This window comes from Arenibaculum pallidiluteum (assembly GCF_017355985.1).
GTDB lineage: Bacteria > Pseudomonadota > Alphaproteobacteria > Azospirillales > Azospirillaceae > Arenibaculum > Arenibaculum pallidiluteum.
In genome coordinates this window covers 1-56382 of record NZ_JAFIQU010000005.1, presented here as the reverse complement: position 1 = coordinate 56382, position 56382 = coordinate 1, and the positions used below count along the sequence as shown (strand labels likewise).

The 56382-nt window shown below is 70.7% G+C and carries 54 protein-coding genes (1 of these 54 only partly in view); 13 read left to right on the top strand and 41 right to left on the bottom strand.

Annotated features, from left to right (window positions below):
* The 3 genes from JUB13_RS12180 to JUB13_RS31325 form a co-directional block, all read right to left on the bottom strand.
* A protein-coding gene (locus JUB13_RS12180) for a transglutaminase family protein (protein ID WP_207479161.1) crosses the window boundary here: on the bottom strand, positions 1–409 show its beginning. It extends 2918 nt beyond the left edge of the window; only the first 409 of its 3327 coding nucleotides appear in the window; its start codon is at positions 407–409; the stop codon falls past the left edge of the window.
* 174 nt (positions 410–583) lie between these two features.
* Positions 584–1399 carry a helix-turn-helix domain-containing protein gene (locus tag JUB13_RS31330; protein WP_328702927.1) on the bottom strand — a complete coding sequence of 272 codons (816 nt, stop codon included), beginning with the start codon at positions 1397–1399 and terminating at the stop codon, positions 584–586.
* Positions 1400–1494: 95 nt separating this feature from the next.
* Positions 1495–1893, bottom strand: coding sequence for a hypothetical protein (locus JUB13_RS31325; protein WP_236024912.1), 399 nt, complete (start codon positions 1891–1893; stop codon positions 1495–1497).
* Between the two features lie 135 nt (positions 1894–2028).
* On the opposite strand from JUB13_RS31325, the gene JUB13_RS12170 reads away from it, so the two are divergent.
* From JUB13_RS12170 to JUB13_RS12155, 4 genes are all read left to right on the top strand, one after another.
* Positions 2029–3222, top strand: coding sequence for a cellulase family glycosylhydrolase (locus JUB13_RS12170; protein ID WP_207479157.1), 1194 nt, complete (start codon positions 2029–2031; stop codon positions 3220–3222).
* Positions 3223–3305: 83 nt separating this feature from the next.
* Positions 3306–4331 (top strand): transglutaminase family protein, encoded by a 1026-nt coding sequence (locus JUB13_RS12165; protein ID WP_207479155.1) that lies wholly within the window; start codon positions 3306–3308, stop codon positions 4329–4331.
* Between the two features lie 9 nt (positions 4332–4340).
* Positions 4341–5456: a sulfotransferase family protein gene (locus JUB13_RS12160; protein WP_207479153.1), complete on the top strand. Its 1116-nt coding sequence runs from the start codon at positions 4341–4343 to the stop codon at positions 5454–5456.
* A 52-nt stretch (positions 5457–5508) separates the two neighbouring features.
* Complete coding sequence (locus JUB13_RS12155; RefSeq protein WP_207479151.1) at positions 5509–6507, top strand: M23 family metallopeptidase; 999 nt, start codon at positions 5509–5511, stop codon at positions 6505–6507.
* On the opposite strand, the gene JUB13_RS31320 is transcribed toward JUB13_RS12155, so the two are convergent.
* The 18 genes from JUB13_RS31320 to JUB13_RS12070 all read right to left on the bottom strand — a co-directional run bounded on the left by JUB13_RS31320 (position 6473) and on the right by JUB13_RS12070 (position 24736).
* On the bottom strand, positions 6473–6769 hold the full coding sequence (locus JUB13_RS31320; protein ID WP_236024911.1) for a hypothetical protein: 297 nt from the start codon (positions 6767–6769) through the stop codon (positions 6473–6475). The genes JUB13_RS12155 and JUB13_RS31320 overlap by 35 nt on opposite strands.
* Before the next feature lie 165 nt (positions 6770–6934).
* The gene (locus tag JUB13_RS31315) at positions 6935–7384 is read right to left on the bottom strand and encodes an SDR family NAD(P)-dependent oxidoreductase (protein ID WP_328702926.1); all 450 of its coding nucleotides are present in this window, start codon (positions 7382–7384) and stop codon (positions 6935–6937) included.
* Positions 7381–8568 (bottom strand): acetyl-CoA C-acyltransferase, encoded by a 1188-nt coding sequence (locus JUB13_RS12145; RefSeq protein ID WP_207479149.1) that lies wholly within the window; start codon positions 8566–8568, stop codon positions 7381–7383. Before JUB13_RS12145 ends, JUB13_RS31315 begins: the two co-directional genes overlap by 4 nt.
* Positions 8558–9793: a multidrug effflux MFS transporter gene (locus JUB13_RS12140; RefSeq protein ID WP_207479147.1), complete on the bottom strand. Its 1236-nt coding sequence runs from the start codon at positions 9791–9793 to the stop codon at positions 8558–8560. Before JUB13_RS12140 ends, JUB13_RS12145 begins: the two co-directional genes overlap by 11 nt.
* Before the next feature lie 86 nt (positions 9794–9879).
* Positions 9880–10689 carry an alpha/beta fold hydrolase gene (locus tag JUB13_RS12135; RefSeq protein ID WP_207479145.1) on the bottom strand — a complete coding sequence of 270 codons (810 nt, stop codon included), beginning with the start codon at positions 10687–10689 and terminating at the stop codon, positions 9880–9882.
* 115 nt (positions 10690–10804) lie between these two features.
* Complete coding sequence (locus JUB13_RS12130; RefSeq protein ID WP_207479143.1) at positions 10805–11755, bottom strand: GlxA family transcriptional regulator; 951 nt, start codon at positions 11753–11755, stop codon at positions 10805–10807.
* 97 nt (positions 11756–11852) lie between these two features.
* On the bottom strand, positions 11853–12644 hold the full coding sequence (locus tag JUB13_RS12125) for a YkgJ family cysteine cluster protein (RefSeq protein WP_207479141.1): 792 nt from the start codon (positions 12642–12644) through the stop codon (positions 11853–11855).
* Between the two features lie 192 nt (positions 12645–12836).
* Positions 12837–13688: an S-formylglutathione hydrolase gene (gene fghA, locus JUB13_RS12120; RefSeq protein WP_207479139.1), complete on the bottom strand. Its 852-nt coding sequence runs from the start codon at positions 13686–13688 to the stop codon at positions 12837–12839.
* Entirely contained in the window at positions 13688–14797 is a 1110-nt protein-coding gene (locus JUB13_RS12115; protein ID WP_207479137.1) for an S-(hydroxymethyl)glutathione dehydrogenase/class III alcohol dehydrogenase, read from the bottom strand. Before JUB13_RS12115 ends, fghA begins: the two co-directional genes overlap by 1 nt.
* A gap of 89 nt (positions 14798–14886) precedes the next feature.
* Complete coding sequence (locus JUB13_RS12110) at positions 14887–16350, bottom strand: bifunctional serine/threonine-protein kinase/universal stress protein (protein ID WP_207479135.1); 1464 nt, start codon at positions 16348–16350, stop codon at positions 14887–14889.
* A 4-nt stretch (positions 16351–16354) separates the two neighbouring features.
* On the bottom strand, positions 16355–17101 hold the full coding sequence (locus JUB13_RS12105) for a metallophosphoesterase family protein (protein WP_207479133.1): 747 nt from the start codon (positions 17099–17101) through the stop codon (positions 16355–16357).
* Positions 17102–17233: 132 nt separating this feature from the next.
* Complete coding sequence (locus JUB13_RS12100; RefSeq protein WP_207479132.1) at positions 17234–18334, bottom strand: 5-methyltetrahydropteroyltriglutamate--homocysteine S-methyltransferase; 1101 nt, start codon at positions 18332–18334, stop codon at positions 17234–17236.
* Between the two features lie 26 nt (positions 18335–18360).
* Positions 18361–19101 carry an ABC transporter ATP-binding protein gene (locus JUB13_RS12095; RefSeq protein WP_207479130.1) on the bottom strand — a complete coding sequence of 247 codons (741 nt, stop codon included), beginning with the start codon at positions 19099–19101 and terminating at the stop codon, positions 18361–18363.
* Positions 19094–19867, bottom strand: a complete 774-nt coding sequence (locus JUB13_RS12090) for an ABC transporter ATP-binding protein (protein ID WP_207479129.1) — start codon at positions 19865–19867, stop codon at positions 19094–19096. The genes JUB13_RS12095 and JUB13_RS12090 overlap by 8 nt, the downstream gene beginning before the upstream one ends.
* The gene (locus JUB13_RS12085; protein WP_207479128.1) at positions 19864–20907 is read right to left on the bottom strand and encodes a branched-chain amino acid ABC transporter permease; all 1044 of its coding nucleotides are present in this window, start codon (positions 20905–20907) and stop codon (positions 19864–19866) included. The genes JUB13_RS12090 and JUB13_RS12085 overlap by 4 nt, the downstream gene beginning before the upstream one ends.
* 13 nt (positions 20908–20920) lie before the next feature.
* Positions 20921–21778, bottom strand: coding sequence for a branched-chain amino acid ABC transporter permease (locus JUB13_RS12080; protein WP_207479127.1), 858 nt, complete (start codon positions 21776–21778; stop codon positions 20921–20923).
* A gap of 67 nt (positions 21779–21845) precedes the next feature.
* Positions 21846–23024, bottom strand: a complete 1179-nt coding sequence (locus JUB13_RS12075) for an ABC transporter substrate-binding protein (RefSeq protein WP_236024910.1) — start codon at positions 23022–23024, stop codon at positions 21846–21848.
* 482 nt (positions 23025–23506) lie between these two features.
* Positions 23507–24736 (bottom strand): MFS transporter, encoded by a 1230-nt coding sequence (locus tag JUB13_RS12070; RefSeq protein WP_207479126.1) that lies wholly within the window; start codon positions 24734–24736, stop codon positions 23507–23509.
* Positions 24737–24881: 145 nt separating this feature from the next.
* On the opposite strand from JUB13_RS12070, the gene JUB13_RS12065 reads away from it, so the two are divergent.
* Genes JUB13_RS12065 through JUB13_RS12045 form a run of 5 tightly spaced genes read left to right on the top strand, consistent with a single transcriptional unit; the run spans position 24882 to position 29940 of the window.
* Positions 24882–25757: a CoA transferase subunit A gene (locus tag JUB13_RS12065; protein WP_236024909.1), complete on the top strand. Its 876-nt coding sequence runs from the start codon at positions 24882–24884 to the stop codon at positions 25755–25757.
* A complete protein-coding gene (locus JUB13_RS12060; RefSeq protein ID WP_207479125.1) occupies positions 25757–26548 on the top strand; it encodes a CoA-transferase subunit beta in 792 nt (263 codons plus the stop codon). The genes JUB13_RS12065 and JUB13_RS12060 overlap by 1 nt, the downstream gene beginning before the upstream one ends.
* 2 nt (positions 26549–26550) lie before the next feature.
* Positions 26551–27750, top strand: coding sequence for a 3-oxoadipyl-CoA thiolase (pcaF, locus tag JUB13_RS12055; RefSeq protein ID WP_207479123.1), 1200 nt, complete (start codon positions 26551–26553; stop codon positions 27748–27750).
* 19 nt (positions 27751–27769) lie between these two features.
* A complete protein-coding gene (gene pcaD / locus JUB13_RS12050) occupies positions 27770–28567 on the top strand; it encodes a 3-oxoadipate enol-lactonase (protein WP_207479121.1) in 798 nt (265 codons plus the stop codon).
* A 17-nt stretch (positions 28568–28584) separates the two neighbouring features.
* Positions 28585–29940 carry a 3-carboxy-cis,cis-muconate cycloisomerase gene (locus JUB13_RS12045; protein WP_207479119.1) on the top strand — a complete coding sequence of 452 codons (1356 nt, stop codon included), beginning with the start codon at positions 28585–28587 and terminating at the stop codon, positions 29938–29940.
* A gap of 82 nt (positions 29941–30022) precedes the next feature.
* On the opposite strand, the gene JUB13_RS12040 is transcribed toward JUB13_RS12045, so the two are convergent.
* From JUB13_RS12040 to JUB13_RS12005, 8 genes are all read right to left on the bottom strand, one after another.
* Positions 30023–30643: a DNA-3-methyladenine glycosylase I gene (locus JUB13_RS12040; RefSeq protein ID WP_207479117.1), complete on the bottom strand. Its 621-nt coding sequence runs from the start codon at positions 30641–30643 to the stop codon at positions 30023–30025.
* Between the two features lie 3 nt (positions 30644–30646).
* The gene (locus JUB13_RS12035; RefSeq protein ID WP_207479115.1) at positions 30647–30931 is read right to left on the bottom strand and encodes a YciI family protein; all 285 of its coding nucleotides are present in this window, start codon (positions 30929–30931) and stop codon (positions 30647–30649) included.
* A 37-nt stretch (positions 30932–30968) separates the two neighbouring features.
* Positions 30969–31550, bottom strand: coding sequence for a TetR/AcrR family transcriptional regulator (locus JUB13_RS12030; RefSeq protein ID WP_207479113.1), 582 nt, complete (start codon positions 31548–31550; stop codon positions 30969–30971).
* A gap of 195 nt (positions 31551–31745) precedes the next feature.
* The gene (locus JUB13_RS12025) at positions 31746–32228 is read right to left on the bottom strand and encodes a hypothetical protein (protein ID WP_207479111.1); all 483 of its coding nucleotides are present in this window, start codon (positions 32226–32228) and stop codon (positions 31746–31748) included.
* 639 nt (positions 32229–32867) lie between these two features.
* Positions 32868–33644, bottom strand: a complete 777-nt coding sequence (locus JUB13_RS12020) for an ABC transporter permease (RefSeq protein ID WP_207479109.1) — start codon at positions 33642–33644, stop codon at positions 32868–32870.
* The gene (locus JUB13_RS12015) at positions 33641–34441 is read right to left on the bottom strand and encodes an ABC transporter ATP-binding protein (RefSeq protein WP_207479106.1); all 801 of its coding nucleotides are present in this window, start codon (positions 34439–34441) and stop codon (positions 33641–33643) included. Before JUB13_RS12015 ends, JUB13_RS12020 begins: the two co-directional genes overlap by 4 nt.
* Before the next feature lie 31 nt (positions 34442–34472).
* Positions 34473–35504, bottom strand: a complete 1032-nt coding sequence (locus tag JUB13_RS12010; RefSeq protein WP_207479104.1) for an ABC transporter substrate-binding protein — start codon at positions 35502–35504, stop codon at positions 34473–34475.
* 203 nt (positions 35505–35707) lie between these two features.
* Positions 35708–36688, bottom strand: coding sequence for an alpha/beta hydrolase family protein (locus JUB13_RS12005; RefSeq protein ID WP_207479102.1), 981 nt, complete (start codon positions 36686–36688; stop codon positions 35708–35710).
* Between the two features lie 451 nt (positions 36689–37139).
* On the opposite strand from JUB13_RS12005, the gene JUB13_RS12000 reads away from it, so the two are divergent.
* Entirely contained in the window at positions 37140–37313 is a 174-nt protein-coding gene (locus tag JUB13_RS12000) for a hypothetical protein (RefSeq protein WP_207479100.1), read from the top strand.
* 150 nt (positions 37314–37463) lie between these two features.
* On the opposite strand, the gene JUB13_RS11995 is transcribed toward JUB13_RS12000, so the two are convergent.
* From JUB13_RS11995 to JUB13_RS11965, 7 genes are all read right to left on the bottom strand, one after another.
* Entirely contained in the window at positions 37464–37739 is a 276-nt protein-coding gene (locus JUB13_RS11995) for an HU family DNA-binding protein (protein WP_207479098.1), read from the bottom strand.
* A gap of 103 nt (positions 37740–37842) precedes the next feature.
* A complete protein-coding gene (locus tag JUB13_RS11990) occupies positions 37843–38193 on the bottom strand; it encodes a putative quinol monooxygenase (protein ID WP_207479096.1) in 351 nt (116 codons plus the stop codon).
* A 108-nt stretch (positions 38194–38301) separates the two neighbouring features.
* Entirely contained in the window at positions 38302–39723 is a 1422-nt protein-coding gene (locus JUB13_RS11985; RefSeq protein WP_207479094.1) for a GH1 family beta-glucosidase, read from the bottom strand.
* A 67-nt stretch (positions 39724–39790) separates the two neighbouring features.
* Positions 39791–41134, bottom strand: a complete 1344-nt coding sequence (xylA, locus tag JUB13_RS11980; RefSeq protein WP_207479092.1) for a xylose isomerase — start codon at positions 41132–41134, stop codon at positions 39791–39793.
* Positions 41131–42588, bottom strand: coding sequence for a xylulokinase (xylB, locus tag JUB13_RS11975; RefSeq protein WP_207479090.1), 1458 nt, complete (start codon positions 42586–42588; stop codon positions 41131–41133). The genes xylA and xylB overlap by 4 nt, the downstream gene beginning before the upstream one ends.
* Positions 42589–42634: 46 nt before the next feature.
* Complete coding sequence (locus JUB13_RS11970; RefSeq protein WP_207479088.1) at positions 42635–43669, bottom strand: LacI family DNA-binding transcriptional regulator; 1035 nt, start codon at positions 43667–43669, stop codon at positions 42635–42637.
* Positions 43670–43780: 111 nt separating this feature from the next.
* Positions 43781–45037 carry a methyl-accepting chemotaxis protein gene (locus JUB13_RS11965; protein WP_207479087.1) on the bottom strand — a complete coding sequence of 419 codons (1257 nt, stop codon included), beginning with the start codon at positions 45035–45037 and terminating at the stop codon, positions 43781–43783.
* 420 nt (positions 45038–45457) lie between these two features.
* Here JUB13_RS11965 and JUB13_RS11960 point away from each other — a divergent pair, with 420 nt between their 5' ends.
* The 3 genes from JUB13_RS11960 (at position 45458) to JUB13_RS11950 (ending at position 51503) form a co-directional block, all read left to right on the top strand.
* Positions 45458–46573: a DUF4384 domain-containing protein gene (locus JUB13_RS11960; RefSeq protein WP_207479085.1), complete on the top strand. Its 1116-nt coding sequence runs from the start codon at positions 45458–45460 to the stop codon at positions 46571–46573.
* Positions 46574–46593: 20 nt separating this feature from the next.
* Positions 46594–48480 (top strand): adenylate/guanylate cyclase domain-containing protein, encoded by a 1887-nt coding sequence (locus JUB13_RS11955; protein WP_207479083.1) that lies wholly within the window; start codon positions 46594–46596, stop codon positions 48478–48480.
* A gap of 245 nt (positions 48481–48725) precedes the next feature.
* Entirely contained in the window at positions 48726–51503 is a 2778-nt protein-coding gene (locus JUB13_RS11950; RefSeq protein WP_207479081.1) for an SUMF1/EgtB/PvdO family nonheme iron enzyme, read from the top strand.
* A 48-nt stretch (positions 51504–51551) separates the two neighbouring features.
* Here JUB13_RS11950 and JUB13_RS11945 read toward each other — a convergent pair whose 3' ends face one another.
* The 5 genes from JUB13_RS11945 to JUB13_RS11925 form a co-directional block, all read right to left on the bottom strand.
* Positions 51552–51986: a DUF4399 domain-containing protein gene (locus JUB13_RS11945; RefSeq protein ID WP_207479073.1), complete on the bottom strand. Its 435-nt coding sequence runs from the start codon at positions 51984–51986 to the stop codon at positions 51552–51554.
* A 39-nt stretch (positions 51987–52025) separates the two neighbouring features.
* Positions 52026–52532, bottom strand: a complete 507-nt coding sequence (locus tag JUB13_RS11940; RefSeq protein WP_207479068.1) for a DUF4399 domain-containing protein — start codon at positions 52530–52532, stop codon at positions 52026–52028.
* Between the two features lie 131 nt (positions 52533–52663).
* Positions 52664–53395, bottom strand: coding sequence for a Crp/Fnr family transcriptional regulator (locus JUB13_RS11935; protein ID WP_207479066.1), 732 nt, complete (start codon positions 53393–53395; stop codon positions 52664–52666).
* A gap of 138 nt (positions 53396–53533) precedes the next feature.
* Entirely contained in the window at positions 53534–54970 is a 1437-nt protein-coding gene (locus JUB13_RS11930) for a short-chain fatty acid transporter (RefSeq protein ID WP_207479063.1), read from the bottom strand.
* Positions 54971–55191: 221 nt separating this feature from the next.
* Positions 55192–56148: a D-2-hydroxyacid dehydrogenase family protein gene (locus tag JUB13_RS11925; RefSeq protein ID WP_207479061.1), complete on the bottom strand. Its 957-nt coding sequence runs from the start codon at positions 56146–56148 to the stop codon at positions 55192–55194.
* Between the last annotated feature and the right edge of the window lie 234 nt (positions 56149–56382).

Here is a 56382-nt window from a genome sequence, read left to right as displayed (position 1 = left end):
GATCGATTCCGGCGAGATAGTCGGCGAAGGCGGGTCCGGCGTCGGCATCGCGCAGCAGGTAGGGCGCGAGCTCGTGCGCCAGCGCGGGGTCGTAGCTGAAGGGGAAGGTCTCGGCCTCGGGCTCCAGGAAGAAGTCGAAGGGGTTGATCACCGTCATGTCGGCGACAAGGTCGACCGTCACCGAGAAGAGCTGCGTGCGTTCGGGAAAGACCAGCCGCGCCAGGTAGTTGCCCTGGGGGTCCTGCTGCCAGTTGATGAAGTGGGTCTCTGGCTCGACCGTCAGGGAGTACGACAGGATCGGGGTGCGCGAATGCGCCGCCGGTCGCAGGCGCACCACCTGGGGCGACAGAACCACCGGGCGGTCGTAGCGATAGACGGTCTTGTGGGTCAGCGCGACGTGGATGCTCATACCGGGTCCCGGATCTGCGGCTCTGGAAGGCGGCGGTCTGCCCATGCAAAAGCGCCGCCATGGCCCGGGCCGAGGGAGCGGCCGGCGGAAACCGGAGCGGCAGCCGCGTCATATAGCGCGAATCCTGGGCATGTGCCTATTCGCGCGGCCGGCCACCACCATTTCGCCGGTCGCTCACGACTCCATCAGGCGGCGGAGGATCGCGGCGGTCTCGGGATCGGCCGGGAAGAAGGCCTCGATGGCGAGCTCGGAAAGCGTGATGTCGACCGCGGTTCCGAAGACGGTCGTGGTGCTGAACAGGCTGAGCAGCCCCGCCTCAGTCTGCAGCCGCAGCGGCACCACGACCTCGGCCGAGGGATCTTCCGCGGACCGGACGGGTGGGACCCTGGAGACCGGCACGGGATAGGTCGCGAGCTCGTCGTGCAGCGCCGACAGCACCGGATCGGCGCTGACGTCGACCTGACGGGACAGGCGCGCCAGCACGTGATCGCGCCACTGCCGGAGGTTCCGGATGCGCGGCGCCAGCCCGGCGGGATGCAGGCTCAGGCGCAGTACGTTGACCGGCGGCGCCAGTAGCTCGGCCGCGGTGCCGGCCAGCAACGGCGCGACCGCGCGGTTGGCGGTCACGAGGGTCCAGTGGCGGTCGACCGCCAGGGCTGGATACGGCTCGTGGCCTGCCAGCACGAGGTCGACTGCCTTGCGCGCCGCCTGGAGCGCAGGATCGTCGAGACGCCGCTCGCGGTAGACCGGCGCGTAGCCGGCCGCGACCAGGAGCCGGTTCCGCTCGCGCAGCGGCACCTCGAGACGCTCGGCGAGGCGCATCAGCATGGGCCGGCTGGGAACCGACCGGCCGGTCTCCATGAAGCTGATGTGGCGGGTCGACACCTCCGCCTCGCAGGCGAGGTCGAGCTGGCTGAGTCCGCGGCGCTGGCGCCAGCTGCGCAGGAGATCGCCGAGTGCAGCCTGGGCTTCCGACGGGGCTTCTGACACTGATGTACTCCCTGGGAATGCGTGGTCGGCGGATCCTAGCACCGGACCCGTTCCGCCCGCGCGGGCCGGCCAGCGGGCGGAACGGCCGACGGCGATCAGGCGACGGCCGGCGCCGAGCGGCGAAGGCCGATGGCCTGCATCTCGGCGAAGACCGCGACCGCCAGCGCCTGGAGCAGGACGAAGGCGATGCCGAGCGCGTTCGGCGCGACCGGGCCCGCCACAAGGAGCAGAAGGCTGGCGACGACCCACACGGCGTTCAGCATCACCACCCCGAGCACCAGCGCCCGCGGAAGCACGTCCCGCCGGGCAGCCAGCACGAGCGCGCCCGCATAGGGGACGAGCAGCAGCCCTGCCCCCGCCAGCAGCCCGGCCGGCAGCGCCATGACGGGACCTAGTACGGCGCCGCCCGCGACCAGTAGGAGCGCCGCCACGCCGCTGAGGAAGGCGTCGGCGATCAGGGCCTTGCGCAGCAGGGGAGAAATGACGATGGACATGACGTCTTCCCTCTCGTGGGTTGTTGGACGTGTCTGACGAGGGGGATTGGACGCCGGCGACGCCATGGGAACAATTACGTGCGAGGTCATGCCGGCGCCGCAGCCCCATCGGCATCCCCATTGGAGAATCGGTCCATGAGGGGGCTGGACCGGCGCGGCTTTCTGCGCGTCGCGGGCCTTGGCGGCCTCGCGATGGCGTCTGCTGGCCGGGCGCCGTTCACGCCTGCCTGGGCTGCCGGCCCGGGCGCCGGCTGGACCGAAGCCGCGGCGCTGGAATGGGCCGCCGCGCAGCCCTGGCTGGTCGGCGCCAACTACGTGCCGGCCAGCGCCGCCAACGCGCTGGAGATGTGGCAGGCCGGAACCTTCGATCCCGCGCGAATCGATACCGAGCTGGGCTGGGCCGCCTCCCTGGGCATGAACACGATGCGCGTGTTCCTGCACGACCTGCTCTGGCAGGATCCCGACGGATTCCGTGGCCGGGTCGATACCTATCTCGCCATCGCGGCCCGGCACGGCATCCGCACGCTGTTCGTGCTGTTCGATTCCTGCTGGGACCCTTTCCCGCGGCCGGGCCCGCAGCGCCCGCCGAGGCCGGGCGTGCACAACTCCGCCTGGGTCCAGGGCCCTGGGGCGGCGGCGCTGGCCGATCCCGGCCAGGTCCCGCGCCTCGAGACCTATGTCACGGGGATCGTCGGAGCGTTCCGCGAGGATCCGCGCGTGCTGGGCTGGGATGTCTGGAACGAGCCCGACAACACCAACGACAGCAGCTACGGACCGTCCGAGCCGCCGGACAAGGTGGAGCATGTCCTCCGCCTGCTTCCCCTCGCCTTCGACTGGGCCCGGCGGGCCGCTCCGGCCCAGCCGCTGACGAGCGGGGTCTGGGTGGGAGACTGGTCCAGGGACGAGCTTCTCACTCCGGTCCGGCGCATCCAGCTCGACCGCTCGGACGTTGTGACCTTCCACAACTACGGCCCTGCGGCGGAGTTCGAGGAGCGCATCCGGCAGCTCCGCCGGCTTGGCCGCCCGCTGATCTGCACGGAATACATGGCGCGTCCGACGGGAAGCACGTTCGAGACCATCCTGCCGATCGCGCGGCGCGAGCGGGTCGGCGTCATGAACTGGGGGTTCGTCGCCGGACGGACGCAGACCTACCTGCCTTGGGATTCCTGGCAGAGGCCCTATGGCACCGGCGATCCGCCGCTCTGGTTCCACGACGTGCTGCGTCCGGACGGACGGCCGTACCGTGAGGCGGAAGCGGAGATCCTGCGCAGCCTGACGGGTCCCGGCACCGGACGGGACCGGCCGTCCACGTCACCGGCGAGGCCATGAACAATGGCGCAGCACGAGGCGTTATTGGGCCGCCCCGGCCCGAACGCCGCCCTGGACCGATGCGGGCCGATGCGGGGATCGTCATGACGCGACTTTCAGTGCGCCACGCCACCACCTACAGCTACGCGAAGCCGGTGCGGCTGGGCGACCACCGGCTGATGTTCCGGCCCCACGACAGCCATGACCTGCGCCTGATCGGAACGGGCCTCACCATCACGCCGCCTGCCACCGCCATCCGGTGGCTCCACGACGTCTTCGGCAACTCGGTCGCAATCGTCTGCTTCGACGTGGAGACAACGAGGCTGGAGATCGTCAGCACGGTCGAGATCGAGCTGTTCCCGCCCGAGCGGCCCGATTTCCCCATCGAGCCCTACGCCCGCACCTACCCCTTCAGCTACTCGGCCGAGGAGGTCCCGGACCTTGCCCGGACGCTGGAGCGGCACTATCCCGACCCCGACCACAGGGTCGATGCCTGGGCCAAGCAGTTCGTCGTCCCGGACGGGACCTCCGAGGGCGGCCTGATCGATACGGCGCAGCTCCTCGCGCGCATGACACTCGGCATCAAGGATGGCTTCACCTATGTCGCCCGCGAGGCCGAGGGAACGCAGACGCCGGTCGAGACGCTGCAGCTCGGATCGGGGACGTGCCGGGACTTCGCACTGCTGATGATGGAGGCGGTGCGCAGCCTTGGCTTCGCCGCGCGGTTCGTCAGCGGGTACCTCTACGATCCAGCGGTCGACGGCGCGGCCGCCGACACGGTGGGCGCGGGCGCGACGCATGCCTGGGTCCAGGTCTATCTGCCGGGCGCCGGCTGGGTCGAGTTCGACCCCACCAACGGCATCGTCGGCAGCCAGCACCTGATCCGCGTCGCGGTAACGCGCGATCCGTCCCAAGCCATCCCGCTTGCCGGGACCTGGTTCGGCGCGCCGTCGGACTATCTCGGCATGACGGTCTCGGTCGAGGTGACCGCGCGCCGGAACGCCGGAGAGCCCGCTGGATCTCCCGCTGGGCCTCCTGTCGTGCCCTCCTGCGGGCAGGCCGCCCCGGTCCCGCCGGCCGCGGACCGGACTGCGGCCGATCAGCCGCCGGCCGAAGCGCCCGCGGCCTGAGTGACGTGCATGACGCCCTGGCTCCGCCGCAACGCGCACCGCGTCTTTCATCCGCTTGCGGGGGCCAACTTCGGGACGCTGGCGGCCGTTCTGCGCCACGGCGGCGGCGTCTCGCCGCGGCACTTTCACCGGGCCGGTCTTGCGCTAGGCGCTGCCGCGATCCGGTCGGTGCCCGACCTCGTCGAGCGGCGGCGCTTCGCCCGGAGACGCGTGGCGAGGCCGGCGCCGCCGCCGCTGTTCGTCCTCGGCCACTGGCGCAGCGGGACGACGCATCTCTTCAACCTGCTCGCCCAGAACCCGCAGCTCGGCTTCGCCGGACCGCTCGCGGTCGGGCTGCCCTGGGGCTTCCTGGGGATGGGAGGATTCTGGCGCCGCAGGATCGAGGAGTGGCTTCCGCCCGACCGCATCATCGATGCCATGCCCGTCACGCCGGACTCGCCCCAGGAGGACGAGCTGGCCCTCGCGCTGATGCAGCCGCTCTCCTACTACCACGGCATCTTCTTTCCCAGGCGCCTGCACGAGGCGTTCGCCAAGGGCGTCCTGCTGGAGGGCTGCACGCCGGAGGAGGCCGCGCTGCGACGCCAGCGGATGGCGCTGTTCGTCGAGAAGCTGCAGCGCCAGCAGGGGGAGCGGCGCCTTCTGCTCAAGAACCCCGTCCATACGGCTCAGGTGGAGGAGCTTCGCGCGATCTGGCCCGACGCGGCCTTCGTGCACATCCACCGTTGCCCCTTCGAGGTCTTCGCCTCCACCCGGCGGATGCTGCTGACGCTGTTGCGCGAGTTCGCCCTGCAGCCATACGACCCTGCGGCGGTGGACGAGCTGGTGCTCGACCTCTACCCCGCCATGATGCGGCGCCTGGACCGCGCGACGCGCAGCCTGCCCTCCGACCGCTTCGTGGAGGTGCGCTACGAGGATCTCCGCTCCGACCCGCTGGGCGTCGTCGGGCGCATCCATGATGCCCTCCGCCTGGACGGTATGGAGGCGGCGCGGCCCGGGATCGAGCGGCACCTCGCCGCGGTCCGCGGCCACAGGATCGCGCGGAACGCCCTCGATGCCGGCATGCGGGCGCGCCTCGCCCGCCGTTGGGGCTTCGCCTTCGAGCGCTGGGCCTATCCCGCCGGCTGAGGCGCGACCGAGGACTGGATCGCCCCGGCCGCGGGCGATAGCCTGTCGACGCATGGCACCATCGCTGCTCCTCCGCACCGTCCTGCTGGTCCTGGCCCTGATCGCGGGCGGCGCGGCGCGGGCCGAGCCACGCTTCGAGGTCCCGATCGCCTGCGCGGTCGGAAGCGAGTGCTTCCTGCAGAACTACATGGACGAGGATCCCGGGCCCGGGGCGCAGGACTACACCTGCGGCCCGCTCTCCTACGAGGGGCACAACGGGACAGACTTCCGGCTCCGCGACCTCGTCGCCATGGCGCGGGGCATGGAGGTACTGGCCGCGGCGGCGGGCAAGGTCGCCCGCGTGCGCGACGGCATGGACGACGTCAACGTCCGCACCATCGGCATCCCGGCGCTCGGCGGGCGCGACGCCGGCAACGCGGTGGTGATCGACCACGGCGACGGCTGGGAGACGCAGTACAGCCACCTGCGCAAGGGAAGCGTCCGCGTCGCGCCCGGCGACAGGGTCGAGGCCGGGCAGCCCCTCGGCCTCGTCGGCCTCTCGGGCAGGACCGAGTTCCCGCATGTGGATTTCGAGGTCCGCAAGGACGGCCGCCACGTGGACCCCTTCGTCGGACCGGGCGCCCCCCGCGCATGCGGCGGCCAGCGCCGGCCGCTGTGGACCGAGGCCGCGCAGGCGGCGCTCGCCTACCAGGCCAGTGGCGTGCTGATCGCGGGCTTCTCGGCGGAGCCGCCGGAGGCCGAGCGCGTGCGGCGGGGCGAGCAGCGCCTCGACGTGCTGTCCGGCGATCCCGCCGCGATCAGGTTCTGGGTCGACGCCTTCGGCGGGCGGCGCGGTGACACGGTCGCGATCGGCGTCACCGCGCCGGACGGGCGGACGCTCACCAGCGCCGAGGCGAAGCTCGACCGCAACCTGGCTTCGATGTTCCTGGCCACCGAGACGCAGCGCCCGGCGGGCGGCTGGAGAGCCGGCTGCTACCGCGGCGCGGTGGAGCTGCGGCGGGACGGCCGGACCGTCTTCAAGGAGTCGCGCTGCCTGCAGCGGCCAGACTGACGTCTCCAGCCCGGAGGGAAGCGGCCGGAACGAGGTAGCGCGGGGCCACATCGCGCCGCGACAGGCTGGACGCCATCGCGATCCGCGCGGCCTGCAGCGCTTTCCGCGCGCTCTCGTCGGCGAGGGACGGGATCGTCACAGTCTCGCCGGCATCGAAACCGGCCAGCGCCGCGTCGACGAGATCCTCCGGCTCCATGACCCAGTCCGGCGGGGACGATCCGATGTCCTTTCCTGCGCGCTCCCAGATCTCCGTGCGCGTCACGCCCGGCAGAGCCGCGCAGGACCGCCTGGATCCGGACGCCGGTGTCCTGGAGCCGGCGCGCGAGGCTCAGGGACAGATTCAGCATGAACGCCTTGCGCTGTAGGTCGCCTCGAACATCTCGGGCCCCAAGGCCGCGGCCGAGGACAGGTTGACGATCCCGCCCCGTCAGCGCCTGGTCAGCGATCTCACCGCAGCGCGCGCCAGGAGGGTCGGCGTGACGACATTGAGGGCGACGAGGCGCGCGACATCATCCGCATCGGCGCTTGCAAGCCCGCCCGGCAGCCCCATGCCGGCGTTGTTCACGAGCAGCGCAAGGGACTCGTCCGCCTCGATCCTGTGCGCGAGCTCGGCGACCTCCGCGCCATGGGTCAGGTCCGCCCGCAGGATCTCGGCGGACCTGCCCGTCTCCCTCTCCAGTTTCCCGGCCAATGCAGCAAGCCTCGCCCCGTCGCGGGCGACAAGCAGCAGATCGTATCCGCGGCGGGCCAGCCGGTCGGCATAGATCGCCCCGATGCCCGTGGAGGCGCCGGTCACCAGCGGCAGCCCCTGAATTCCTTCGATCACGGACAAGGTCTCCTCCTTGACCAGGGCGCCCGCCACAGGTGCCCGCTTCACGCCGGCCGCTCGATGGCGATGGCTGTCGCCTCGCCGCCGCCGATGCAGAGCGCAGCGACGCCGCGGGTCAGGCCACGCGCCTGCAGGGCATGGAGCAGCGTGACGATCAGCCTGGCCCCGGTCGCGCCGATCGGATGGCCCAGCGCGCAGGCGCCGCCATTGACGTTCAGCCGGCCGCGCTCGATGCCGATCTCGGCCGCCGCGGCCATTGCGACGACGGCGAAGGCCTCGTTGATCTCGAAGAGATCGACGTTGCTGGCCGACCAGCCTGCCCGGTCGAGGAGCTTGCGGATCGCCGGAATGGGCGCGGTGGTGTACCAGGCAGGCTCCTGGCTGTGCGTGGCATGGGCCCGGACCACCGCGAGGACCGGCAGTCCCTCGCGCTCGGCGACTGAACGCCGGGTGAGGAGCAGCGCAGCCGCCCCGTCGGCATTGGCAGAGGCGCTGGCGGCGGTGATCGTGCCGTCCGCCCGGAATGCGGGCTTCAGCAGCGGGATCTTCTCGGGCGAGACCTTCAGGGGGATTTCGTCGCTGTCGACCCTCAGGGCGCCCTGCCTGCTCTCGACGACGAAGGGCTCGATCTCGGCCGCGAAGGCGCCGGATTGCACGGCCGCTCGGGCGCGCATCAGCGTCTCGACCGCATAGGCATCCTGGTCGACGCGCGAGAAGCCGTACCGCGCGGCCGCGGCCTCGCCGAAATCACCCATCGGCCGTCCGCGCTCGTAGGCGTCCTCCAGCCCGTCGAGCATCATGTGGTCGATGACCTGACCGTGCCCCGCGCGATAGCCTGCGCGCGCCTGCGCCAGCAGGTAGGGCGCGCCGGACATCGACTCCATCCCGCCGGCGACGACGATGTCCGCGGAACGCGCAAGCAGGAGATCATGCGCGATCATTGCGGCCTTCATGCCGGAGCCGCAGACCTTGTTGATCGTCGTGGCGCCGACGGCATCGGGCAGCCCGCTCCCGCGTGCGGCCTGCCGTGCGGGCGCCTGCCCCTGCCCGGCGGGCAGGACGCAGCCCATCAGGACCTCGTCCACCTTGGCCGGGCCCAGCCCCGAACGCGCGAGCGCCGCGCGGATGACATGGGAGCCGAGTTGCGGCGCCGGGACCGACGACAGGCTGCCCAGAAACCGGCCGAGCGGCGTGCGGACAGCGGCCGAGATGACGACGGGATCATGGGTCATTGGACGTCCTCTGCGATCGGGCCGCGAGGCCCAGGAGCGATGCGAATGCCAGCGTGGCCGCCACTGCGAGCAGGCAGCCCAGCGCGGCGACCGGGCCGAGCGGAAGGCTGGCCGCCAGCGCGGTGCCGAGCGCCGAGCAGACCATCTGCAGGAAGCCGAGCAGCGCGGAGGCGAGACCGGCCCTCGACGCGAATGGCTGGAGCGCCAGCGCCGTGCCCAGCGGGTTCACAAGCCCCATGCCCAGCAGGAAGATCACGATCGCGACGGAGATGGACGCGAGCCCCGGCGCCTCGCTGACCAGGATGAGGATCACCCCGCCCGCCAGCGCCAGCGCGGCACCGGCCATCGCGACCTGCGCGGCTCCCCAGCGATGCGCGAGCCGCGGGGCCAGGAAGCCCGCGCCGAAGACGACAAACACCGTGGCCGCGAAGAACAGCCCGAGCTGCAGCGGGCTCAGCCCCATGACCCCGATCAGGATCGCGGGGGTCGCGCCGAAGAAGGTGCTCAGCCCGCCGACGATGAGGCCGACTGCCAGTGCCGGCAGCACGAAGCGTCCCTCGGCGGCAAGGCTGGCATATGCCCGCGCGACCGTGGCGACCCTGTGCGCCGCCCTGCGGTCCTGATGGTGCGTCTCGCCCATCCCGAACAGGAAGCAGGTCGCGAGAAGCACGCCGCCGAGGCCGACGAAGGCGAAAGCGGAACGCCAGCCGAAGGCGTAGTCGAGCCCGCTGCCCAGCAGTGGCGAGAAGCCTGGGGCGGCCGCCATGGCGATCATCGTCAGGGAAAGCGCGCGGGCCAGCGCCTCGCCTTCGAACAGGTCGCGCGCGATGGCGCGCGACAGGACCGACGCGGCACTGACGCCGAGCGCCTGGACGACCCGACCGGCGACGAGGAACCCGAGGCTTGCCGACATCCCGCAGAGCAGCGTCCCGGCGATGAACACCATCAGCCCGCCGATCACGAGCCGTTTGCGGCCGAATCGGTCGGAAAGCGGCCCCACGACCAGTTGCCCGGCGGCGAAGGCCAGGAAGAAGGCCGAGAGCGTGATGCCGAGACGGCGGGGCTCCACGCCGAGCTCCGCCGCCATCGAGGGGAACGAGGGCAGGATGATGTTGGTGGACAGCGTCCCGATCGCCGCCAGCCCTGCCAGCAGGGAGAGAGTGCCGCCGGTCAGGCGGCGTGCTTCCGTGGCCGACAGGGTGCCGGCCTTTGCAGGGACGGACATCGAAGGTCTCCTAGGTCTCGGATGGTGCAGGCCCGCGCCAGCAACCGCCGCGGGACGGGCGCGAGGGCGCCTCGCGCGCCCTGCGCTCATCGCGTCAGGAAGCGGTCGACGTCGAGGGCGAAATCCTCGATCTCCTGGAACAGGAAGGCGTGTCCGGCGCCGGGATAGAGCACCAGCTTCGCGTTCGGCGCCCGCTGGGACAGGACATAGGAGCGATAGGCCGGCAGCATCACATCATGCGCGCCGTTGGCGACCAGGATCGGCAGCCGCAGTTCGCCGGCGCGGTGCAGGACGCCGCCCCACGACGAGATCGCCTTCATCTGCGCCATGAAGGCGGCGGCCGTCACGTTCGGACCACGGTCGGGCTGGGCGGTTATGCGGGCCCGCGACGCACGACCCGATGCGAGCGCCGCTTCCGTTTCCGGGTAGAAGAGGAAAAGGAAGTCTTTCTCGTCGGTTTCCGGCTTGGTCATCACCTGCTGCACCCGGGGGTGCTGCTGTGGGCCGCCGGTATCCGGGCCGGGGCTGGATCCCGCCACGATCAGCCGGCGCACAAGATGCGGGAAGTCCAGCGCAAGCTGCTGTCCGACGATGCCCCCCAGCGACCATCCCAGCACGTCGACCTGCCGATGGCCCAAGCCATCGATGACTTCGGCGGCCACTGCGGCAATGCCGGCGATCGTCTCGGGCACCGAACCTTCGGACCGGCCGATGCCGGTACTGTCGAAGCGGATGAGGTTGCGATTCTGCGACAGCGCGGCGATGAGGGCCGGGTCCCAGTCATTCATGGTCCCGCGGAAACGCTGCAGCAGGAGCAGCGGTACGCCGCCCCTGGGTCCGTCCTCCCGCCAGGCCAGCCGGCCCTCCCGTGTCTCCACCCAGTTGATGCGGGGCATCCTCGTTCTCCTTCCCGAATGCCCCGTGGGGCGTCGCGTGGTGGAAGGAGAATAGATGCCGCCCGCCATGTCTTAAATGACGTATAGATGTCATTTCGGGACATCGCAGGCGGCATCACGATGCCATCGTGCCCTCGATCAGCCGAAGGCTGCGGCGAAGGCTCTGCGGCGGCTGTCCGTAGGCGCGCAGGAAGGCGCGACGCATCCGGTTGCGATCGGCGAAGCCGGTATCGCGGGCGACGACGTCCATGGAATGCCGCCCCTCCTCCAGCATCGTCTTCGCCGCTTCCAGCCGCAGCCGCTCCACCGCCTTGGCCGGCGACTGGCCGGTCTCCTCCCGGAATACGCGGCTGAACTGGCGGGGCGAGAGGCCGACCGAAGCGGCCAGCTCCTCGACGCTCAGCGGATTGCGCAGATGCTCCTTGGCGTAGACGAGGGCCCGGCGCACCCGGTCCGAACTCGGCTCCAGCTCGAGCAGCGCCGAGAACTGGGACTGGCCACCCGGGCGGCGGTGATAGACGACAAGCTTGCGCGCGATGCCGCGGGACACATCGGCGCCATGGTCGTCCTCGATGAGCGCGAGCGCGAGGTCGATGGCCGAGGTCATGCCCGCCGAGGTCCAGACGCCGCCATCGGCGATGTAGATACGGTCGTCGTCGACGGCGACCTTCGGGAACCGCTCCTGCAGCCGGCGGGCATGGGCCCAGTGCGTCGTCGCCGACCGACCGTCCAGCAGACCCGCCTCGGCCAGGGCGAAGGCGCCGGTACACACGCCCGCCACGCGGCGGCACTGCTTCGCCGCCTGCGCGATGTAGTCGCGCAGAGCCGGAGACACGGGCCTCGGAAGCAGTTCGCCCACCACCATCAACGTGTCCGGGAAGTCGCCCAGCGCCTCGGTTTCGACGCTGACGCCCGAGGAGGAACGGACCGTTCCTCCCTTCTCGGACATCATGCTCAGCCGATAGGCTTCCCGCCCCAGCTCGTGGTTCGCAAACTCGAAGGTGGACACAGGGGCGAGGCCCATGACCTGGAAATGGTCTACCAGAATGAACGCGATCTTCCGCATGGGCCCCCCGTCCGGATCCTCGCTGTAGTCTCGGCCGCCGCCTGACCGTGCGCCGGCAGGTGGCGGGCGGCACCCCTGAGCTGCGGCCCCTGATCCCTTAGCCCCATGCCTGCGCCACGGAACGGGCGATGTAGGCGACCGCGGCCCTGAACTGCTCGTTCCGGCCACGATCCTGCGGAAGCCCCTCCAGCACCGGCTCGCCCGCGAGCCAGCGCGCCTCGGCATCCGGAGTCTCGAGCACCCGGCGCAGGCCGGAGACGAGCTCGTAGGAGGCATCGGGCAGGCCGGCCAGGTCGAGCGCCGCGCAGAGCGCCGCCATGTAGCCGCTGCGCAGCATCGGGCCGACGGGCGCCATGGCGCGCCCGCCCTCCTGCCCTTCGACGAAGGCGCTGATGCAGGCATTCACGTCGAAGGACAGGAGGCTCCGGCAGGCCGTCGGCCGGACCGTGTAGATCGAGCAGGCACCGTCCTCCAGCATGGGACAGGTGACCCCGGCGCTCCGCCGCGCGGCGGCGTCCAGGCCGTGCACGCGCTCGTCCGCGGCAGCCAGACGGCCCAGGATGGCCTCGCGCCGCGCCCCCGTCAGCGAACGCGCGATCAGGAACAGCTCGGGCGCCGTCACCGAGACGAAGATTCGGCAGCAATGCGCGCAGCCCCTGCGGCAGTCGAGGCCCGTCGGCCGGTTGTGCCGGTAGGAGAGCTCGTAGCCGGCATGGAGCTCGGCAGCGGCGTCGCCGGCCCGCCGCGGGTTCGCCGCATCGCGCAGGATCCTGAGGAGCCGGCGCGTCTGCGCCTGCGCGGCCGCCAGGTCCTCGCGCAGCGGCATGCCGCGCCGCAGGATGCGCTCGTCCTCGCGCTCCATCGCCCGTCGGTCGGTCCTGGTCGGCATGGCGGTTCCTCGTGGCGGCCGGTCCAAGTAGCGCATCGCCGCGCGGACCGTCCACAGCCATTGCTGCCACCATCGCGACGGCTTCCTTCGTTCCGGCCCGTCGCCGGACGCAGCCCCCTTCCCGTCAGGGCCCAGCCCTCAGGCAGGGGACACGTCCCGCGGCCGTCCGGACGGCCGCGGGACGCTGGGGCGTCAGGCCCCGAGCAGGGCCCGGGCGTGCCAGGCCATGTGGTCCGCCATGAAGGTCTGGATGAACCAGTAGGAGTGGTCGTAGCCCTGCTGCCGGCGCAGCGTCAGCTTCTGACCCGAGCTCGCCGCCGCCTCCTCCAGCGCCTCGGGCCGGAGCTGGACGGTCAGGAACTGGTCCTCCGTCCCCTGGTCCACCAGGATCGCGTCCTGGCGCGGCTGCCGGCGCATCAGCGCGCTCGCGTCCCACTCCGCCCAGGCCGCGCGGTCCGGCCCCAGATAGTTGCCGAAGGCCTTCTCGCCCCAGGGCACCGCGACAGGGTTCGAGATCGGCGCGAAGGCCGAGACCGAGGCCCAGCGCGCGGGCTCGCGCAGCGAGATAACCAGGGCGCCGTGGCCGCCCATGGAATGGCCCATGATGCCGCGCCGCCCGGCCTGGACGGGGAAGCCGGCTTCGATCAGGGTCGGCAGTTCCTCGTTCACATAGGCGAACATGCGGTAGTGCGGCGCCCAGGGCTCGGCCGCCGCGTTCAGGTAGAAGCCGGCGCCGGTCCCGAAGTCCCAGTCGTCGTCCTCGCCGGGAAGGCCGAGTCCGCGCGGGCTGGTGTCCGGGGCGACGAGAACCAGCCCATGCTCGGCGGCGAGGCGCTGGGCGCCCGCCTTGATCATGAAGGTCTCCTCGGTGCAGGTCAGCCCGGCGAGGAAGTAGACCGCCGGCACGGGACCGCGCTCGGCCTGCGGGGGAACGAAGACGGAGAAGCGCATCTCCGTCCCCGTCTCGGCCGAGGCGTGGCTGTAGAAGCCCATCCTGCCGCCGTGGCAGCGATGCTCGGACCGGGTCTGGAACGCGGCCGCCATCAGTAGATCACCACGCTGCGGATGGATTCCCCGCGCGTCATCAGATCGAAGCCGTCGTTGATGCGATCCAGCGGCATGGTGTGCGTGATCATGTCGTCGATGTTGATCCGGCCTTCCATGTACCAGTCGACGATCTTGGGGACGTCGGTGCGGCCCCTCGCCCCACCGAAGGCCGAGCCCTGCCACACCCGCCCGGTGACGAGCTGGAACGGCCGGGTGGAGATCTCCTGACCGGCGGCGGCCACGCCGATGATGGTCGAGACGCCCCAGCCCTTGTGGCAGCATTCCAGCGCCTGGCGCATCAGCGTCGGGTTGCCCACGCATTCGAAGCTGTAGTCGGCGCCGCCCTTGGTCAGGCTGACGAGATAGGGGACGAGGTCGCCCTCGACCTCCTTGGGATTGACGAAATGCGTCATCCCGAACTTGCGGGCCATCGCCTCGCGGGCCGGGTTGATGTCGACGCCGACGATCATGTCGGCCCCGACCATCCGGGCGCCCTGGATCACGTTCAGGCCGATGCCGCCCAGGCCGAAGACGACGACCTTGGAGCCGGCCTCGACCCGCGCGGTGTAGATCACGGCGCCGATGCCGGTGGTGACGCCGCAGCCGATGTAGCAGACCTTGTCGAAGGGAGCGTCCTCGCGGATCTTCGCGAGCGCGATCTCGGGCAGGACCGTGTAGTTCGCGAAGGTCGAGGTGCCCATGTAGTGGTGGATCGGCTTGCCGCCCAGCGAGAAGCGGCTGGTCCCGTCGGGCATCAGGCCCTGGCCCTGGGTGGCGCGGATCGCCTGGCACAGGTTGGTCTTCTGGCTCAGGCAGTATTCGCACTCGCGGCATTCCGGCGTGTAGAGCGGGATCACGTGGTCGCCCTTGCGCAGGCTCCTGACGCCGGGGCCGACGTCGACGACGACGCCCGCGCCCTCATGGCCCAGGATCGCGGGGAAAAGCCCCTCCGGGTCGGCGCCCGAGAGCGTGTACTTGTCGGTGTGGCAGAGGCCGGTGGCCTTCACCTCGACCAGCACCTCGCCCTCGCGCGGTCCCTCGAGCTGGACCGTCTCGATGCTGAGGGGCTTGCCGGCCTCCCAGGCGACTGCGGCACGCACATCCATTTTCCGTCCTTCTCCCTTCTTGATTGGTCTTTTCAGATCGGGCGCGCACTCTAGCCGACCGCGGCGCCCCGTCGCACCCCCGGGATCGCCTAGGGAACCGACATACCTCCATCGCCCCCGGCGGGAACCGGCACTGCCGGCGCCTCCGCCGCGCGCACCACCGTGACCGTGCACGGCGCCTGCGCCACCACCTGGGACGAGACGCTGCCGAGATAGCGGCGCACCGCCGAATGGCCGCGGGCTCCGACGATCAGGTGATCGACGTGGTTCGCGGCGGCGTAGTCGACGATCGCCGCGGCGGGGTCCGGCGCCTCCAGCACGTGGAAGGTGACGCTGTCCTGCGGCAGCCCCATGGGCTGCGCCCACTGCCTTAGCGCGAGCAGCACCTTGACGTGGAGGTTGTTGCCCTCGGCGTCGACATTCATGTCCATGCCGAAGCGGGCCGTCTTCAGCACGGCAAGGCACGCGAGACGCGCGCCGGGCGTGGCGCGGACGAGGCCGAGAACGCTCCTGCGCTGGGCTTCCAGCAGCGCCCCGGCGGCATTGCCGACATCGACCGCCACCGCAACGAAGGGTGCCGCAGAGAGCTGGGCCGCCGCCGTCCGCCTGGCCGGAGCATCGGCCCCGATGGCGCGGAACCAGCGCCGCAGCACGGCGACGCGACCGTCCCGCCCGGAACGCTCGGCACGGTCCGTCAGCACCACCTGGCCGGGGTTCCGCAGCATCAGGGCCAGTTGCGCCGCCGTGTCGTAGCGCGCATCCGGATCGACCTCCAGGCAGCGCAGGATCACCTCCTGCAGCCAGGCGGGGCAGCGCGGCACGATGGCGCGCGGGGGCACCGGGTCGCGATAGAGGCGCCGGCGCAGCCCGCCGACCGAGGCTGGCGTGCCGAACGGAAAGCGCCCCGTCGCCAGGCGGTACAGCACGGCGCCCAGGGCGAAGATGTCGCTGCGCGGGTCGTCGCGCGAGCCCAGCACCTGCTCGGGAGCCATGTAGGCGCCGGTGCCCATGGGGATCCGGAACTCCTCGGCGAGGAAGTCCGGAAGCTGGTCGTGCCGCGACAGGCCATAGTCGATCAGCACCGCGGCGCCCCCGGGTCGGAAGATCACGTTGGCGGGCTTCACGTCCAGGTGGATCACGTGCTGGCGGTGCAGGTCGTGCAGCGCCGTCGCGACCCTGGCCCCGATGTCGGCGACCTGCTCCGCGGGCAGGGGCGCCCCCTCGGCCAGCGCGCCCAGCGGCTCGCCCTGCACGAACTCCGTCACGATGAAGGCCTGCTCCGAGAAGTCCGCCCCCGCCACATAGCGCGGCACGTGCGGCCCCGTGAGCCTGGGCAGGATCATCTGCTCGACCTCGAAGCCCACGATCGAGACCGGGTCGTCGCCGTATCCGAGGCGCGGGATCTTCATGGCCATGGGGAAGTCCTCCTCCCCGTGCCCCTCCGCGCCCTCGCGCCGGACCATCCAGACCGTTGACATCTCGCCGTCGTGGATGCGCTCCAGCAGCGTGAAGCCGCCGATCACCTGCCCCTTGGCCGGCCGTCTCCTCGCCATCGGATCACCTCCCCTCGATCAGGCGGCGCGCCAGGCTCGCCGGCAGCCCGGCTTCCAGCACCTTCCGGGCCGCACTGTCCACGTCATAGGGCACGCGACGGTAGGTCAGGACCCGCGCCTGGGCGTCGAAGATCGCATAGGACGCCGCGGGATCGCCGTCGCGCGGCTGGCCCACCGCCCCGAGCACCGCCAGCCATCGGCGCTGACGCGGCAGCGGGATGCCCGACCCCGCCACCGGCCGGTAGGTCGAGACGACGCCGTCCGCCCGGCGGTCGTACAGGGCCGGGATATGGACGTGCCCGCAGAAGGCATAGGGGAGCGGGTTCGCCTCGATGCTGCGGCGGGCATCGATGGGGCCCGTGACGTAGCCCCAGCGCCCGGGCTCCCAGGCATTGGCATGGACGAGCAGCGCCTCGCCCAGCACGACGGTCGCCGGCAAGCCTGCGAGGAAGGCGCGGCGCGCGGGCCCCAGCCGCTCCCGCGTCCAGCGGATCGCCTTGGCGGCCTCGGGCCGCATCCGCGGGTCCGGCTCCTGGGCGGCGGCGGCCTCGTCATGGTTCCCCTGAACGACAGGCGCGCCCGCTGCGGCCAGCTCGGCGACGGCGTCCACGACCCAGCCGGGGTCGGCGCCGTAGCCGACGAGATCGCCGAGGACGGCGAAGCCGGTCACCGCCTGGGCACGGGCATCCGCCAGGCAGGCCTCCAGGGCTTCACGATTGGCGTGGATGTCGGCAAGCAGAGCGATGCGCATGGCGGGTCTGGGACACAATCCGTTGAGCCCCATTGTGCCACGCCGGAGCTCCGCCGGTCAGCGGCCTGCACACCGCTGGGATCACGATCTTGGAAGGGGCCGCGTCGCCCGGCGCGGCCCCTTGGGTGGCACTCAGCCCCAGACTTCGCGCGCGATCTCGACGATCATCTCGAGCTTGCGCCACTGCTCGTCCTCGGCGAGCGTGTTGCCCTCCTCGGTCGAGGCGAAGCCGCATTGCGGCGACAGGCAGAGCTGGTCGAGCGGCGCGAACTTCGCGGCCTCGTCGATCCTGCGCTTGATGTCGTCCTTCTTCTCGAGCGTGCCGGTCTTGGAGGTCACCAGGCCGAGCACCACGGTCTTGCCCTTGGGCAGGAAGCGCAGCGGCTCGAACCCGCCGGCGCGGTCGGTGTCCCATTCCATGAAGTAGCCGTCCACGTCGATCCCGTTGAACAGGATCTCGGCGACCGGCTCGTAGCCGCCCGACGCGATGAAGGTCGAGCGGAAGTTGCCGCGGCACAGATGCATGGTGATCCGCATGTCGGCGGGCCGCCCGCGCACCGCCCGGTTGATCATGCCGGCATAGATCTCGGGCTGCTTCGCGGGATCGTCGCCGCGCTCGGCCAGCATCCGGCGCTGCTCGGGATCGCAGAGATAGGCGAAGCTGACATCGTCGAGCTGCAGGTAGCGGCAGCCCGCCTCCGCGAAGGCGCCGACCGCCTTGTTGTAGGCGGCGCCGAGATCCGCGTAGAACGGCTCCATCTCGGGATAGACCGCCTGGTCGATCATCTGCCGCCCCGCGCGGTAATGCAGCATGGACGGAGACGGGATCGTCATCTTCGCCACCCGCGAGGTGTTCTCCTTCACGAAGCGGAAGTGCTCGATCATGGGGTGCGAGGAGAAGCCGAGACGGCCGTTCACCCGCAGGCCCTTGGGCTTGAGCTGGACGCCCTTGAACTGGACGCCCTGCTCCATCCAGAAGCCCTCGACGCCGTCCAGGTGCTCGAGGAAGTCGTAGTGCCAGAAGGCCCGGCGGAACTCGCCGTCGGTCACCGCCTCGAGGCCGATCGTCTCCTGCCGGGCGATGATCTTCCGGATCTCCTGGTCCTCGACGGCGCGCAGCCCATCGGCCGCGAGCTCGCCCTTCTCGCGCTTCTCGCGCGCCTCCTTGAGCGGCGCCGTCCGCAGCAGGCTGCCGACCATGTCGGCGCGGAACGGGGGCGTGGAGCGATGCATGGAAATCCTCCCGAGATACTGATGCTTCAGGAAACGACCCGGCGCCGGGCGGGTCGGGCCGGGCGCTCGCCGACGCCGAGATGCAGGGCAAGCGCCGCCTCGTCCGCCAGCAGGTCCTGGGACGTGGAGTAATGCACCACGGCGCCGCGGTCCAGGATTACGGCCATGTCGGTCACCGGCAGGATCTTGCGCGCCTTCTGCTCCACCAGGATCACCGACAGCCCCTCGTCCCGGATCAGCCGGCGAATCGCCGCCAGCAGCTCGTCCACGATGATGGGCGCCAGCCCCTCCAGCGGCTCGTCCAGCAGCAGAAGCCTGGGGTTGAGCATGAGGGCGCGCCCGACCGCCAGCATCTGCTGCTCGCCCCCGGAAAGCTGGTTTCCGAGGTTGCGCCGCCGCTCGGCAAGGCGCGGGAACATCTCGTAGACCCGCGCGAGCCCCCAGGGCCCCGGCCGGGCCACCGAGGTCAGGTTCTCCTCGACGGTCAGGGAGCGGAAGGTGTTCCGCTCCTGCGGGACCCAGCCGATGCCCGCGGCGGCCCGTTGCTCGGCCCGGAGCCGGGTCACGTCGCGCCCGGCGAAGCGGATCGTTCCAGCGACGCGCGTCGTCAGCCCCACGAGGGTGTCGATCAGCGTCGTCTTCCCGACACCGTTGCGGCCCAGCAGGGCAAGCGAGCGGCCCTCCTCCAGCGCGAGGTCCAGCCCATTCAGCACCACGGCCTCGCCGTAGCCGGCGACCAGGCCCTCGACCGACAGGATCTCAGGCATGGACGACCTCCTCCCCCAGATAGACCGTGCGCACGCGCGGGTCCCGCGCGATCTCGTCGACCGTCCCCTCGGTGAACAGGGCGCCCTGGACCAGCACGGAGATCCGGTCGGCGAAGGAGAAGACCAGCTCCATGTCGTGCTCGATCAGGACCACCGTCACCTCGGCCGGCAGCGCCTCGACCATGTCGAGGATCTCGTGCCGCTCGTCCTCGGGCACGCCCGCCGCCGGCTCGTCCAGCAGCAGCACCTGCGGCCTGCAGGCGAGCGCCGCCGCCATCTCCAGCAGGCGCTGCTTGCCGTAGGGAAGCTGCGCGGTCCGGCGCGTCATCACGTCGCCCAGGCGCATGCGCGTCAGCAGCTCGGCCGCCTCGTCCACGACCTCGCTGCGCGTGCCCAAGCGCCGCCACCACTGCGCGCCCGTGCCCAGGCGCTCCGAAACCGCCAGCGCGACGGTCTCCAGCGGCGTCAGGTCCGCGAAAAGCTGGTTGATCTGGAAGGTCCGCGCCATGCCCTTGCGCACCCGGGCCTGCGGCGAGGCCCGGGTGACGTCCTCGCCGCCCAGCAGCACAGAGCCCGCCGTCGCCGACAGCACGCCGGTCAGCAGGTTCACGAAGGTCGTCTTTCCGGCGCCGTTGGGGCCGATCAGGGCATGGCGGCTGCCGCGCCGGACTGCGATCGAGACATCGGAATTCGCGCGGAACCCGCCGAAATCCTTGGTCAGGCCGCGCGTCTCCAGCGCGATCGAGGACTCGGATGCCACGGTCATGCGCGCCTCCCCACGGCGCGGGCCAGAAGGCCGCGCACCCGCTCGACCATCCGGTCGCGCCCGACCAGGACGAGGACCACCAGGAAGAGGCCCATCCAGAACAGCCAGTAGGCCGGCGTGATCGCCGAGAGCCCGTCCTTCAGCAGCGTGAAGGCGACGGCCCCGACCAGCCCCCCGTAGAGATAGCCGGTCCCGCCGATCACGAGGACCAGCAGCGCGTCCGCCGAGCGGGCGAAGTCCAGGATCTCCAGCGAGACGAACTGGGTCGTCTGCGTCAGGAGGGCGCCGGCGATGCCGGCATAGACGGCGGCCAGCGTGTAGACGGCGACGATGCGGCGCGCGGACGCGATGCCGAGGGATCCCGCCCGCAACCGGTTGTCCTTGAGCGCGCGCAGGGACAGGCCGAACGGCGAATGCACGATCCGGCGCGCCAGCAGGAACAGCACGAACAGCACCGCCAGACTGTAGGCGTAGGCGGTGGTGCCGAAGATGTCGAACTCGAACAGCCCGGCGATCGGCCCCGGCGCGACGCCCAGCAGGCCGTCGGCACCGCCGGTGATCCAGTCGAGCCGGTTGGCGAGCTCGTGGAAGATCAGCGCGACGCCGAGCGTGACCATCAGCCGCGTCAGGTCGGTGCCGCGCAGGATTAGGAAGCTCGACAGGAAGCCCACGGCCCCGGCCAGCGCGCCGGCAGCCAGCAGCCCCGTCAGCGGCTCGGACACGCCGTGCTTGGTCAGCAGGCCGGCGGCATAGGCGCCGATGCCCAGGAAGGCCGCGTGGCCCAGCGACACGATCCCGGCGAAGCCGAGGATCAGGTCGAGCGACAGGGTGAAAAGGCCGAGGATCGCGATCTCGTTCAGCAGCAGATGGCGGTCGGGGAGCGCGAAGAGCGCGCCGACGGCGACGGCCCAGAATGCGAACTCGGCCGGCTTCCAGCGGGACTTGCCGATCAGGAAGTCCCGGGGCGCCGTGGAGGCGGGCGTCCCGCTGGGGGTCCCGCTGGGGGCGGCGGCGCCGTTCAGGGTGGATGCGTCCGACACGGACTTGCTCCTCTCAGGCCGAGCCGCGGGCGAAGAGGCCCTGAGGCCTCAGCATCAGGATGGCGATCATGACGAAGTAGATGATGAAGGCGCCGAGGCCGGGCACGAGGTACTTGCCCGCGACGTCGGTCACCCCGAGCAGCAGGGCGGCGAGCAGCGGTCCCGTCAGCCCCGAGGTGCCGCCCACGGTCACGACGATCAGGAAGTACAGCATGAACTTCAGCGGGAAGGTCGGGTCCAGCCCGACGATCTCCGCCGAGAGGGCGCCGCCCAGGCCGGCGAGGCCCGAGCCGACGGCGAAGGTGACAACGAAGATCCGGCCGACCTCGATCCCGAGGCCGCGGGCCGCCCGCGCGTCGTCCACCGCCGCCCGGAGCTGGCTGCCGAAGCGCGTCGAGGCCAGCGCCCATTGCAGCAGCAGCGTCAGGACCCCGCACAGCCCGATGATCAGCAGGCGGTAGACGCCGACGCCAACCCCCAGGATCTCGACCCGGCCGCGCAGGAAGGCGGGGATCTGCACGATCTGCTGCTGGGATCCCATCAGGAAGTCGACAGCGGCGATCGACATGAAGACGATGCCGATCGAGAACAACACCTGGTCGAGGTGGCTGCGTGAATAGAGCCGCGCGTAGAGCGTTCGTTCGGCCAGCGCGCCGAGCAGCGCCGTGGCGACGAAGGCCAGCGGCAGGCAGGCCAGGAAGGGCACGCCGAAACGCTGCATCAGGACCACAGTCACGTAGCCCCCCGCCATGGCGAAGGCACCGTGGGCCAGGTTCACGAAGTTCATCAGGCCGAGCGTCACGGCGAGGCCGCAGGCCAGGATGAACAGCAGCATGCCGTAGGCGACGCCGTCGAAGAGGATGGTGAGCACCGGAATCTCCGCTGGGGATGGAGCGGGCCGGCGGCCGGCGCGGCAAGGCGCCGGCCGCCGACGGGCCTCAGCCGCCCTTCGCCGCCTTGGTCGGGTCCTTGACGGCTTCGAAGGTCGCGAACTCGACGTTGTGGAGCTCGTCCTCGACCTTCTCGACCTTGCGGATATAGATGTTCTGGACCATCTCCCGCGTCGCGGCATCGATCTGGACTGGCCCGCGCGGACTGGTCCAGCTCATGCCCTTCATGGCGTCCAAGAGCGCGGTGCCGTCGGTCGAGCCGCCGGTCTTCTTCAGTGCCTCGTAGATCACGTGCATGCCGTCCCAGCCGCCCACGGCCATGAAGTTCGGCCGGGCGTTGCTGGCCTTGCGGAAGGCGTCGACGAAGGCCTTGTTCTCCGGCGACTGGTGCGCGGCGGCATAGTGGTGCGAGGTGATGACGCCCAGCGCCGCATCGCCCATGTCGTTCAGGATGTCGTCGTCGGTCACGTCGCCCGTGGCCAGCAGCTTGACACCCGACTTGTCGAGGCCGCGCTCGACGAACTGCTTCATGAACTGGGCCCCGACGCCAGAGGGCACGAAGACGAAGAGCGCGTCGGGCTTGGCGTCCACCACGCGCTGCAGGAAGGGCGCGAAATCGGGGTTGCGCAGGGGCACGCGAAGCTCGCCCACGGACTCGCCGCCCGCGGCGGTGAAGCGGTCCTTGAACGACTTCTCGGCATCGATGCCCGGGCCGTAGTCCGACACCAGGGACATCATCTTCTTCACGCCGTTCTTTGCGGCCCAGTCCGCCATGACGACGGTGGCCTGCGGCAGGGTGAAGCTCGTCCGCACGAAGAAGGGCGACTGCTCGGTGATGGCCGAGGTCGCGGCCGCCATCACGATGGCCGGCACCTTGCCCTGCGTCGCGATGGGCGCGGCGGCGTAGGCGAGCGGCGTCAGGCCGAAACCGCCCAGGAACGACACCTTCTCGTTCACGACCAGCTCCTGCGTCAGGCGCCGGGTGACGTCGGGGGTCCCGGTGTCGTCGCGCACCAGCAGCTCGATCTTGCGGCCGGCGACGGTATCGCCGTGCTGCGCGATGTAGAGCCGCGCCGCAGCCTCGATCTGCCGCCCGGTGGAGGCGAAGGGGCCCGTCATGGGCAGGACCAGACCGACCTTGGCGACCTGCTGGGCCTGGGCGGGAAGCCCGCCGGCGAGGGCGGCCGCAACGGCCGCCGCCGCCAGAAACTGTCTCCTGAGCATCATTCCTCCTGTTCTCTGCATTGGCTGCATTGGTGGTCTTCTTCACGGCCCGCACGGGGCGTGGTCAGGCGCCCGGTGCAGCGGCACCGGGTACCTGGGGCGCCGGACGGGGCGAAAGTCGGCGAGGTGCGGGGCACCGTTCGGCGCGGCATGGGCGCACGGTGCCGGCCGCGGTCGCGGCGGACGGCGGTCCGGCTGCCCCTCTCCCAGGAGGACGCTGGGCCGATCGGACAAGTCACGCCTCCCTGGTGCGGCCATTCGGGACCGACGTTCGATGCGGCTTCGGCGGCGAGGCGCCCCCGCATCGTTATGAAAACGTACAATTGCTCGTGCGAAGTGTCCTATTGCTTCGCTATCCGAATATATGAGCGGCCGGTTATACCGCTGCCCCGCTTCGGCCGGGGGCGGCGCTGCATCCTCGTGCATCATAGGCCCGACGATCGGCATATCAAGCGATCCGCCCGGAACGACGCGCATGCCGCCCCCTATCGCAGCGCGGCGGCGCGGCGCTCGACCCGCCGGATCCCGAACGCGGCCGCCAGCCCGGCGAGTGCCGCGCCGGCCAGGAGCAGCGGGGCCGACGACCAGCCGCCGGCCGTGCTGACGATCAGGGCCAGGGCCGGCGGCCCCACGAGCTGGCCGCAGTTGATGCCCTGCACGATCATGCCGTTCACGGTTCCGACGAGATCCGGCCGCGGCGCGAAGGCGGCCGCCGCTCCGAGCACCGTCGCCGGCAGCAGCCCGCCGACCACCGCGAAGACCAGGCACAGCGCATAGCGCACCAGGCCCGGCATGGACGCGGCGAAGATGCCGAAGGAAGCCGCGCCCATGGCGCAGCATGCCAGGGCCATCAGCGCCCAGCGCGGCCAGCCCCGGCGCAGGAGCCCGCCCGCGGCGACATTGCCGGCGGCATTGCCGTAGACGGCCAGCGCGGTCAGCGGGACGGCCTCGGCCGCCGACAGGCCCTGCCCCTCGATCAGGAAGGTCGGCAGGAAGCCGAACACCGTGATGAAGGACATGCTGTAGAAAAAGAAGCTGACCGCCAGCAGCCACGGCCCGCGCCGGCCGGCGGCAAGCGCCAGGCGGGGCAGCACCCGCCCGCGCGCCGCGCCCGCGCGCCCGGCGCCGCGCGGAAAGGCAACCGCCAGCAGCAGGCCGGAGAGGGCGGTCAGGGCCGCCGCGGCCAGCCATCCCGCCCGCCAGCCGAAGACGTGCAGCAGCGGCACCGAGAGCAGCATCATGGTCCCGAGGCCGAGGGGCATCCAGGCGCCCCAGAGAGCGAAGGCCATGCGCCGGTCCGCCGGCTGCGTCGCATACACGATCAGCCCCGGCGCCGAGACCAGCACGAGGATGAGCCCGCAGCCCTCGACTGCGCGCGACACGAAGAGCTGCAAGGGCGCCAGCGCGGCCGCCCCGGCCAGGCTGCCGCAGGTCAGCAGCCCCAGCCCCGCCAGGAAGGCGCCCCGTGGCCCTACCCTGTCCGTCAGGGCGCCGATGCCCGCCCCGAGGACGGCGCCCACCAGCGCCGTCAGGGACACCACCCAGCCGGCCGCCACCAGGCCGATCCCGAGATCCGAGCGGATCTCCGCCAGGGCGGGCGGCGCCTTTCCGACATGCATGGCCGCGGCGACGCCCGCGAAGACCACGAGCAGGACCCGCCGCCATGCGGTCGCGGCCTCCCGACCGGAAGGATCCGTCCCCGAGACCGCCGACACCCTTCGCCTCCACCACCATGCACGCCCTCCGCGGACGCCAGCCCCGCGGATTACAGACGGCCGGTCCGCTTGACAAGCACAGTACGCCCAACCAAGCTGTTCGGAAATCAGCATTGTGTGCGTTATACGCACACCATCTCCCACGATGGAGGTTGCCCTGTCAACGATCACGTCCCTGCGCGAGGCGGTTTCGGCCCTGGTGCGCGATGGCGACACCGTCGCGCTCGAAGGCTTCACGCACCTGATCCCCCATGCCGCGGGGCACGAGCTGATCCGCCAGGGCCGCCGCGACCTGACGCTGGTCCGCATGACGCCCGACCTGATCTACGACCAGATGATCGGAATGGGATGCGCGTCTCGGCTGGTCTTCTCCTGGGGCGGCAACCCCGGCGTCGGCTCGCTGCACCGACTGCGCGACGCGGTCGAGAACGGCTGGCCGCACCCGCTCGCCATCGACGAGCACAGCCATGCCGGCCTCGCCAACGCCTATGTGGCGGGCGCGTCGAACCTGCCCTTCGCCGTGCTGCGCGGCTATGCCGGGTCCGACCTGCCGCACCACAACGACCGCATCCGGTTCATCACCTGTCCCTTCACCGGCGAGCAGCTGGCGGCGATCCCGTCGATCCGGCCGGACGTGACAATCATCCACGCGCAGAAGGCCGACCGCAGGGGCAACGTGCTGATGTGGGGCATCGTCGGCGTGCAGAAGGAGGCGGTGCTGGCGGCGAAGCGGGCCATCGTGACGGTCGAGGAGATCGTGGACGAATTGGACGCCCCGCCCAACGCCGTGGTGCTGCCGCGCTGGGTGGTCTCGGCGGTCTGCGCGGTGCCGCGCGGCGCCATGCCGTCCTATGCCCAGGGTTACTATGCCCGCGACAACGCCTTCTACAAGCGCTGGGACCCCGTCGCCCGCTCGCGCGAGGGCTTCGCGGCCTGGATGCGCCGCCACGTGCAGGAGACAGAGGATTTCGACGGGTTCCTGCGCGTGCTGGAAGAGACCCGCAGGCAGGAGGCCGCGTGATGACGACCCAGGATTTCAGCGCGACCGAGATGATGACGGTCGCGGCCAGCCGCCTGCTCAAGGACGGCACCGTCTGCTTCGTCGGCATCGGCCTGCCCTCGACCGCGGCCAATCTCGCGCGGCTGACCCACGCCCCGGAGGTCGTGCTGATCTACGAGAGCGGCCCGATCGGCGCCAAGCCCGAGGTGCTGCCCCTCTCCATCGGCGACGGCGAGCTGGCGGAGACCGCCGACACCGTGGTCTCGACGCCGGAGATCTTCCGCTACTGGCTGCAGGGCGGCCGGATCGACGTGGGGTTCCTGGGCGCGGCCCAGATCGACCGCTTCGCCAACATCAACACCACGGTGATCGGCCCCTACGGGAAGCCCCGCACGCGCCTTCCCGGCGCCGGCGGGGCGCCGGAGATCGCGGCCCAGACCAGGGAGGTGTTCATCGTGCTGAAGCAGTCGGCGCGCGCCTTCGTGGGCAAGCTCGACTTCATCACCTCGGCCGGGTATCTCGAGGGCGGCGACGCGCGCGAGCGGGCGCGCCTGCCCGGCAAGGGGCCGACGGCGGTGATCACCGACCTCGGCATCTTGACACCGGACCCGGTAACCAGGGAGCTGACCTTGACGAGCATCCATCCCGGTGTTTCCGTCGAGGAGGTCCGGGCGGCGACCGGCTGGGACCTGAAGGTCGCGCCGGACCTTCGGACGACCGCGGCGCCGGAGCCGCACGAGCTGGCGGCGCTGCGCGACCTTCTCGCGCGCACGGCCAGGGCCCACGGGCAGTCCGCCGGCGGGGAGGCATGAGCATGGCCGAAGCCTTCATCTGCGATGCAGTCCGCACCCCGATCGGCCGCTTCGGCGGCTCGCTGTCGGCCGTGCGCGCCGACGATCTGGCGGCGGTCCCGCTGTCGGCGCTCAAGGCCCGCCACCGGGACGTCGACTGGCAGGCCGTCGACGACGTGATCCTCGGCTGCGCGAACCAGGCGGGCGAGGACAACCGCAACGTCGCGCGCATGGCGCTGCTGCTGGCCGGCCTGCCCGAGACGGTGGGCGGCAGCACCGTGAACCGTCTCTGCGGGTCCGGCCTGGATGCGATCGCGACCGCGGCGCGCGCCATCAGGGCCGGCGAGGCCGGGCTGATGGTCGCGGGCGGCGTCGAGAGCATGAGCCGCGCGCCCTTCGTGATGCCCAAGGCCGAGGCCGCCTTCTCGCGGGCCATGGAGGTCCACGACACCACGATCGGCTGGCGCTTCGTGAACCCCCGCATGAAGGAGGCCTACGGCGTCGATTCCATGCCCGAGACCGCCGAGAACGTCGCCGAGCAGTTCGGGATCGGCCGTGCGGACCAGGACGCCTTCGCGCTGCGCAGCCAGCAGCGGGCGGCCCACGCGATCCGGGAGGGGCTTCTTGCCGCCGAGCTGGTGCCGGTGACCATCCGCGGGCGGAAAGGCGACACGGTGTTGGAGCGGGACGAGCATCCCCGCGAGACGACGCTGGAGGCCCTGGCCGGGCTCAAGCCCATCGTGCGGCCCGGCGGCACGGTCACGGCCGGCAACGCCTCGGGCGTGAACGACGGCGCTGCGGCGCTGATCCTCGCCTCGGAGGAGGCCGCGCGCCGTCACGGCCTGACGCCGCGGGCACGCGTCGTCGCCGCGGCGAGCGCGGGCGTTCCGCCGCGCATCATGGGGATCGGCCCCGTCCCCGCCACCCGCAAGCTTCTCGAGCGCACGGGACTGACCCTGGGGCAGATCGACCTGATCGAGCTGAACGAGGCCTTTGCGGCGCAGGCCCTCGCGGTTCTGCGCGAGCTCGGCCTGCCGGACGAGGCCGATCACGTGAACCCCTGGGGCGGTGCCATCGCGCTGGGCCATCCGTTGGGCATGAGCGGGGCGCGCCTTGCCGCGACCGCCCTCAGCCAGCTGGAGCGCAGCGGCGCCCGACGCGCGCTGTGCACCATGTGCATCGGTGTCGGCCAGGGCATTGCCCTGGTCATCGAGAAGGTCTGAAACCGACCGGGAGAGTGCCATGCCCTTCGTCCGAGCGGGCGGACTGACCGTCCATTACGATCTGACCGCGCCCGAGGGGGCGCCGACGGTCCTGTTCTCGAATTCGCTCGGCACCAACCTGCATGTCTGGGATCCCGTCATGCCGGCGCTGGCCGGGCGCTACCGGATCCTGCGCTACGACATGCGGGGCCACGGCATGACCGATGCGCCGCCCGCCGGTGCCGGCTATTCCATCGACGTGCTGGCCGGGGACGCGCTGGCGCTGCTCGACGCGCTGGGCATCGGACGCGTCCATGTCTGCGGCCTGTCGATCGGCGGGATGGTCGCGCAAAAGCTGGGCGTCACCGCGCCGGACCGGGTCGCCTCGCTGATCCTGTGCGACACGGCCAACCGCATCGGGCCGCCCTCCAACTGGGATGCCCGGGTGGCGGCGATCCGGGCCAACGGGATCGAGAGCATCGCCGACGCCGTGATGGAGCGGTGGTTCACCCCGCGCTTCCGCGCGGATCGGCCCGAGATCGTCCAGGGCGCCGTGAACATGATGACCCGGACGCCGGTGGAGGGCTATATCGGCTGCGCGCTGGCGGTGCGCGACGCCGACCTCGCCGCCGACGACGCGCGGATCGCCTGCCCCACGCTGGTGCTCGCGGGGGACCAGGACTTGGCGACGCCGCCCGACCTCGTCGAGGCGACCGCCCGCGCCATTCCGGGCGCCAGCTTCGCGCTGATCCCCTCGGCTTCGCACATCCCCTGCATGGAGCAGCCGGACGCGCTGGCCCGCCAGATCCGCGGCTTCCTCGACGGGATCGCCGCCTGAACCAGGAGGGAAAGGGCATGACCGACCCTGCCTTCGGCGATCCGCTGCTCGACCCGCTCTTCACCACCCCCGCCGCGGCCGTGGCCTTCTCGCCGCGGCGGAGGCTCCAGGGCATGCTGGATTTCGAGGCGGCCCTCGCCCGGGCCGAGGCGCGCGCCGGCGTGATCCCCACCGAGGCGGTCGGGCCCATCGCGGCGGCATGCCGGGCCGAGCTCTACGACCTCGGGGAGCTCGGGGCCGAGGCCGCCCTGGCCGGCAACACCGCAATCCCGATGGTCAAGCACCTGACCCGACGGGTGAAGGCGACCGATGCCGAGGCCGCGCGCTTCGTGCATTGGGGCGCGACCAGCCAGGATGCCATGGACACCGGGCTGGTGCTGCAGCTCCGCACCTTCGCGGACGGGCTGGACGCGGATCTCGGCCGGCTCGACCGCGCGCTGGCGGAGCTGGCCGACCGGCACCGCGGCACGCCCATGATCGCGCGGACCTGGCTGCAGCACGCCCTGCCGACCACCCTCGGCCTGAAGGCCGCGGGCTGGCTGGACGCCCTGCGCCGGGACCGCGCCCGGCTTGCCGCGGCCGGCGAAAGGCTTGCGCTGCAGTTCGGCGGCGCCGCCGGCACGCTGGCCGCCCTCGGCCCGAAGGCCATGCCCGTCGCCGAGGCGCTGGCCGAAGAGCTGGACCTTCCGCTGCCCGCCCTGCCCTGGCACGCCGCCCGCGACCGGGTGGTCGAGACCGCGACGGCCCTGGGCCTCCTGGCGGGGACGCTGGGCAAGCTCGGGCGCGACCTGTCGCTGATGATGCAGACCGAGGTGGCCGAGGCCTTCGAGCCCGCGGCGCCCGGACGCGGCGGCTCCTCGACCATGCCGCACAAGCGCAACCCCGTGGGCGCGGCCGTCCTGCTGGCGGCGGCGGTGCGGGCGCCCGCGCTCGTCTCCGGGCTGCTGGCCGGCATGGTGCAGGAGCACGAGCGGGGACTGGGCGGTTGGCATGCCGAATGGCAGGCCCTGCCCGACCTGTGCCGCCTCGTCGCGGGGTCCGCGCACCAGGCGGCCGAGATCGTCTCGGGCCTGGAGATCGACGCCGAGCGGCTGCGCGCCGACATCGGCATCACGCGCGGCCTGATCATGGCAGAGGCCGTGACCATGGCCCTGGGCGAGCGGATGGGACGCATGGCGGCGCATGAGCGCGTCTCTGCCGCCAGCCGGCGCGCGGCGGAGGAAGGCCGATCCCTGCGCGCGGTGCTGGAGGAGGACCCCCAGGTCACGGAGCTGCTCGACGTGGAGGCCCTCGACCGCCTTTTCGACCCCCTGAACTATGTGGGCGCCGCCGACGCCTTCGTGGACCGCGTCCTCGCCGGAAGGTGCGGCTGACCGCGAGACGCCATCGACCGCGCAGGGGCGTTGCCAGCGAAGACGCAGCGGTCCCGGCAGGGCGCGGCAACGGAGGTCGCGATCATGGCGCAAGCGAGCCCGGGCGTCGGAATGCTGCCCTGGCCTGCTCCACCGGAACGCGCATGGCACAGCCTTCGACGTGGTCGTTGATGAGCCCCATGGCCTGCATGAAGGCATAGACGGTCGTCGGGCCGACGAAGGCCCAGCCGCGCTTCTTCAGGTCCTTGGACATGGCGATCGACGCCGCGGACGCGGAGGCGGTCTGCGGCGCCCGCAGCTCCTCGGCCGAAGGCTCGAAGCGCCAGACATAGGCCGCCAGCGATCCTTCCTGCTTCACGAGGTCTCGGGCGCGCCGTGCATTGTTGATGACGGCTTCGATCTTGCCGCGATGCCGGACGATGCCTTCGTTCCCCAGCAGTCGCTCGATGTCCGCCTCCGTGAAGGCAGCGACCCGCTCGAACTCGAATCCCTCGAACGCAGCGCGGAAGTTCTCGCGCTTCGCGAGGATGGTGCGCCAGCTCAGGCCCGACTGGAAGCTCTCCAGGCACAGCTTCTCGAACAGCCGCCGATCGTCATCGACGGGAAAGCCCCATTCCGTGTCGTGATAGGCATAGAACTCGGGCGCCGCCGCGCACCACCGGCAGCGGGGCCTTCCATCGGGTCCGGGGATCGTCTCGCTCACGGTTCAGGCCTTCAGGAAAGCCAGGCGCTCGTCGGTACGGCCCGGCGCGATCTCGAGGATATCGGCTTCGACGACCTGCTCCGCGACGAACGGGTCGTCTTTGAGACGCGCCTCGAGATCCTCCCGCGAGAGGTTGTGCGCGAAGACTGCGCCGCCACCACCCTGAAGGCTGCCGGTCAGAAGGAAGATGCCATCCTCGAAGCCGCGCCTGATCCAGGCGTTGTGCCCGTCCATGTGCCGGGCGGCCTGCGCCTTGTTGGCGGAAAGCCTGAGCGTGACGACAAACACGTGGCGGAACTCCTTTTTCGTGAGAGCGGGGAACGGATCAGGAATGGTCCGCGGCGGGACGCTGCGCTTCCAGCCATGCGCACATCTCCTCCACCTCGCGGTCGATGAAGTCGTCGTCCCCGAACGCCGTCGCGAGGATCGCGACGCCCTGGCTCCGCATCAGGACGTGCATGGCGAGGGCATCGGACTCGGCCTCGCGCCCGAGCGCCGAGAACTGGCGGGCCAGCCAGTCGCGGAAAAGCGTGAAGAGACTGGTTGCGTCGTCCTTGGCAGCGTGGTGGAGCTTGGCCAGCTCGTTGCAGAGCGATCCGACCGGGCAACCGTAGAGCAGGATCTTCGCCCGGTTCATCACAAGGATACGGATGAAGCTGCGGATGCGCTCGGCCGGATCGTCCGTCGCGGACTCCCAAGCCTCCAGCATCCTGCCGGTATTCGCCAGCCGAAGGGCGATCACCGCGTCGAGAATGTCGTTCTTCGTCTTGAAGTGATAATAGAAGTTGCCGCGCGAAAGACGCACGGCTGCGGCGATATCAGCGAAGGACGTCGCCTCGAACCCCCGCTCGTAGAAGAGCCGGTCGGCAGCCTTCACGATTTCCTGGCGCGTGCTCTCGGCGCTCATGAATGCAGGCCCCCAGGACTCCGCGAGATGCCCGACCTGCGGACCCGCACCGATCCTCCGGAACCGGTGCTGCAGGCACGTCAGTAGGACGACTGACCTACAGCGTTGTAGGACGAATGTCCGACAAAGTCAACGGGCATGGCCATGCGCCCGGGGAACGCGGTCCTGGCCCTCTCCTGGATCCGGCGACGCGTGTCAGAGCGCGGCTTGGCGGCCCGACGCGGAGCGTTCGTCGATGTTGCACCCGACCAGGCTGCCGAGCCGCCTCATCTGGGCGGCGAGCCCGTCCATCGCCTCGGCGGTACGGCGCCGGTCGGCCTCCACCGCCTCGAGGATCGCCTGCAGCAGCGCGCGCATCTGCTGGTTCTCGTCGGTCAGGCGCTGGTTGTCGGCGCCGAGCTTGGCGGCGGCCAGACGCGCGGCATCGAGTTCGACTGCCTGTCGTCCCACGAAGGAGGCAACGCGCTCGATCTCGTGCCCGAACCCCGCGACTCGCGCGGCGGCGTCGCCCTCGCCCAGTGCCGTCACCACGGCGCTCGCCCGCTCGACGAGGACCATTCCCCGCGGCTCCGCGCCCTGGACCGACGCGGCGGGAGCTGCCGGGGCCGGCATCGCGGTGCCGCGTTCGGCCGCGCTGGCCGGCGCGGCCGCGGCCGCCCTCGTCTCCGCAGCCCTCATTTCCGTGGCCCTCATCTCAGCAGGCACCCTCGTCTCTGCCGGCGGATGATCCGCATGCGGGACGTCGGACTTCCGAGGCGCAGGGGTCATGAATTGTCCTCCAAAGGCAGGGACGAGTTCCCGGAGCACGGCGGCCAGGTCGACGGAAGGCTCGCCGGCTTCGGCCGGCTCCTGGCCGTGGGGCTGCCTCTCGCCCGCGGGGCTTAGGGGCGGATCTGCCAGCACGGGCTGCGCGGGCGTCGCGGATGGCGGCAGGGACTTCTTGCGGCGGAAAAGAACCATGGCGCGCACCCCGAGGCAGGCGACGTCGGATCCAGCCTGGCGAAATTTGATTAACTTCGCATTAACGATGCCGCAACCTGCCCCCTATTGCCGCTTGCTGGGCCGCCCGTTCGTGCCGACGGCGCCAGCGCTGCGCCCCTCCCTGCCGCGCCCACGAGAGCCAGAGCCGGCGCCGGCGAAGACCGCCGGCATCGGCGACAGGACCGCCCAGCGAGGTTTGAAGACGCCGTCGGCGGAGTCGACGATATGCAGCCGGTAGCGGAGCTCCCAGAACCAGGTAGCCGCGCTCGCGTTATGGCCATCGACGATCTCGACGAAGCGCAGCGGTTTATCGCCCCCCGCGGCTGGCCGCGAGCCTCAGCCGCCTTCGGTGCCGCGGTGCGCCCAGCGGGTCGAGCGGCGCTCGACCACCGAGAACAGCTCGTACATGGCGATGCCCATCGCCGCGATGACCAGCAGGCCCGCGAAGACGAGCGCCATGTTGAAGCGCGAGCTCGCCGACATCATCAGGTAGCCGACGCCGAGGTTCGAGGCGACCGTCTCGGACATGACGGAGCCCACGAAGGCCAGCGTCACCGCGACCTTCAGCGATGCGAAGAAGAAGGGCAGAGCCCGCGGGAACCCGACCTTCAGCAGGATGTCGGCGCGGGTGGCGCCCAGGGAGCGCAGCACATCGCGGAGCTCCGGCTCCAGCGTCGCGAGCCCCGTCGCGACATTGACGACGATCGGGAAGAAGCTGATCAGGAAAGCGGTGATCACCGCAGGGACGGTGCCGATCCCGAACCACATCACCAGGACCGGCACGACCGCAACCTTCGGCACGCTGTTGAAGCCGATCAGCAGCGGGTTCAGCGCCGTGTAGGCGGCGCGCGACGAGCCGACCAGCACGCCCAGGACCACCCCGAACACCACGGCCAGCGCGAAGCCCGCAAGCGTCGTTGCCAGCGTCTGCGCGGCATGCATCCAGATCGCCTCGCGGAAAGTCCAGGCCGCCGCGAAGCTCGCCGAGGGCGTCGGCAGGACGTATTCCGGGATGCCGAAGGCGCGGCACGCCAGCTCCCAGGCGGCGAAGAGGCCCAGGGCGGACCACAGCGGCGCCCAGCGGGTGAGGATCCGGCGCAGGACGGGGTTCACGGAGCCTCCTCCTCGGCAGCGCGCACCGCGCTGATGTGGTTGCGCAGCTCGTGGACGAGTTCCGTGAATTCGGGCGTGAACGTCGTCTCGAGAGTGCGCGGGCGCGCCAGCGGGTTGCGGCGCAGATGGACGATGCGTCCGGGACGCTTGCTCATCACGTAGATGGTGTCGGCCAGGAAAGCCGCCTCGCGCAGATCGTGGGTCACCAGGACGACCGTGAAGGGTCGCTCCATCCAGAGCGACTGCAGGATCGCCCAGAGCTCCTCGCGCGTGAAGGCGTCCAGCGCCCCAAACGGCTCGTCGAGCATCAGGAGCTGCGGCTCGTGGATCAGGGCGCGGCACAGCGAGGCGCGTTGCTGCATCCCGCCCGAGAGCTGCCAAGGGAACTTGTCCTCGAATCCGGCCAGGCCGACGCCGGCCAGGATACGCCGCGCCTGGTCCTCGTACTCCCGCCGGTTCGCGCGCAGGCGACCGCGGTGCGGCTGCACGATCTCCAGCGGCAGCATCACGTTCGCCAGCGTCGTGCGCCAGGGCAGCAGCGTCGGGTTCTGGAAGGCCATGCCGACGATCTTGAGCGGCCCCCTCACCTCGGAGCCCGCGACGGCGACCCCGCCGCTCGAGGGCGGCATCAGCCCCGAGACGAGCTTCAGCAGCGAGGATTTTCCGCATCCGCTGGGGCCGACCACGGCGATGAACTCGCCGCGGCCGATCTTCAGCGTCGTCTCCGAGAGGGCCAGCGTGTCGCCCTGGCCATAGCGCAGCGTCACCCGGTCCAGTTCCACGAAGGCAGCGCTCAATCGGGCCTCCCGCCCGCCCGGGCGCCGCCCGTCACGGCGTCACCTTCCGGTCCGCGGCGGCGGGCAGGAAGGATGCGTCGAAGACGGCATCGGGGCCCGGCTTCTTCGCGAAGCCGAAGGCCAGCGAGACCTGGTCGATGGCGGTTCCCAGCCGGTCGGCGCGCACGCCGCCCATCCCGTTGGCCTTCACGTCCGGCGTATCGACGCACATGGCAATGGCCATCTTCAGACGCTCGAGCTCAAGCGCGGGGTCGACCAGCGGATCGCGCTTGCGGATCGCGGCGATGCCGCCCTCGGGGTCCGCGATCACGTCGCGCCAGCCCTTCGCGACCGCCCGGAGGAAGCCCTTAACCGCTGCCGGGTTCTCGGCCGCCAGCCTGGGTGCCGGGATCAGCGCGTTGCCATAGAGAGTGATGCCGGCATCGGCGTAGTTGAACACGGTCAGGTCCTTCTCGGCGACGCCGGCGGCCCGCAGGTTCAGCAGGCTCGTGAAGTAGAAGCCCGAGATCGCGTCGACCTCGCCGCGCGCCAGCATCGGCTCGCGCAGCGGGGGGTCCATGGATTTCCACGTGACCGCGTCGGCCTCGATGCCGATCGCCTTCGCATAGGCCGCGAACAGCTTGCGCGGTGCGTCGAAGACCGGCGCCCCAAGCGTCTTTCCGGCGAGGTCCGACGGCTTGGCGATACCCGACTTCTTCAGGGAGAAGATCGAGAAGGGCGGCACGTCGTAGACAATGAAGACGGCCTTCATCGCCTTGTCGGGGTTCTTGTCGTTGAACTCCATCATCGAGTTGATGTCGGCCATGGCGATGTCATAGGCGCCGCTGGCGACGCGGGTGACGGCACCCGCCGATCCGTTTCCGGAATCGATGGTGACGTCGAGCCCCTCGGCCTTGAAGTAGCCCTTGTCCTGCGCGATCAGGAAGGGCGCGGCCGGCCCCTCGAACTTCCAGTCGAGGGTGAACTTGACGGGCGTCTGGGCGCCCGCACCGCCTGCCGCTAAGCCGAGGCCGGCAGCGAGCCCCACCCCCATCATCCAGGACCGGACCGTTCCGAAGGCCATTTCACCTGCTCCGTGTAGGCGCGCCAGATCCGGCGCGATGCCGCAGGGGGTTCGCAACCGGCATGCCAGCGTGGCTCCGCTCCCCAATGCATGGGCAGCCGATCCGGCACCGCGCAAGATCGCCTTAGTTTTGGGCATTTCCGCCTGCCCCTGCCGCGGCAATGGTCAGTACGGCGCTGATCGCCTCGGGTCCGGCAGCCCGGTCAGCGTTGGGCCGGCGTCAGGCTTCTACGGAAGGCGGCGGTTATCAGCGCCGCCAGCCGGGCCTGGACGCTCTCGCGCGTCTGGCCGTCGTGATCGCGGCAGATGGCGTCGCTCTCGCCCTCCTCCTGGAGGATACGTACGCCCTGGGGCTTGCAGGCGCCGAACGCGCTGTACGGCGTCGCCTCGGGCACCACGACATACCCGGAACCCGGAATCGCCCCCTGCAGCCCGGATGCGTCCAAGGGCGGCTTTGTCTCGCCGGCGGGGCCGAGACTGATGACCTCCGTCGGAACGGCGATCTCCGACAGGCTCTCCGACGTGAAGCTCGTGCTGCCCTCCGGGTCTACGGCGACGACAGCCCGTACGCGCGGGTCCAGATGGGATCGCGACAGCAGCGCGCCATCGACGCTGCGGAGATCGGCGCCGATCTCCGCGAGCCATTCGCAATCCAGCCCCGCCCCGCCCTCCCCGCAGGACCGTCTGTAGGCGTCGGCATCGAGCCGCGCTCCCGCGAGGGCAAGCGCCGCCGTGCCGCCAAGCTGGAAACCGAGGACGCCGACCCGCCGGGTATCCAGCCGTCCCGCCAAGCCCGGGTCTTCCATCATAGCCGTAAGCGCCGCGGAAAGATCCCCAGGCCGCAACGAGATCTCGGCAACGGCTGCCTGCGCGTCGTCCGCCCGCGGCCCCCGGGCGGCGCCTACGACAAAGCCCTGGGACGCCAGTCGCCACGCGATCCAGGCGGTGAGATCGGGCGCGGACCTGATCCCGCCATGCGAGAGGACGAGAAGCGGGAAATGTCCCTGGGCCACCGGCGCGTCGCGCTGCCCGGGAACGCCGCGAAAGACCGCGCTTTCGCCGATCAGCACGGGAGTTCCGCCCGGCGCCGCGGGATACCACAGGGTGATGTCGATGCTCCTCCCCGGGAGGGAGGCCGTTGCCTTCCGCACGCCGACCATCTCGGCCGCGGCCGCAGGGTCCATGACGGCCAGAATCGCGGCGCAGGCCAGCGCGGGCAGAATACCGCGCAGCCTTCGGGCAGGCCGCCTCCCTCCTCCTGTGCCGGATTCGGCTCCAGACGGAATCATGCAGGAAGGAATAGCAGACCTTGGGCGGCGCCATGAAGCGCCGGGAGCGCGGCTGGCTCCGACCACCGACTTGCAGGGACATCTGAAGAGCACCCCAGTAACTCTGTCGGCGAGACAAGATTCTGCATGCAGAATTCGCGACACAAACGCCTGGACTCCAGGCCAACCCCGAGTATCATGAGCCGCAAACTTCAAGTGACGGATCCATTACAAGTCCGTCTTCGGCACGGTCCCGCAAAAAGTTCGTAGTCTAAATTATAAAAATGGATTTCGACGCACGCACGTCGGATCTCCGTTCCTCAGATCGCATTATCACAAACAATTACTTCGGCGCAACAGACCGGCCATGCCTTCATACGTCATCTGCCTGCTGCTCGCCGCCCTGTCGTTTCTCGGAGCCGGCGCGCTCTGGTCATACGATTGGGACTGTGCGAAGCGCCTGGAGACGGCGGCGCTGGTCGCCGGCGGCGCCCTGCAGCTTGCCGGCGGGCTGTTCGTCGCCGCGGCGCTCTGGTGCTGACGCGCACATGCCGAGGGCGGTATCCGGGGCGAAGTGTGTCCCGGGCGGGACCGGAGCGAAGACGGGATTGTCCCAGCGACCGGCGGGCCGCCCCTGTGGGCGGCCCGCCGGTCCGGGACCTGATGGTCCGCGGCCAGACGGCCAGAGGCCTCAGCCGTTCAGGGCGTCCTTCAGGCCCTTGCCGGCCGAGAACTTCGGCTGCTTGGAGGCGGCGATCTTGATGGTCTCGCCGGTGCGGGGGTTCCGGCCCTCGCGCGCGGCGCGCTGGCCGACCGAGAAGGAGCCGAAGCCGACCAGACGCACGTCGCCACCCTTCTTCAGGGTCTCGGTGATGCCGGCGAAGACGGCCTCTACCGCCTTGGCGGCTTGGGACTTCTGGAGACCCGCGGCCTGGGCGACGTGGGCGACGAGATCGGACTGGTTCATGGATCGGCTCCTGTTGCGTTGACTGTCGCGAACGGGACGCGGCGCCGGCCCGGCCTGCCGCAAATTTCCCGTTCCATGGCAGACCGTAGACGCCGATCCTTACCTAGCCGTTAGTAAGAGGTGGGGTTTTGCACGCGAAATCGCCGCGAAGCGGCCGCCAGATCCGGACCTCGCGCGGGGTCCGCAGGATTTCCGGCAGGGCCGCCTCGTAGGCCGCACGGTAAGGGCGCTTAATCTGGACCTCCACGACATCCGTCAGGTCGGCCCAGGTCTCGTAGATCATGAAGCTGGCGGGATCCGCCGCGTCCCGGTGCAGCACGGCGTTTATGAAGGTGCTCTCTCCGCGCATCGCGTCGAGCACCGGCGTGAGCAGGGCCAGGAACTCGTCCTCGCGCCCTTCCTTGACGTGCAGCCCGACCACGAAGGTGACGGGTCCTGGTGCGGCGCTTTCCATCGAGTCCTCCATGCGCATCCTGCGACGCGGCGCCGAACGCGCCGCGCCGCCATGGAAGCAGCCCGAAGGACGGAAGGCGATGACCTCGGAGGTAACGGTCGTTGTGAATCAGCCCGGCGGTGCGGCGTTCGCGCGGACGGCCGCGGCGTACCAGTCGTAGCTGGCCTTGGGCCGCCGCTCCAGCGTCTGGCGGTCGACCTCCACCAGCCCGAAGCGCGGCCCATAGCCCTCGGCCCATTCGAAGTTGTCGAGCAACGTCCAGACGAACCAGCCCTTGAGATTGGCGCCCTGGGCGATGGCCCTTGCCGCCGCGTCGAGATGGCCGCGGATGAAGGCGATCCGCTCGGAATCCTCGACCCGCCCGTCGCGGCCCGGCGCGTCCTGGTAGGACGCGCCGTTCTCCGTGACGTAGACCTCGGGATTGCCGTAGCGCTCGCGCAGCTCCAGGAGCTGCTCGACCAGACCGTCGGGCTCGACGGGCCAGCCCATGCCGGTATGCCGCGTCCCCTCGGGCGCGGAGCCGAAGCCGGTGCCGACCAGGCCGCCGGGATCGATCCGCTGGTGCATGCGGCTGTAGTAGTTGACGCCGAGGAAGTCGATGGGCTGCCGAATTGCCTCCAGGTCTCCCGGGCGCAGCAGCGGCGCGAAGTCCGCCGCCAGCAGGTCAGGATAGCCGCCGAGCAGCAGCGGGTCCAGGCAGGCCCTGTTCCACACCGCGTCCCACAGCGCCGCAGCCTTGCGGTCCTCCGGCCCGCCGCCTGCGGCCGGCCATGTCGGCTGCAGGCTCAGCACCGTGCCGAGGCGCCAGTTGCTGCCCGCGGCGCGCATGGCCTTCAGGGCGGTGCCCTGGGCGAGGTTCTGGTGGTGCAGCGCCGCCATGCACGATGCCCGGCCGGTCAGGCCCGGCGCATGGCCGCCTAGGCCGTGCCCGAAGATCGAGACGACCGAGGGCTCGTTCAGCATCGCCCAATGCCGGACCCGGTCGCCGAGCCGCGCGGCGACGACGAGCGCATAGTCCGCGAACCAGCCTGCGATATCGCGGCTGCCCCACCCGCCCCGGTCCTGGAGCGCCTGGGGCAGGTCCCAATGGTAGAGGCATGCCCAGGGCGCGATCCCGCGCGCCAGCATGCCGTCCACGAGCCGGTCGTAGAAGTCGAGGCCACGGGTGTTGACCGCCCCGGTCCCCTCGGGCAGGACCCGCGGCCAGGCGATCGAGAACCGGTAGGCCCGCATGCCGGCCCGCGCCATCAGGTCGAGATCCTCGGGCCAGCGGTTGTAATGGTCGCAGGCGACGTCGCCTGTCTCGCCCCGCGCGACCTTCCCCGGCGTCCGGCTGAAGGTGTCCCAGATGCTGGGCCCGCGGCCGTCGGCCTGGGCGGCCCCCTCGATCTGGTAGGAGGAGGTGGAGCAGCCCCAGACGAAGCCGTCCGGGAATCGGGCGGAAGGCGTGGCCGTGGCCGCGCCTACGGGCCTCACCCCCGCCGCCGCGCCAGCCGCCGCCAGCCCCGCCAGGAAGGATCTGCGCCGCATGGTCCGGCTTCCGCCCCATCTCTCGAAGGAATGGCGGCCCGCGGCATGCCGCGGGCCGCGCCTGATGCTAGCGCCGGAAGGACCGGTCGACGTAGCGGTTCACCAGGTTCTCGAGATATTCCTGACGGCCCGACCGGGGCTGCGGCTCGATGTCCTGGCTCTCCACGCGCTGGGCGAGATCCGCGAGCGTGCGCGCCCCTGACAGGATCGCTTTCCCCTCGGCACCGTCCCAGCCGGCGTAGCGCTCGTCCACCGCGCGCTGAAGGCCGCCGTCCTCGATCATCGAGGCGGCGATCAGGAGCCCATGAGCGCAGACGTCCATCCCGCCCACATGCGCGTGCAGGAGATCGTCGGGGTCCAGGGACTGGCGCCGGATCTTCGCGTCGAAATTGATGCCGCCGGTGGTGAAGCCGCCGCCCTTGAGCACGTGGTACATGGCGAGCGCGGTCTCGGCGACGCTGTTCGGGAATTGGTCGGTGTCCCAGCCCGACTGCGGATCGCCCCGGTTCATGTCGAGGGAGCCGAAGATCCCGAGGGCGACGGCGAGCGCGATCTCGTGCTCGAAGGTATGGCCCGCCAGCGTCGCGTGGTTCGCCTCGATATTGACCTTCACCTCCTTGGCGAGGCCGTAACGCTCTAGGAACCCGTACACGCTCGCAACGTCGAAGTCGTACTGGTGCTTGGTCGGCTCCTGGGGCTTCGGCTCGATCAGGATGGTCCCCTTGAAGCCGATGCGGTTCTTGTGCTCGATCACCATGGACAGGAACCGGCCGAGCTGGTCGAGCTCGCGCCCGAGCTCGGTGTTCAGCAGGGTCTCGTAGCCCTCGCGCCCGCCCCACAGCACGTAGTTCGCACCACCGAGCTCGTGCGTGACCTCCAGCGCCGTCTTCACCTGCGCCGCTGCATAGGCGAAGACCTCGGGGTCGGGGTTCGTCGCGGCGCCGGCCATGTACCTGCGGTTCGAGAACAGGTTCGCGGTGCCCCAGAGCAGCCGGACCTTCGAGCTCTCCATCTTCCGCGCGAAGATCTCGGCGATGGCCCGGACATTGGCGTTCGATTCGCGCAGCGTCCGGCCCTCGGGCGCGATATCCCGGTCGTGGAAGCAGAAGTACGGCACGCCGAGCAGCTCGAACATCTCGAAGGCGACATCTGCCTTCTGGCGCGCCAGCGCCATCTCGTCCGATCCGTGCATCCACGGCCGCAGGAAGGTCTCGCCGCCGAAGGGATCGCCGCCTGGCCAGGCGAAGGAGTGCCAGTAGGCCGCTGCAAAGCGCAGATGCTCCTCCATGCGCCGGCCGAGCACGACGCGCTCGGGATCGTACCAGCGGAAGGACAGGGGATCGGTGGAGTCCGGCCCGACGAAGCGGACAGGCTCGCGCCGCGAGAAGAACGGGGTGGCGGAAGCGTTCATGACAAGGCCCCTTGGATTGCGGGATAGAGCGCCCTGTAGCGGGCGAGACGATGGGAATAGGCGTCGCTGAGCGCGGGATCCGGCTCGATGGTCTCGACTCGCTCGGGCGGGAGGCAGACGGCGGAGGGCGCCTCGCCCGTCGCGGCCAGCCGGCCGAGCCGGGCTGCTCCAAGCGCGGCCCCGACCTCGCCGGCTGCGAGCCGGTTGAGCGGCAGGTCGAGCACCGAGGCGAGGATCGCGATCCAGGTCCGCGAGCGCGACCCGCCACCGACCACGTCGGCCGAGCGGATCTCCGTGCCCGCCGCGCGCAGGGCGTCCAGCGCGTCGCGCACCGCGAAGGCCACGCCCTCCAGCACGGCCTGGGTCATCTCCGGGCGCCCCATGCCGTGGGCCAGCCCCAGGAAGGCGCCGCGGGCCGAGGCATCGTTGTGGGGCGTGCGCTCGCCCGAGAGATACGGAAGGAAAAGGGCGCCGCTCGGCGCCGCGGGGCGGTCCGGCAGCTCGGCCAGCAGGTCGCCTTCGGTGCGGCCCGCGACCTGCGCCCACCAGCCCAGCGCCGAGGCCGCCGACAGGATCACCCCCATCTGGTGCCACATGCCAGGGACGGCATGGCAGAAGGCATGCACCGCGGCCGCCGGGTTCGGTGCGAACCGGCCGGTGGTGGCCCAGAGCACGCCCGAGGTGCCGAGCGACACGAAGGCGTCGCCGGGATGGACGGCGCCGAGCCCCACCGCAGTCGCCGCGTTGTCGCCGCCGCCGCCGGCCACCACCGGCGCCCGGCGCATGCCCCAGCGGGAAGCCAGCTCGGCGCGGAGCGTCCCCGACGGGTCCGTTCCCTCGACCAGCCGCGGCATGGCCCCGCGGTCGAGGCCCGTGGCCGCCAGCAGAGCGTCCGACCAGTCGCGCCGACCCACGTCGAGCCACAGCGTGCCGGCGGCGTCCGACATCTCCTCCACCGCCTCGCCCGTCAGGCGCAGTCGGACATACGCCTTGGGCAGCAGGACGCGGCGGATCCGCGCGAAGACCTCGGGCTCGTGCCGGCGCACCCAGAGGAGCTTGGGCGCCGTGAAGCCCGGCATGGCAAGATTCCCTGCGACGGCATGGAGGTCCGGACAGGCGGCCTCCATCTCGCGGCATTCGGCCGCCGAGCGGCCGTCGTTCCACAGGATGCAGGGACGCAGCACGGCATCGCCCTCGCCCAGCAGGGTCGCCCCGTGCATCTGGCCCGAAAGCCCGATGCCGGCCACCTCGGCGAGCGCGGCCGGCGCCTCCGTCCGGATCGCGTCGACGGCCGCCAGCGTCGCCGCCCACCAGTCCTCGGGGTTCTGCTCGGACCAGCCCTCATGGGGCCGGGACACCTCGAGCGGGCTGGTGGCCGTGGCGACGATCCGCTCGGACCCGTCCACAAGCAGCGCCTTCACCCCGGAGGTGCCGATGTCTATTCCCAGATACAAGCGATCCTCCCAATCCCACGGCGCCTTTCGCGGGCGCCGGTTGCCGTCAGGGCAGGTTGTCCCTCAGGAAGATGTCGATGCGGATGCGCTCCTGATCGTCCACCAGCGGCTCGTCCCCGAGGGCGGCCAGCATCACGCGCACGGCCGAGCGTGCTTCGTGGCCGGCATCCTGGTTGATCACGGCGGCCATGGTGCCCGAAAGCAGGAAGCGCCGCGAATGCTCGGTCAGCTCGTGCCCGATGAAGATCGTGCGCCCGGCGCGCCCCGCCTCCTCAAGGGCCGCGGCGATGCCGCGGGTGCCCGCGCCCGCGCCGTAGATCCCGCCAAGGTCGGGATGCGCTTTCAGAAGCTCGACCGCCAGCGCGCGGCTTTGGGCGGTATCGTCGCGTCCCTCCAGCGCCGGCAATACCCGCACCTTCGGGAACTCCGTCGACATCACCTGGCCGAAGCCGTAGAGCCGCTCGGCGTGGTCGCGCAGGGCGAGGCTCCCCGCCATCACGGCGACGGTGCCGCCATGCCCCGGCAGGAACCGGCCCATCAGGCTTGCCGCCGTGCGGCCGGCAGCGGAATTGTCGATCCCGATGAAGCGCCTGCGGGCCGAGCGCGGCACGTCGGAGACCAGCGTCACCACCGCGACGCCACTGGCCGCCAGATCGTCGATGGCCCCCCTGACGCGGGGATGGTCGAGCGCGACGACGGCCACGCCGTCGAACCCGGCCCCGATCTCCTCGATCACGGAGGCCAGGGCGGACGGGTCGAACACGTCGACGGTGCGCGTCGTGATCCGCACGCCCGACGGAGCGTAGAGCTCGGCGACGCGTGCCACCTGGGCTTCCAGGATCTCCATGAAGCTGTTGCCGCCCTCGGGCAGCACGAAGAGAAGCCGGCGCAGGGTGTCCCTGCCACGCCGGAAGCCCGGCACCTCGGCACGGTAGCCGAGGCGCTGCATCACCGCCTCGACGGTCTCGGCGGTCTTCGAGCGTACGCCGGACCGATCGTTCAGCACGCGATCGACGGTGGCGAGGCTTACGCCCGCCTCGCGCGCGACGTCCCTCAGGGTGATGCGGCTCCGACGCTCCATGCCGGCATCATCGCGCCACCGCATGAGGGGCACAACTCAGAAATCTGAGGTCATCACCTCAAAACCGGAAACCACACCTCAATTTGAGCTCCCCGGCGGCGGGGCGCCGTCTCAGACGGCCATGATACGCCGCAGGAAACCGTCCACGGCATCTGTCAGCGCAGTGGCCTGGTCCTGCAGCTTCCCCGCCCCGTCCAGGACCTCGCGCGCGATTCCACCGGTTTCCTCGGCGGCGGCAGAGGCCGCGCCGATCGCCTCGGTGACGCTGCGGGTACCGCGCGATGCCTCCTGGACGTTGCGAGCGATTTCCTGGGTCGCTGCGGCCTGCTCCTCCACTGCGGCGGCGATCGTGCCCGAGGACTCGTTGATGCGGGCGATCGTCCCGCCGATCCCCTCGATCGCGGAGGCCGAGCTGCGCACCACCTCCTGCATCTCGATGATGCGGCCCTGGATCTCCTCGGTCGCCTTCGCGGTCTGCCCGGCGAGGTTCTTCACTTCGCTCGCAACCACGGCAAAGCCCTTGCCGGCCTCGCCGGCGCGCGCCGCCTCGATCGTGGCGTTCAGCGCCAGAAGGTTCGTCTGCTGGGCGACGCCTGAAATGATCCCCACCACCTCGCCGATCCGGCGGGCGGTCTCGACCAGGCCGGCCACCGTGCCGTTCGTCCTCTCGGCCTCGCGCAGGGCCTGCTGCGCGATGTCCGCGGACTGGGCGACATGGCGCGATATCTCGGAGACGGAGACGGAGAGCTGGTCGGCAGCAGAGGCCACGGTCTCCATGTTGGCCAGCGTGCCTTCCGACGCCCGGGCCGATTCCGAGGCATGGCGGCTGGTCTGCTGGGCGATGCCCATCATGCCGCCCGCGGTGTCCCGCAGGCGCGCGCTGGAAGCCGCCACATGGCCGACCAGCCCCTTGACCGAGGCCTCGAACGCCTCGGCCGTGCGCACCTGCTCGGTCACGGCCGGCCAGGTCAGCATCGCGCCGCAATAGGTGCCGCGCCTGTCGTGGACGGCCACGATGCTGACGTCGACCACGTCCTGCCCGAGCGGGATGCGCGCGCGGTAGGGCAGCCGGGCCGGATCGGGCAGGACGGCCCGGAGATCCTCGGCGATCCGCGGGAACAGGTCCGCTACGTGGCGCCCTGACAGCTCGTTCCGCGCGGCGGGGAACGCGGCGCCCAGCCGGTCGACCAGATCCTTGGAGGCCCGGTTCGCGTAGGTGACGGTGAAGCCCTGCTCGGTGTCGCACCACAGCAGCGGCACCGGCACGCAATCGATCATCATCATCGCGGATTCGAACCAGGTCTGGAGCTCCGCATGCTTGCGCTCCAGCTTTGCGAGCCGCCTGATCGCGGACAGCGGATTCATCATCTCCGGGCGCCCCCTGCTGCTGCCGACAGATTGGTTACGAAGCAAATTGCCAGCTAAACAAATATGCTAAACAAATATGCAGCATCGGCGTAAACCGTTGGTTAAGAGCTGCCGGCGCCATGCGGGACGCCAAAGTCCGGATCCCGCCTCCGCCATGCCCCGGCCCGCCTTGTGCGCACCGGAGTTGACGGCGCCACAGCGCCAGCCGGCGTCATGGGCTTTCCTGAGGGGAGCCGCGTCCGGCGCGACCGCCGCCGGCGCCACGCGATCACGCGGAGACATGACATGACAGCGATCAGGCCTTTGCGCGCCCCGCCCGTTTGGATAGGACGGAGCGTCCGTCTTAGCCATGCGCCCGACTGGACAAGCCAGCGAGACGGCGGGAGGCTCTCCCCTTCGCCGACCGCGTGGAGTTTGGGAATGAGGCTCGCGCCCGTCGCCGCCCTCGCAGCGGCCCTGCTGAGCGCGGCCCCATCGAAAGCCGAGGAGGCGATCGTCCTCGCAACGACGGCGCCTGCCCTGGCCCTTGGGCAGGTCGTCCCTGACGGCTCGCGCCTGAGCCTGCCGGACGGGGCGAGCGCGATCCTCCTGCTGGCTTCCGGGCGGACGGTACCCCTGCGCGGCCCCTTCGATGGCGATCTGGGGTCGGCCGCGGCTGCAGCTGCCGAACCGTCCCGCAATCGCGGGACGACACGGTTCTCCCAGGAGGACGTGGCCGCCTCGCGGAGCTTGGCTCCGGGCAGCGCGGACGCCTCGCGGAGGGTGCCGCCCATGGACCTCACCGCAAGCGGCCGCCACTGCACTGCGCCCGGCCACGCACCGCTCGTCGCCCGCCCGGCCGCCCCCGCCTTCGCGCGGATGACGCTGTCCGACGAGGCCGGCCGGAACCGCGCAGTGCTGTCCTGGACAGCGGATGGCGACGCGCCCTGGCCGACCAAGGAAATCCCGCTTGCGGACGGGATCCGCGTCCATGTCGCGGGCACCGACGGCGCGGCTCGGACGGCTGTGGAGATCCGCGTTCTCGATGCGGAAGCCATCCGCACCAGGGGGCTGCCGATCGCGCTTGCATCGGCCGGCTGCACGCAGCAGGCCCGCGTCCTCCTCGCCGCGATGCGGGACGCCGTCGCGCCGGTCGAGATCTACCTGTCCACCGACCGCGGCCCCGACCCAGTCTTCCGCAAGGGGGAGCCGGTCCGGCTGACCGCCCGGACGAGCCGTGATGCGAAGGTATACTGCCTGCTGCGCGATGTGCGCGGCGCGATCCTGCCGATCTTCCCGTCGCCCTCGTCCGCCGGCCCCCTCGTGAGGGCCGATGCGCCGCTCGAGATGCCGGGCGCGCGCATGCCCACCGCGCTGAATGCCGAGGACCAGGACATCCGGTGCTTCGCGACCGATGCTTCCCTGCCTGACATCCTGCCCGCGGCGGCGGCCTCCACGCCACTGGACGGCGGGGCGCAGGCGCGGCTCGACGCGGCTTTCGACGCGATCCCGCGCGGGTCCGCGGCGACCGGCCAGGTGCTGCTGCGGACCCGGTGAGGAGGCGCGGCCGAAGGCAGATGGCAACGAACGGCGCACCGAACCCTGTCGACCGCGAAAGCGCTTCAGGCCCACGCCAGGGCGCCGGGGAGGCGCGCTGCCGCCTTGCCACCGCCGGCGCCGTCGCGGCGGTCGCGGCGGTTTCCGCACTCGCCCTGCCGCATCTCGTGCCCGCCATCGGATCGGTCGACGAACTTGCCGCCGACCTGGTGCTGCAACGCTTCGCCCCGCCGGAACCGCAGCACCAGGGGATCGTTCTTGTCACCGTCGGCGAGGACACGGTCTCGCAGCTCGCCTGCCGATCGCCGATCGACCGCGCCTTCCTGGCCGAGTTGATCGAGCGCCTGCAACGGGCGCGCGTTCGCGCCATCGGGCTCGACCTGCTGTTCGACCAGCCGACCTCCCCCGAGCACGACGCACGGCTGCGCGAGGCCATGCACGATGCAGCGGTGCCCGTGGTGGCGACCACGGCGCTCGATCACACACCGTTGACGCCGCGCCAGCGCGCACAGCTCGATACCTTCCTGGAGGGCGTGCCGCTCGGGCATGCGAACGTCGCCAAGGACCGCGTGGACGGCACCGTCCGCTGGCACGTCCCGCGCGGCCCGGACGGAACGCCGAGCTTTCCGGCACGGATCGCCGAGGCCGTCGGCGCCAGGGCTCCCGACGAGCCTTTCCGCATCGCCTGGCGGCGCGCTCCGGCCGCAACCGTTCCGGCCATGCCGACCTATCCCGCAGAGGCGGTCCGGCTGCTCCCGGACGCCTGGCTGCGGGACAGGATCGTGCTGGTCGGCACCGATCTCGTCGGCACCGACCACCATCGGACGCCGCTCTCCGAGGCCGGGCGCGACATCTCCGGCGTGGCGATCCAGGGACACGTGCTGGCTCAGATCCTGGACGGGAGGATCGCGCCCAGGCTGGGGGCTGGCCCCGAGGCCATGCTCGTCCTCGCCTTCTGCGCGGCGGGCGCGCTTCTCGGCATGGCCGGGCGCGCCCTGTGGCTCCAGGCCGCCGGACTTCTGGGGTGCCTGGCAGCGCTCTGGGGTGGCAGCGCCGCCCTGATCGCCGGCGGCGGCCCCTTGATCCCTCCGCTGGCCGCGAGCCTGGGCCTGCTGGCGGCGCAGGGCGCAATGACCGCCCATGCGTCGCTCCGGAACCGGGCCGAGCGGCAGATGATCATGGGGCTTTTCGCGAAGCACGTCTCCCAGCCGATCGCCGAGGATATCTGGCGCAGGCGCGACGCGTTCCTGTCCGGCGGCCGCCCGAAGCCGCAGACGCTGACCGCGACGGTCCTCTTCTCGGACATCGAGGGCTTCACGGGTATCTGCGAGAGGCTGGATCCGGAACCCCTGATCGAATGGCTGGAAGCCTATCTGGACGCGATGGTCAGGATCGTCGCGGCGCATGACGGTATCGTACTGCGCTTCGTCGGCGACGCGATCCTCGCGGCCTTCGGCGTCCCGGTTCCCCGGACGACGCAGGCCGAGATCGAGGCCGATGCGCGCCGGGCGGTCGACTGCGCCCTTGCCATGGCCGACGAGCTCGACCTTCTGAACGCACGCTGGCGCGCGCAAGGACTCCCCGCCGTGGGAATCCGGATCGGGATCCACACGGGCCCCGTGGTCGCCGGCAGCCTGGGCGGCCTTCGGCATCTCGAATACTCGCTGCTCGGCGATACCGCGAACACCGCGGCGCGTCTCGAGGCGCTCGCCAAGACCGTCGCGCGGCCGCCGGGCAGCACCTGCAGGATCATCGTCGGTGAGCCGACCTGGCGCGCTTTGCGGGACACCGTATCGGGCCTTCCGGTCGGCGAGATGGCCCTGAAGGGCAAGGAGCGGACCGTCCGCGTCTGGCAAATCTCCGGGACTCCGCTGCAGGACGACACCGCGGATGCCGCAACGGCCTGAGCAGACCTGGGTCGCAACGATATCGATAGTGATATTTGCGGCCGCGATCGAGCTTTCTGACTACGTTTGTAATATTCACCAAGAGAGAGCGCAGACGAAGTCGACGCCACGCCGATTTTTTGCGATACTGGCGTTTCGGTACTGTGTACCGAACCTGTCGACGTCCCATGAACCGCCCGGGCTCCCGTGCTGCGATCCGGCAGTCCGCGGCGGCTCGCATTGGCGGCGTCGCAGCATGGTGGAGCATGATGCGCGGCCTTCGCTTGCTCTTCGTCCTGATTGGGACGCTTGTCTGTTCGGGGATCGCCTCCTCCGCACTTGGCCAGGAGCGGCGCGTCGCGCTTGTGATCGGCATCGGCAGCTACCAGCACGCGCCAAGCCTGCCAAATCCCGGCAACGATGCGCGGGCCATCGCCGCCACCCTACGGCGCCTGGGCTTCGATGCCGACGAGCAGCTCGACCTCGACATCCGCGAGTTTGGCGAGGCGCTGAGGAACTTCGGCGTGAAGGCCAGCCAAGCGGATGTGGCGCTGATCTACTATGCCGGCCACGGCATCCAGGTGAGCGGGCACAACTACCTAATCCCGGCGGACGCGCGCCTGGAGCGCGAGCGCGACCTCGTCTATGAGGCCATGCCGCTCAACCTGCCATTGGGCGAACTGGCCCAAGCCCGCAAGCTCGGGATCCTGATCCTCGACGCCTGCCGCAACAACCCGTTCGTTGACAGGCTCTCGCGGACGGCCGCCCGTGTCCAGGTTGGCGCGGGCTTGGCCCGGATCGACGACACGCCGAGCGACACGCTGGTGGCGCTGGCGACCCGGGCCGACACGATCGCCGAGGACGGCACCGGCCAGAACAGCCCCTATACGGCAGCGCTGCTCGAGCATTTGCAGACCCCGGGGGTGGAGCTCAGCCTCTTCTTCCGGCAGGTCAGGGACACCGTGAAGGCGGCGACGAGCAACCGGCAGGAGCCCTTCATCTTTGGGTCACTCGGGGCAACGCCCTTCTACTTCAACCCGAAGCCTGCCAACCGCGAGCCCGTCCTGGGCAGCATCCCGCCGGTGGAGGCGCTGGACCGCGGGCCGGAGCAGCCGCTGCGCATCGGCCGCCCGACGGACCCCGACGACGACCAGCTCTTCGCGCAGGTCACGGGGTTGCCACGCGGCGGCAGCATCCGGATCGCCGACCGGCTCGTGCTGATCGGGGATTATCTGACGCCCGAGCAACTGGCGGCGACGACCTTCCAGGGAGACGGCTCGGCCGTCGGCGATGCAGGCAGCTTCGATTTCTCGGTCATGGACAATCGCGGCGGCGTAGCCCGCGGCGCCGTGCGCGTCGTGATCCGCGCCAGCAACCGCCCGCCGGTCGCAACGACGGCGCGAAAGCTCCGCATCGTGCCGACGGCCCTGCGGCTGGAGCCCGCCGTCGACCCGGACGGCGACCCGCTGGTGGCGACCGTCTCCGCCGTTCCCGAGAAGGGCAGGATCCAGGTCGGCGACCGGACGGTCAGGCCCGGCGACCGGCTGGAGCTCGATGCGCTGGACGAGCTGACCTTCGATCCCGAGCGCATGCCGCCGGGAGTGGCGGGTTCGCTCGTGATCGCCTACGAGGACGGGCGCGGAGGGCGCGCGGAATCCGAGATGACGATCGAGGTCGCGGCGCCCGGCGAGACGCCGGCCACCGACCTGGAGCAAAGCCTCTGGCGTTCCGTCAGGGATACCGAAAGGCCCGAGCGGCTGAAGGCCTTCCTGGATCTCTTCCCCGACGGCAGCCATGTGGGCCTCGCGCGCCAGGCGCTGTCGCGCCTGGAGGGCGGCGCGAAGCCGGCGCCGGAAGTCGCGGCGCTGGCGCCTCCCCGCGCATCCCCGGCCGCACCTCAGGGCACGCCCCAGCCGCCCCCCTTACCGGCGGCACCCGAGAACGCGGAGCGTGGCGTGACGGCGGCCGAGACCTTCACCGCCGTTTCGGCCGCCGTCGTGCGCGGCGCGCCAAGCGCGAGCGCGCCGCGCATCCGACAGCTCGCCGCCGGCGAGAAGGTGCGCGTGCTCGGCATGGTCCAGGATTCGACCTGGTATCGCGTTGCCCTGCCGAACGGCGCGCCCGGCTTCGTCCATGCATCGCTGCTGCGGGCCGATCCGCCCGCGCAGCCGGAGCAGGCGCCGCCCGCAGCGGTTGCAGCGGTGCCATCCGGGCGCGAGCAGGCGCCCACGACGACGGCCGCGGCGCCCGAGCCCGCCGGCCGGCCCGGCAGCGATCCGCAGGTCGCCGCGACCCAACCGCCCGACGCGGCATCGCGCACCCATGGCAAGGCGAATGCCTTCAAGGACTGCGAGACCTGCCCCGTCATGATCCGTCTGAAGCCGGGCTCCGTCTCGCTCGGCCGGGAGGGCGGCCCGCTGGCGGAACGCCCGGTCGTCGGAGTGACGCTTGCGAAGCCGTTCGCGCTCGGCGCCTACGAGGTGACCGTGGCCGAGTGGAAGACCTGCGTCGACGAGGGCGGTTGCCCGCAACTGCCGCGCATGACCAACGCCACCGACGCGACGCCCGTGCACAACGTCCATTGGCTGGACGCGGACGCCTACGTGAAGTGGCTGAGCCGCAAGACCGGCCAGCGCTACCGGCTGCCCTCGGAAGCCGAATGGGAGTATGCCGCCAAGGCCGGCACCTCGGGCCTCTTCTGGTGGGGAGGCGCCTCCGGCGACTTCGCGAATTGCGCGGATTGCGGCGGCCCCTATGAGCGGCTGACCCCGGCGGCCGTTGGGTCCTTCAGGGAGAACCCCTTCGGCCTGCACGGAATGAACGGCGGGGTGGCCGAGTGGGTCGCTGACTGCTGGTCCCAAACCCATGCGGGAGCCAGTCCGGAGGGCAGGCCGCGCGAGGAGGCGGGATGCCGGCAGCGGACGCTGCGCGGCGGATCCTGGCGCAGCGAGCGCAAGGACGTCACGGCAACCTACCGCATCGGCTACGATGCCGATGTGCGGTACTTCGCCCATGGATTGCGGGTTGCCCGGGACCTGAACTGAGGGGGCGGCCTGCGGCGGAACCACCGCGCCCCCTCCGGCGCACCGTGGCTAGCGAACGGTGATGGTGATCTTCTTGGACATGACCGGCGGGTCGTGCGGGATGTGCTCGGCGTCGCCCATCAGGAGCTGGAGCGTGTAGCGCCCGGGAGGAAGCTCCAGGTAGGTCTCGGTCTGCCCGCCGCCGAAATGCAGATGCTGCGCGTCGTTGGGGATCGGCTCGTCGAGCGGCGGCAGGTCCGCATTGATCAGCAGGTGGTGGTGCCCGGTGTTCGGCCGCGTGACGCCCGACGGCGCGACGCCGAAATCCCGCGTCCCGAACCAGACCTTAAAGCGCCCGGACACGACCTCGCCGTCATTGGGCCATCCGATGTAGCAGTAGGCGCTCTTGGGTGCCGTGGCACGCCCGCCCTCGGCGGCCGCTCCGGATGGAAGCAGCGCCGCATGGGCGAGACCGACGAGGCAGAAGACCATCCTGGGCGTCATGGGCTCTCTTTCTCCTTGCTGTGCGTCCGAGACGCGCCGTCAGGGGACGGTCACCGTGATCCGTTGCGACATCACGGGCGGGTCGTGCGGGACGTGATCGCCGTCCCCCAGAAGAAGCTGCAGCGTATGCCGGCCGGGCGGCAGCGTGATCCGCGCCTCGGTCTGGCCGGCTCCGAAATGGAGATGCTTGGAATCGTTCGGGATCGGCTCGTCGAGCGGCGGCAGATCGGTGTCGATCAGGACGTGATGGTGCCCGGTGTTGGGATTGTAGATGCCGGCCGGGGCGACCCCCACGCCCTGGAGCCCCATTCGGAGCCAGAACCTGCCTCCCTTGATCACGGCCCCGTCGACCGGCCAGATGATATAGGCGCGCGCATTCTTCGGCGCGGGCTGGCGGCCGCCGGCGGACTGGCCCGACGTTTCGGCGGCAACCTCATGGGCATGCAGTGCATCTCCGTGCTCGCCCGAATGATCGCCGAATGGATCCTGGGCGAAAGCCGGCGCGGACAATACAAATGTAACAACGCTCAAGACCAGCCTCTTCATCGCGCAGCTCCCAGCTTGCCAACGGAGACTGGAACGGACAAGCGCTCAGGGCAAAAGCTCATCCGTGCAATGGCGTTATCTTGACTAGCCGATCGTTCGGTTATGCTGCACGCTCGGGTCCGGCGGCGAACTCACATGGCCGAGGCCGCGACCGCGCGCAGCCCTTCGCCGTCGAGCAGCGTAATCAGGCCTGATTCCACGGAGATCATGCCGTCGCGCTGCCAGTCGACGAGCTGTTTGTTCACGCTCTCGCGCGAAATGCCGACCAGCGTGCCGATCTGCTGCTGGGACAGCTTGATGTCGATGCGGACCGCATCGCCCGCCGGCCGGCCGAAGGCTTCCGCGAGCCGCAGCAGCGCGCGCGCCACCCGGGAGGGGACATCGAGCAGCAAGGCATCCTCGAGATGCTCGCTGGTCAGCCGCAGACGCTTGCACAGGACCGCGATCAGGCGCAGGGCCATGTCCGGGCGCGCCGTCATGGTCGGCAGGAACTGCGCCCGAGAGAGCACCAGCAGATCGGTCTCGTCCAGCGCGACCGCGTCGGCCGTGCGCGGCTCGCCGTCGAGAAGCGCGATCTCGCCGAACAGGCCGCCGTTGCCGATGATGTTGAGGACCAGTTCCTTGCCGTCGGCGGAATGCGTGCAGATCTTCACCCGCCCGCGTATCACGGCCATCATGCTGTCGCCGGGATCGCCCTTCTGGAAGATCGTCCGATTCCGGGGAAAGGAGGCAAGGGTCGCGGACTGCGCGAGGTGGCGCAGGTACTCGCGGTCGAGGTGCTTCAGCAGGAAATGCTGAGCGAGCACAAGCTCCTTGTCGAACTTGATCTGCACCATGTCCACCGCCCGGCTTCGGAGCGGCATTCTTGCGCCGCCGGCAGCTCCGGGGGACCGGCTGCTTCGGCGAGCAGGCGGCGGGATCGCAGTACCCCCTGCGCATCGGCGCCCGCCGGGGGAGACGTCACCTCCCCCGGCCGGCCGCGGGTCCGCGCCGCCGCGCCGTCACAGCGTGTAGGCGAGGATCCACAGCAGGAACAGCACCAGCGGAACATGCGCCAGGAGCTGGGTGAAGCAGAAGCCGACGATGTCTCGCGCCTTCAGGCCAAGTACGCCCAGCAGCGGCAGCATCCAGAAGGGGTTGATCAGGTTCGGCAGCGCCTCGGCCGCGTTGTAGACCTGCACGGCCCAGCCGAGATGGGCCTTGAGGTCGACCGCCGCCTGCATCACGTAGGGCGCCTCGATGATCCACTTGCCGCCGCCCGAGGGGACCAGGAAGCCCAGCACCGCCGAGTAGATCCCGATCACCACGGGGAAAGTGTGGATATTGGCGATGCCGACGAAGATGCTTGCGAGGTGATGGGAGATCGACACGCCGTCCGAGCCGTTCACGGCGGTCAGCATCGTCGCGATGGCGCCGTAGAGCGGGAACTGGATCAGCACGCCGCCGGCCGTCGGCACCGCCCTCGCGACGGCTGTCAGGAAGCTGCGGATGTTCCAGTGCAGGAGCACGCCGAGCATCAGGAAGACGAAGTTGTAGGTGTTCAGGTTCGAGATCACGAGCAGCGCGTCCTTGGTCGCGAACTCGTTGATCATGAAGCCGACGGCGAGCAGCACCAGGAGCAGCGGCAGAACCGGGCTGAACTCGAACCACTCGCCCGGGCGGGTCATCCTGGGGGCGACCTCCTGCTTTTCGGTCACGTCGATGCCAAAATCGGCCGCGGTGCGGACGTACCGGTCCGACGGAGCCGAGAAATACGCGATGATCACCGATGCCGCGAAGATCAGCGCGCCCATGACGATCGACTGCCACAGGAAGATGGTCTCGCTCAGCGGGATCACTCCGGTGATGTCCGAGATCGACTTCGGCAGGCTCGCCGGGTTGGCCTGGAGCATGGCCGAGGACGAGCTGAGCCCCAGCGCCCAGGTGGCGCCGAGGCCGAGATAGGCCGCGGCGCCGGCCGCCCGGTAGTCCATGCGCAGGTCGGCGCGGCGCGCCAGCGCGCGCACCAGCAGCGCGCCGAAAACCAGGCTCAGCGCCCAGTTGAAATAGGACGCCGCCATGCTGACGAAGGCCACGAAGGCGACGGCGCCGCGTCCCGTCTTCGGGAAGCGGGCGATCCATTCGATCAGGCGGGTGGCCGGCGGCGAGCTCGCCACCACGTAGCCGGTGATGGCCACCATCGCCATTTGCATGGTGAAGGGGATCAGCGTCCAGAAGCCGTCGCCGAAGCCCTTGGCGATGGCGAGCGGCGTGGCCCCCGTCGCGAGATTGCCCAAGGCGACCGCGATCACCGCCAGGACGACGAAGACGAAGGCGTCGGGAAACCATTTCTCGGCCCATTCCGTAAAGCCGATGGCCAGGCGGGCGAGCCAGCCCTGCCGCTCGCCGTCCTCGGCAGCGGGCGCGGCGTCGGGCCGGATGTTGGTTGCGTCGGTCATTTCATGCAGTTCCCTCTCGATCAAACCTGGGCCGTCAGGCGCATCAGGCGCCCTCCGGAACGTCGGCCGCAACGATCGGTTCCGCCGGCCCGAGCTCCCTCGCGCGGGTGCCGAACTGGGGAATGCAGTATGGGTGACCGCGAAATGCCGGGCTGGTATGTGGCTTGCGGCAGCGGACCGCGCCGAGAAAGCCGGCGCAATGCCCGCGGAGCCGCGGGCGATCAGCCGTTCAGCACGCGCAGAGGCGCGCCTGCGAGCCAGGCTGCGATGTCCTCGACGGCCTGGGTGAAGAAGACACGATAGGTGTCCTCGGTGACGTAGCCGAGATGCGGCGTCGCCACCACGTTGTCGAGTTCGCGCAAGGCATGGCGGGAGGGAAGCGGCTCCACGTCGAAGACGTCGAGCGCTGCGCCGCCGATGCGGCGTGCCTCCAGGGCAGATATCAGCGCGGCTTCGTCCACGATGGGGCCGCGCGCGGTGTTCACCAGGAGGGCGCCGGGCTTCATCAGGCCGAGCTCGCGGGCGCCGACGAGCCCGCGGGTCTCGGCGGTCAGCGGCAGGTGAATCGTCACGACGTCCGAGCCTTGCAGCAGTTCGTCCAGAGAGGCGGCGTGCTCGATCCCCATGGCCCGGCTCGCCTCCTCAGTCAGGCTGCGGCTCCAGCCCGTCACCCGCATCTCGAAGGCGAGGCCGTAGCGCGCGACACGCCGGCCGAGATTGCCGAGGCCGACGATCCCGAGCCGCCTGCCGCGCAGATCGATGCCCAGCGTGCTCTGCCACCTGCCGTCGCGGAACCCCGCCGCCTCGCGTGGGATGCGCCGCGCGAGAGCGAGCAGCAGTCCCCAGGTCATTTCGGCGGCGGAGGCGCCCGATCCCTCGGTGCCGCAAACCGTCACGCCGCGCACCCTGGCGGCCGCCATGTCGATCGCGGCGTTGCGCATGCCGGTGGTGACCAGCAGCTTCAGCCGTGGCAGCCGGTCCAGCAGCCAGGCGTCGAAGGGGGTGCGCTCGCGCATGGCGACGAGGATTTCGAACCCTTCGAGCCGCCGGGCGAGCGCTTCGCGATCCGCAAAATGGGAATCAAGGACCTCGATGCCGACCTGCGCGCGCAGTGGCTGCCAGTCGGCCATCGTCAGCGCGACTTTCTGGTAGTCGTCGAGAATCGCGCAATTCAGCATGCGCCGTCCCCCTTACCGGCGTCCGCGCCATCCTAGTGGCCGGCGGCGAGGCCCGACAGCGTCTATCGGGGTCTATCGGGCGCGCGATGCCGGCGCGGCGCGCATGGCACGATGCCGTTGCGGACGGGGGCTCCGGCGGCCCCGCTCGGGGCCGTGGCGCCGGCGGACTGTCAGCGGCGGGGCTGTCAGCCCTCTTCCTTGAGCATGGCCTGGTAGATCTTCCAGGCGGTCTCG

Excerpts from the sequence above, each read along its gene's own strand:
- JUB13_RS31325 (WP_236024912.1), bottom strand. The coding sequence starts at position 1,893 with ATGTCCATCGTCATTTCTCCCCTGCTGCGCAAGGCCCTGATCGCCGAC.
- JUB13_RS12170 (WP_207479157.1), top strand. The coding sequence starts at position 2,029 with ATGAGGGGGCTGGACCGGCGCGGCTTTCTGCGCGTCGCGGGCCTTGGC.
- JUB13_RS12165 (WP_207479155.1), top strand. The coding sequence starts at position 3,306 with ATGACGCGACTTTCAGTGCGCCACGCCACCACCTACAGCTACGCGAAG.
- JUB13_RS12160 (WP_207479153.1), top strand. The coding sequence starts at position 4,341 with ATGACGCCCTGGCTCCGCCGCAACGCGCACCGCGTCTTTCATCCGCTT.
- JUB13_RS12155 (WP_207479151.1), top strand. The coding sequence starts at position 5,509 with ATGGCACCATCGCTGCTCCTCCGCACCGTCCTGCTGGTCCTGGCCCTG.
- JUB13_RS12145 (WP_207479149.1), bottom strand. The coding sequence starts at position 8,568 with ATGACCCATGATCCCGTCGTCATCTCGGCCGCTGTCCGCACGCCGCTC.
- JUB13_RS12140 (WP_207479147.1), bottom strand. The coding sequence starts at position 9,793 with ATGTCCGTCCCTGCAAAGGCCGGCACCCTGTCGGCCACGGAAGCACGC.
- JUB13_RS12135 (WP_207479145.1), bottom strand. The coding sequence starts at position 10,689 with ATGCCCCGCATCAACTGGGTGGAGACACGGGAGGGCCGGCTGGCCTGG.
- JUB13_RS12130 (WP_207479143.1), bottom strand. The coding sequence starts at position 11,755 with ATGCGGAAGATCGCGTTCATTCTGGTAGACCATTTCCAGGTCATGGGC.
- JUB13_RS12125 (WP_207479141.1), bottom strand. The coding sequence starts at position 12,644 with ATGCCGACCAGGACCGACCGACGGGCGATGGAGCGCGAGGACGAGCGC.
- fghA (WP_207479139.1), bottom strand. The coding sequence starts at position 13,688 with ATGGCGGCCGCGTTCCAGACCCGGTCCGAGCATCGCTGCCACGGCGGC.
- JUB13_RS12115 (WP_207479137.1), bottom strand. The coding sequence starts at position 14,797 with ATGGATGTGCGTGCCGCAGTCGCCTGGGAGGCCGGCAAGCCCCTCAGC.
- JUB13_RS12110 (WP_207479135.1), bottom strand. The coding sequence starts at position 16,350 with ATGGCGAGGAGACGGCCGGCCAAGGGGCAGGTGATCGGCGGCTTCACG.
- JUB13_RS12105 (WP_207479133.1), bottom strand. The coding sequence starts at position 17,101 with ATGCGCATCGCTCTGCTTGCCGACATCCACGCCAATCGTGAAGCCCTG.
- JUB13_RS12100 (WP_207479132.1), bottom strand. The coding sequence starts at position 18,334 with ATGCATCGCTCCACGCCCCCGTTCCGCGCCGACATGGTCGGCAGCCTG.
- JUB13_RS12095 (WP_207479130.1), bottom strand. The coding sequence starts at position 19,101 with ATGCCTGAGATCCTGTCGGTCGAGGGCCTGGTCGCCGGCTACGGCGAG.
- JUB13_RS12090 (WP_207479129.1), bottom strand. The coding sequence starts at position 19,867 with ATGACCGTGGCATCCGAGTCCTCGATCGCGCTGGAGACGCGCGGCCTG.
- JUB13_RS12075 (WP_236024910.1), bottom strand. The coding sequence starts at position 23,024 with ATGATGCTCAGGAGACAGTTTCTGGCGGCGGCGGCCGTTGCGGCCGCC.
- JUB13_RS12065 (WP_236024909.1), top strand. The coding sequence starts at position 24,882 with ATGGAGGTTGCCCTGTCAACGATCACGTCCCTGCGCGAGGCGGTTTCG.
- JUB13_RS12060 (WP_207479125.1), top strand. The coding sequence starts at position 25,757 with ATGACGACCCAGGATTTCAGCGCGACCGAGATGATGACGGTCGCGGCC.
- pcaF (WP_207479123.1), top strand. The coding sequence starts at position 26,551 with ATGGCCGAAGCCTTCATCTGCGATGCAGTCCGCACCCCGATCGGCCGC.
- pcaD (WP_207479121.1), top strand. The coding sequence starts at position 27,770 with ATGCCCTTCGTCCGAGCGGGCGGACTGACCGTCCATTACGATCTGACC.
- JUB13_RS12045 (WP_207479119.1), top strand. The coding sequence starts at position 28,585 with ATGACCGACCCTGCCTTCGGCGATCCGCTGCTCGACCCGCTCTTCACC.
- JUB13_RS12030 (WP_207479113.1), bottom strand. The coding sequence starts at position 31,550 with ATGAGCGCCGAGAGCACGCGCCAGGAAATCGTGAAGGCTGCCGACCGG.
- JUB13_RS12025 (WP_207479111.1), bottom strand. The coding sequence starts at position 32,228 with ATGAGGGCTGCGGAGACGAGGGCGGCCGCGGCCGCGCCGGCCAGCGCG.
- JUB13_RS12010 (WP_207479104.1), bottom strand. The coding sequence starts at position 35,504 with ATGGCCTTCGGAACGGTCCGGTCCTGGATGATGGGGGTGGGGCTCGCT.
- JUB13_RS12005 (WP_207479102.1), bottom strand. The coding sequence starts at position 36,688 with ATGGACCCTGCGGCCGCGGCCGAGATGGTCGGCGTGCGGAAGGCAACG.
- JUB13_RS12000 (WP_207479100.1), top strand. The coding sequence starts at position 37,140 with ATGCCTTCATACGTCATCTGCCTGCTGCTCGCCGCCCTGTCGTTTCTC.
- JUB13_RS11995 (WP_207479098.1), bottom strand. The coding sequence starts at position 37,739 with ATGAACCAGTCCGATCTCGTCGCCCACGTCGCCCAGGCCGCGGGTCTC.
- JUB13_RS11990 (WP_207479096.1), bottom strand. The coding sequence starts at position 38,193 with ATGGAAAGCGCCGCACCAGGACCCGTCACCTTCGTGGTCGGGCTGCAC.
- JUB13_RS11985 (WP_207479094.1), bottom strand. The coding sequence starts at position 39,723 with ATGCGGCGCAGATCCTTCCTGGCGGGGCTGGCGGCGGCTGGCGCGGCG.
- xylA (WP_207479092.1), bottom strand. The coding sequence starts at position 41,134 with ATGAACGCTTCCGCCACCCCGTTCTTCTCGCGGCGCGAGCCTGTCCGC.
- JUB13_RS11970 (WP_207479088.1), bottom strand. The coding sequence starts at position 43,669 with ATGGAGCGTCGGAGCCGCATCACCCTGAGGGACGTCGCGCGCGAGGCG.
- JUB13_RS11965 (WP_207479087.1), bottom strand. The coding sequence starts at position 45,037 with ATGATGAATCCGCTGTCCGCGATCAGGCGGCTCGCAAAGCTGGAGCGC.
- JUB13_RS11960 (WP_207479085.1), top strand. The coding sequence starts at position 45,458 with ATGAGGCTCGCGCCCGTCGCCGCCCTCGCAGCGGCCCTGCTGAGCGCG.
- JUB13_RS11955 (WP_207479083.1), top strand. The coding sequence starts at position 46,594 with ATGGCAACGAACGGCGCACCGAACCCTGTCGACCGCGAAAGCGCTTCA.
- JUB13_RS11950 (WP_207479081.1), top strand. The coding sequence starts at position 48,726 with ATGATGCGCGGCCTTCGCTTGCTCTTCGTCCTGATTGGGACGCTTGTC.
- JUB13_RS11945 (WP_207479073.1), bottom strand. The coding sequence starts at position 51,986 with ATGACGCCCAGGATGGTCTTCTGCCTCGTCGGTCTCGCCCATGCGGCG.
- JUB13_RS11940 (WP_207479068.1), bottom strand. The coding sequence starts at position 52,532 with ATGAAGAGGCTGGTCTTGAGCGTTGTTACATTTGTATTGTCCGCGCCG.
- JUB13_RS11935 (WP_207479066.1), bottom strand. The coding sequence starts at position 53,395 with ATGCCGCTCCGAAGCCGGGCGGTGGACATGGTGCAGATCAAGTTCGAC.
- JUB13_RS11930 (WP_207479063.1), bottom strand. The coding sequence starts at position 54,970 with ATGACCGACGCAACCAACATCCGGCCCGACGCCGCGCCCGCTGCCGAG.
- JUB13_RS11925 (WP_207479061.1), bottom strand. The coding sequence starts at position 56,148 with ATGCTGAATTGCGCGATTCTCGACGACTACCAGAAAGTCGCGCTGACG.